We start from the raw sequence: 57,671 nt of genomic DNA on the forward strand, positions 1-57,671 counted from the left end.
TCACGTCGTCGTTTTCTTGCCGCAGGACTTGGTGCGCTGTTTATCAGTGGTTGCAAGGGGCCTGTGATCAGTGAGCCTCGACTGTTCAACCCCTGTATCACCACACTGCCGGACTCCTTGCAAAATCATGAGCTGATGCTCAGTTGCTGGGAGGGCATTGATCCTGAACTGGTCTGGGATTGTCATGCGCATCTGGTAGGTGTTGGTGACTCAGACAGCGGCATAGAACTCTCTGAACGCATGCTCAGCCCGTTACACCCCATACAATACGTTCAGCGGCTTTTTTATCTCAATGCCGGATGTGTCCATGATGCCGAGGGAAGTGTTGATCGCAGCTATGTTGCGCGCTTGCACAATCTGGTGTCCGGCATGCCGTTCGGCTTCAAGATGATGCTGTTTGCATTCGACCGCACACATGACAGTAATGGGCAGCCGCGCTCAGACCTGACCCCCTTTCATGTACCGAACGACTATGCGAGAAATGTTGCTCTTGCAGCGCCTTACTGGTTTGAGTGGGTATGCTCTGTACACCCGTATCGTGAGGATGCGATTGAAGTGCTGGAAGAGGCAAGTCGGCAGGGTGCCAGGGCAGTCAAATGGTTGCCACCGGCAATGGGCATCGACCCTGCATCGGCCCAGTGCGATGCCTTCTATGATGCCCTGGTCAGACTGGATATGCCGTTGATTACCCATGTTGGTGAGGAGCGTGCGGTGGTGGGGGCAGGACGGCCAATATGGGGGAATCCGCTCAGGCTCAGGCGCGCTCTGGATAGAGGTGTTCGGGTGGTGATGGCGCACTGTGCCAGCACCGGTGAAGATGTAGATCTGGATCAGGGGCCTGAGGGCAGGCGAGTATCGAGTTTTTCTTTGTTCAGGCGCTTGATGGGCGAAAAGCCCTACGAGCAACTGCTCTCTGGTGATATCTCGGCCATCACTCAGCGCAACCGCTCGGATGAGGTGTTGCGTGAACTGCTGGAGCAGGATGAGTGGCATTCGCGTCTGCTGTTTGGCTCAGACTACCCGCTACCGGGCGTTCTTCCGCTGACATCGCCCTTGTTGCTGGCGCGACAGGGGGTGCTGGAGATGTCGTCTGTTGCTTTCATGACCGAGTTGCGACGGCATAATCCTGTGCTGTTTGATCTGGCGCTGAAAAGGCACCTGAGCAGCAACGGCAAGCGTTTTGCTACGAGTATTTTCGAAACACGATCTTTCTTCGATAAGTCTGCCCGGATCTGAGGTCGCATCAGTAGCCGGAGGGGCGCTCCAGCTCTCTATCCTGTCGCATCTGCTCAATTTTAAGCTGGCGCTCATGCTGCTCTTGCAGATATTCGATTATCTCTTCGTCGCTGGGTTGATTGATCATCACATACCAGACAGGTGAAGTGCCGATCAGGAATCCCGCCACTGCAAGTGCGATCCCGGTCTTCTGCCATTTTCGTTTCAGGTTCAGGCCCAGAATAACGATGGCAACTCCCAGCAGGTTCAGTAGATAGGCACTTAACGGCATGAAGGATCTCCTTTGGCAGATCTTGAAAGGGGGGTATTATTCACCCTTTTTTATGCCCAGGGATGGGCTGTATGCTGGCAATGCAGGAGCTATTGCCAGTGATGTCGGCGAATTGATCAACATCATTGGTTATGGCGACGTCGCTCTGAGGTGAAGGGATCTTGAAGTCATACACACGCTCCCACTTGGGTGAGTCTGGTGTGCGCTCCCAGACAGTGCCAGCATTATACTGCAGCAACTCAGTCAGTGACGGATCAAGCTGTTGTATTTTTTCCATTGGAACGGGCAGCAGGTTCAGGGCTTCGTCTGCCAGAAACTCGTCTGACTCATAGCCGGTAAACAGTCGCCACCCGGTGTCATTGAGATGTTCGGGCACGGTTTTGTACATGAAGCGTACCGGTAGCTTTTCATCAAAAACCAGGCGAGATACCAGAACAAGAAATCCGTTCTTGGTCTGAGCGGTTTCATCCTTTATGTCGAGGGGAGTATCGGGCATCACTGTTTTCATCTTCTGTGTTCGCTATTGATTCTGGCGATTCAGTCGCTATTAAACGGATAAGCCCCGCACGTTACCGTGCAGGGCTTATGGGGAAGTGTGATCCAGTCAGATCACACGCTCATCTCTCAGACAGTTGCTGTCGGAATGACAGAGGATGCCTTGCTGATGTAGCTATCCATCTGATCAAAGTTCAGATAGCGATAGACTTCACCGGCCATGCTGTCGATCTTGCTGGCGTACTCCTGGTACTCGGCAACGGTTGGCAGCTTGCCCATCAGTGCGGCAACGGCAGCCAGTTCGGCTGAGGCCAGGTAGACGTTAGCGCCATCACCCAGACGGTTCGGGAAGTTACGGGTTGAGGTGGACACAACCGTAGACTTCGCCGCAACACGTGCCTGGTTACCCATGCACAATGAACAGCCCGGCATCTCAAGACGCGCACCGGCACGACCGAAGATGCTGTAGTAGCCCTCTTCTGTCAATTGAGCGGCATCCATCTTGGTTGGTGGCGCGATCCACATGCGCGTCGGAATGGTCTTGCCACTGGCTTCCAGCAGTTTACCAGCCGCGCGGAAATGACCGATGTTGGTCATGCACGAACCGATGAACACTTCATCGATGGTGTCGCCAGAAACGTCAGACAGCTTGCGGGCATCGTCAGGGTCGTTAGGCGCACACAGGATCGGTTCATTGATCTCTGACATGTCGATTTCGATGACGGTTGTGTACTCGGCATCCTTATCGGCACGCATCAGCTGCGGATTCGCCAGCCACTCTTCCATGCCCTTGATGCGACGCTCAATGGTACGGACATCGCCATAGCCTTCGGCCAGCATCCACTTCAGCATGACGATGTTGGAGCGCAGGTATTCTGCGACCGAATCTTCAGACAGGGTGATGGTGCAGCCGGCAGCAGAGCGCTCTGCAGAGGCGTCAGACAGCTCGAACGCCTGTTCGACAGTCAGCTCTTCAAGGCCTTCGATCTCCAGGATGCGACCGGAGAAAATGTTCTTCTTGCCGGATTTCGCAACGGTCAGGTGACCTTCCTGAATCGCGTAGTAAGGGATCGCATGAACCAGATCACGCAGGGTGATGCCAGGGTTGCGCTTGCCCTTGAAGCGAACCAGAACAGACTCAGGCATATCCAGTGGCATGACGCCGGTAGCTGCAGCGAAAGCGACCAGACCGGAGCCGGCAGGGAAGGAGATACCCAGCGGGAAACGGGTGTGGGAGTCGCCACCGGTGCCGACAGTATCAGGCAGCAGCATGCGGTTCAGCCAGGAGTGGATAACACCATCACCAGGGCGCAGAGAGACGCCGCCGCGGTTCATGATGAAGTCTGGCAGTGTGTGGTGTGTGTTGACGTCAACCGGCTTGGGATAAGCGGCGGTGTGGCAGAAGGACTGCATCACCAGATCCGCAGAGAAGCCCAGACACGCCAGATCTTTCAGCTCGTCACGGGTCATCGGGCCAGTGGTGTCCTGAGAGCCGACTGTGGTCATCTTGGGTTCGCAGTACATGCCTGGGCGAACACCTTCGAGGCCACATGCCTTGCCGACCATCTTCTGCGCCAGGGTGAAGCCTTTGCCGGTATCGGCTGGCTGCTCAGGTACGCGGAACAGGTCAGCAGATGGCAGCTTCAGAGCTTCACGTGCCTTGTCAGTCAGACCTCGGCCGATGATCAATGGAATACGGCCACCGGCACGTACTTCATCAAGCAGAACCTGGGTTTTCAGTTCAAAGCGGCAGAGCTCTTCACCGGTTTCGTGGTTTTTCGCAACACCTTCATAGGGGTAGACATCAATGACATCGCCCATATTCATTTTGGACACATCCATTTCGATGGGCAGTGCGCCGGCATCTTCCATGGTGTTGTAGAAGATCGGAGCGATCTTGCTGCCGAAGCAGTAGCCACCAGCGCGCTTGTTCGGCACGTTCGGGATGTCATCACCGAAGAACCAGAGTACGGAGTTGGTGGCAGACTTGCGTGAAGAACCGGTACCCACCACATCGCCGACATAGGCAACAGGGAAGCCTTTGGCTTTAACTTCTTCGATCTGCTTCAGCGGTCCGGTTGTACCTGGGTTGACCGGCTCGATACCTTCACGCTCCATCTTCAGCATTGCATTTGCATGCAGAGGGATGTCCGGGCGTGACCAGGCATCAGGTGCTGGTGACAGGTCGTCGGTGTTGGTTTCGCCCGGTACCTTGAAGACGGTAACAGTGATTTTTTCAGCGACGGCAGGCTTGTTGGTGAACCACTCACCGGCAGCCCAGGACTCGATGACCTGTTTTGCATGCGGGTTACCGGCATCCATTTTGTCCTTCACATCGTGGAAGGCATCAAACATCAGCAGGGTAGTGGAGAGCGCCTTGGCAGCAACTGGTGCCAGTTCGTTGTCATCCAGGCAGTCAACCAGCGGGTGAATGTTGTATCCCCCCAGCATGGTGCCGAGCAGCTCAACGGCTTTGGTCTTGTTGACCAGTGGTGAGCTGGCTTCGCCCTTGGTGATGGCGGCCAGAAAGCCTGCTTTGACATAAGCAGCCTGGTCAACACCGGCTGGTACGCGTTCAGTCAACAGATCAAGCAAAAACGCTTCTTCACCTGCGGGTGGGTTCTGCAGGAGTTCAATCAGTGCTGCCGTTTGCTCTGGGTCCAGAGGCTTGGGAGGTACGCCTTCAGCGGCGCGTTCTTCGACATGTTTGCGATATGCTTCAAGCACAATATAGCCCTCATCTGTTGTCACAGCATACGCCGGATCTAATGTCACCGACGACGCCTGGAATGTGTATCCAGGAGGCTGTCCGAGAATGGTGACCGCAATAGGTCAGTCTATTCTCGGACAGCCCCCTAGTGGTGATTGGCGGATGAATTCTAGCTCAAGAGGCCCGTAAAGTTAAGTATTGTCGACAATCTTGAGCTTATACTTTGGGTCAAGAAAGGAGGGTTAAGTACCGGATAATTGCAGAAAAAGTGCCGAAAATTGATACGTATCAATGCTTTTTTCGACTGAATTTGCTGCAATAGCGTAATGAATTCAATTACTAATCATTTTAATGGGTCACAGTAAAGAGATCTCGTGATCGATTTAACATCATGATGGATGAGGGTTATTTTGTGCCTGTTGCAGAGCTGAAGAGGATGGAAACAGAAACGTTGGAAGGTAGATGGGTCCGACTGCAGCATTTCGATGGCACGCAGCGAGAGGTCTGGGTGGTGGATCAGGAGGTTGCCTGGCCTGAGGGGCGGTTGATAGTGTCACGCACCGATCCTGAAGGGATCATAACCCACGCCAACCATACTTTTGTCGAGATGTCGGGGTATGACCGAGAGGAGTTGATGGGGTCTACTCATGCGATTCTGCGGCATCCGGATATGCCGAAGGAGGTGTTTGCCGAGATGTGGCAAACTCTGCTGCAGGGCCGGAACTGGCTGGGGTACCTGAAAAACCTGCGCAAGGATGGGCGTTACTACTGGGTCAAGGCGACAGTCATGCCGAATATTCGCGATGGTGAGCTCAAGGGCTATACTTCGGTTCGCAAGCGCCCGTCCAGAGATAAGGTGCGTGAGTATGAGGTGCTTTATCAGCAGTACCGAGATGCTGCTGTCAGTTGAGCGCTTTTGATGCTATCCCGGATCGCCTATAATGCGCGCGCATTCGATTACGCGTAGTAATAGCCAGGTGCGAAATGGCATCGGCCAGGAGACAGCATGACCCCACTAGAAGAGATTAACGCCTTTTTGCCCTGTCCTACCCCTGATGCCTGGGTGCAGGCGGCATTGAAGGAGGAGAATCAGTCGATTCTGCTGATCGATCACGCACACTGTGAGAAAAAAGCGGCATCGACTGCCATGTCCTTGATGTTTCGCTATGTAGAACGCACGGATTTGCTGAACAAAATGTCACGTCTGGCGCGCGAGGAGTTGATCCATTTCGAGCAGGTGCTGGAGTTGATGAAGGCGCGTGATGTCGAGTATATCTATCTCAGTTCGGCGCGCTATGCCGGTGGGATGCGTGAGCATGTCAGGACTTCCGAGCCGGGGCGCTTGACCGATCTGCTGATCATCGGTGCCTATATAGAGGCGCGTTCCTGTGAGCGTTTTGCCTGTCTGGCGCCGCACCTGGATGATGAGCTGGCTAAATTCTATCGTTCGCTGCTGAAGTCCGAGGCGCGTCATTATCAGGACTATCTGACTCTGGCGCGTGAGTATGCCGGCGAGCCGATTGATGAGCGCATTGCATTTTTTGCAGAGGTTGAGCGTTCATTAATAGAGCGGCCAGACAGTGAATTCCGTTTTCACAGCGGGCCGCCTGTTCTGCAGTAAGGGCGGGATCTAGTGCCTGCTGATCGGGTTCGAGTTGATCGGGTTCATGCTGCTGCTCAGTGAGAAGCTGCGCAGATCCAGTCCACTCTCGGTGATCTCGATATACCATCCCTGCTTGTTCCAGTCGCCGAGCACAATGCGTTGTGCCGGCGCCTTGCCCTGATCCAGTTGATGGATGGCAGGGCGGTGGGTATGGCCATGAATCAGCCGTCCGACATCGTGTGAACGCAGGGTCTCAAGCACGGCATCAGTATTGACATCCATGATCTCATCAGCCTTCTGGCTACCCTGCATCTGGCTCTCGCTGCGCAGGCGCTGTGCCATTGCAATGCGCTGCTCAACTGTCTTGCTCAGTACAGTCTGTTGCCAGGCTGGGTGGCGTACCATCTTGCGAAACGCCTGATACTCGACATCATCCGTACAGAGTTGATCACCATGCATCAGCAGGCTCTTTATGCCATCTGCTGCATCAATGAGATATGCCTCAGGCAGTAGTTCGGCACCGATTGCATCAGTAAACGCGTTGCCAACCAGGAAGTCGCGGTTACCGTGCTGAAAATAGAGGCGAGTGCCATCTGCACTCACTTTTTTCAGACCGGCGAATACCTGTTCAAGCCCGGGCAGGGGCGCGTCGTCACCTATCCAGTATTCGAAAATATCGCCCAGCAGATAAAGTTCATCGCTGCCGGGAGCAATATGTTCAAGGAACCAGAGCAGTCCTGTGGTGATGTCGGGCCGCTCAGGCTGCAGGTGCAGATCGGATATGAAAAGCTGCCGCATCTTATTCGCTGGCAGCTTCTGCAACGATTTCTGCGCTTTCGATAATCACATCTTCAGCCGGGACATCCTGATGTCCTGCGCGAGAAGTGGTTTTTACCTTCTTGATTTTATTGATAACATCCATGCCGTCAACGACTTTGCCGAAAACGGCGTAGCCCCAGCCATCCGGAGTCTTGGCGGTGTGGTTCAGGAAGGTGTTATCCGACACGTTGATGAAAAACTGGGCAGATGCCGAGTGTGGGTCCATGGTGCGTGCCATCGCAATTGTGCCGGCGCTGTTGGTCAGGCCGTTGTCTGCTTCGTTCTCTATTGAATCACGTGTCTTCTTGGAGGCCATGCCGGGTTCAAAGCCACCGCCCTGAATCATGAAGCCGTCAATCACGCGATGAAAGATAACGCCATCATAGAAACCATCTTTGACATACTGCTCGAAATTTGCAGCAGTAACAGGGGCTTTCTCATGGTTGAGTTCAAGAGTGATATCGCCGAAATTAGTGTGCAAAATGATCATTGGGGGCTTTCCTGATAGTTTTGTTTAGGGGGATATTATACTCAAGTATGATGTCGCTGCACCCGCTTTGATGGTCTGGGATGAAACTCACTGCCGTGCAGCGAGGCGAAGCCGTGCTTTGTCGGGTTAAGTCAGTTTATAATAGCCGATCAGTTTTCAGGGGGTGCTCCCGGTCGGGAGCGCCATGATGTTCAGTCTCGACAAGTTGCCACTATGACCAAAACGGAAAGCGCTAAACCGACAAATTTCATTCATCAGATCATTGAGCAGGATATCCGCAATAATGTGAATGGCGGGAAGGTCGTTACCCGTTTTCCGCCGGAGCCAAACGGTTATCTGCATATTGGTCATGCCAAATCCATCTGCCTGAATTTCGGAACGGCGCAGAAATATGGTGGCCAGTGTAACCTGCGTTTTGACGATACCAATCCTGAAAAAGAGAGTCAGGAATATATCGACTCCATCGTCGAGGATGTGCGTTGGCTAGGGTTTGAATGGGCGGGTGATATCTGCTACACCTCCAGCTATTTTGATCAGTTGTACGATTACGCACTGCATCTGATCCGTGAGGGCAAGGCTTACGTCGATGATCTCAGTGCACATGAGATGCGCGAGTATCGTGGCACTCTGACGGAGCCTGGTCGTAACAGTCCGTATCGCGATCGCAGTGTCGAGGAGAATCTGGCGCTGTTCGAAAAGATGAAGAACGGCGAACTGTCCGAAGGTGCTGCCGCATTGCGTGCCAGGATTGATATGGCATCGCCCAATATGAATATGCGTGACCCGGTGATCTATCGTATCCGTCATGCGCATCACCACCAGTCTGGCGATAAATGGTGCATCTATCCCTCATACGACTTTGCTCATGGCCAGTCGGATGCGATCGAAGGGGTTACCCATTCAATCTGCACTCTGGAGTTTGAAGATCATCGTCCGCTGTATGAGTGGCTGATCGAAAATCTGCCGGTGCCAGCCGTGCCGAAGCAGTATGAATTTGCACGACTCAACCTCAACTACACCGTCACCAGTAAGCGCAAGCTGAAAGCGCTGGTGGAGGAGGGGTTTGTGCAGGGGTGGGATGATCCACGCATGCCGACCATCTCCGGTCTGCGTCGTCGTGGTTACACGCCTGCATCCATCCGCAACTTCTGCGAGATGATCGGTGTCACCCGCTCTAATGGTATTGTTGATATGGCGATGCTGGAGTCCGCCATTCGTGAGGATCTGGATGCCAGTGCGCCACGCGCCATGTGCGTCACACGCCCATTGAAGGTCACAATCACCAACTTCCCGGAAGGTGAAGAGGAGTGGTTCGATCTGCCGGCGCACCCCAAGGATGAGTCCATGGGCAGCCGCAGAGTCTCTTTCGGTCGTAATCTGCTGATCGAACAGGAGGATTTTGAAGAGGTTGCACCACGTAAGTGGAAGCGGCTGGCTACCGGCGATGCCGTGCGCCTGCGTGGCTGCTATGTGATCCGCTGCGAAGAGGTGATCAAGGATGCTAGCGGGCAGATTATTGAGCTGAAATGCACCTATGACCCGGCCACCAAGGGTGCAAACCCCGAGGGCTATAAGGCCAATGGTGTTATTCACTGGGTAAACTCCGACCGCTCCGTGCCCTGCGAGGTGCGACTCTATGATCGGCTCTTTACTGAAGCCAATCCGGATGGTGACAAGGAGCAGGACTTCCAGAGCTTCATCAACCCTGAATCTCTTGTTGTGCTGAGCGATGCGCGTGTCGAGCCAGGTCTTGAAGGGGCAGCGGCCGAAAGCCGTTTCCAGTTCGAGCGCATGGGTTATTTCAGCGTCGACAAGGATTCCACTGCTGACAAGCTTATCTTCAATCGTACTGTCACCCTGCGCGATTCCTGGGCCAAGATCCAGGCGGGTAGCTGATTTGACAGCACGAAGTTGGCTGCTGGGGTTGCTACTGCTGCTGACTGCATGCAGTAGCGATCCGATCATTCCGCCTGCTCAGGCGGATGCGATGTCGCGTATTCTCGAGGTGGAACGTATTGCGCTGCTGCCTGAGGAGGTGATGGAAACCTCTGGGCTGGCAGAGCGGCATGGTCGCCTCTGGACTATCAATGACAGCGGTAACCGGCCATTACTTTATCGCCTGTCGGAAGATGGTCGAGAGATAGATCGCCGTATTCGCCCACTGGGTGCCATCAATGTTGACTGGGAAGCGCTGGCGCAGGATGAGACGCATCTGCATATCCTCGATTGCGGCAATAACAGAGGTAATCGTGACTGGTTGCAGCTTTACAGCGTGCGCTGGCAGGATCTCGATGCTGCACCGGATGGCGCCAGTGTGCCAGCTACGCGTATCAATTTCCGCTTTGCCGATGCCGAGCGGGTGGTCAGGCTGCATGATCATGATAATGACTGCGAAGCCGCGACCGTTGTGGATGGCAAGATCTGGATCTTTACCAAGAACTGGGCCGACACACATACCCGCCACTATATCCTGGACCCGAAAAAGCCCGATCAGGAACTGGTCAGCCAGGGGCGCTATCCTGTACATGGGCTGATCACCGCGGCAGACTATGATGCCGAGACAGGCATGCTCGTATTGCTGGGGTATACGGTAAGGCGCTTCAGCAGTCGTGCGTTTGTCTGGACTGTGCCGGTCAATGAGGGAGCTTTTGACTGGGAAGTGGCTCAGTATCATGTAGTCGAGCCACCCGGGCAGTGGGAGGCGGTGCTCTGGCAGCAGGGCGACCTGCTGTTGACTCGCGAGCGCAGCATCCTGGGTGACACGCAACTGGGGATCATCCGCATGGACCAGCCTCGAGTCGAGCCATTACCTGAGCGCTGAATGATTTTGCTATAATCGCTTTTTTCAAGGTCGATGCTGTGAAAGGCGGCATCGAATTTTTTCATCTCTGCCAAGACACACGGGACATTATGTTGCAGATATACAGCACGTTAGCACGGACCAAGACACCTTTTGAGCCACTCCAGCCGGGTAAGATCGGCATCTATGTGTGTGGGGTCACCGTGTATGACTACTGTCATATCGGTCATGCGCGGGTCATGGTTGCGTTCGATGTGATCACGCGCTATCTGCGCTGGCGGGGCTGGGATGTCAACTATGTTCGCAATATCACAGACGTGGATGACAAGATCATTCGCCGAGCGGCCGAAAATGGTGAAAGCGTTGATGCGCTGACCGAGCGCATGATCGCAGCGATGCATGAGGATGAGACGTGCCTGCTGGTGCTGCGTCCTGATCATGAGCCACGTGTGACGGGGCATATGGATAACATCATTGAGTTCATCGGTACTCTGATGGATAAGGATTTCGCTTATCTGGCGAGCAATGGCGATATCTATTATCGGGTCGAGAAGTTCGAGACCTATGGTCGTCTGAGTAATCAGAATGTCGATGAGCTGCGCTCCGGTTCGCGAGTCGAGGTGGAAGAGGCGAAGGAGAGTCCTCTGGACTTCGTACTCTGGAAAGCAGCCAAGCCGGGTGAAGTCAGCTGGGCTTCTCCCTGGGGTGAGGGGCGTCCCGGCTGGCATATCGAATGCTCGGCCATGTCCAAGTCCTGCATCGGCCATACGCTTGATATTCATGGTGGTGGCCCGGATCTGCCTTTCCCGCACCATGAAAACGAGATCGCTCAGTCAGAAGCGGCCAATGGCTGTACCTACGCCAATTACTGGATGCATGCCGGTGCCGTGCGTGTGAATCAGGAGAAGATGTCCAAATCATTGAATAACTTCTTCACCATTCGTGATGTGCTGGAAAAGTACAACTCGGAGGTCGTGCGTTACTTCCTCACCAGCGCGCACTATCGCAGCTACATTGACTACTCTGAAGACAGTCTCAAGGAGGCGCGCAGTGCGCTGGAGCGCTTTTATCAGGCGCTGCAGGGGATCAATATCATTGATCAAACCCAGCAGTGGGCCGGCAGTGAGTATGAGGTTCGTTTCTGTGAGGCAATGGATGACGACTTCAACACACCCAAGGCACTTGCAGTGCTGTTTGAGTTGGTGAATGAGCTGAATACCGCCAAGCGCAGTGATCCTGTGCTTGCCTCAAAACTGGCTGCTGAGTTGAAGCGTCTGGCTGGTGTGGTGGGCTTGCTGCAACAGGACCCTGATCAGTTCCTGAAAGGGGAAGAGCGTGCGGATGGCCTGAGTCACGATGCCATCGAGGCGATGATTCAGCAGCGTATAGAAGCCAAGCGTAACAAGGATTACGCCGAATCAGACCGTATCCGGGACGAGCTGGCGGCGCAAGGGATAATTCTCAAGGATAGTCGCGAGGGAACCAGTTGGTATCGCGAGGGTTGATAGCACGCTGAGTGCTGGTCAACAGCTGATCTGAACAAGGCCGGATGTTAGAAAGTCCGGCCTTTTCTGTACAGGGATGTGCAGTATGCTGGCAATGCAGGAGCGATTGCCAGCGATTCATGTTTACTTGTCGTGAAAGCGTTCGGCGGCTTCCAGGGTGTTTTCCATCAGGCTTGCCACCGTCATCGGGCCGACACCACCGGGTACGGGGGTTATCCAGCCTGCCCGTTCGGCGGCTGTTTCAAAATCCACATCACCTACCAGAGTGCCATCTTCCAGGCGGTTGATCCCGACATCAATCACAACAGCGCCCGGCTTGATCCATTCGCCCTTGACCAGTCCTGGTTTGCCGACGCCGACTACAAGGATATCTGCGCGTGCGACATGTTCGGCCAGGTTCTGAGTGAAGCGGTGGCAGATAGTGGTCGTGCTGCCGGCCAGGAGCATTTCAAGCATCATCGGGCGGCCGACAATGTTGGATGCACCGACAATCACCGCCTCTTTGCCACGGGCATCAAGATCGCTGTATTTCAGCAGAGTCATGATGCCTTTGGGTGTGCAGGGGCGCAGAACCGGCATGCGCTGTACCAGGCGGCCCAGGTTGAAGGCATGGAAACCATCCACATCCTTATCGGGTCTGATCTCTTCGAGAATGGCTGAGCTGTCAAAATCGGGGGGGAGGGGGAGTTGAACCAGGATGCCATCAACGGTTGAGTCTTCGTTCAGGGACTTGATCAACTGGATCAGGTCTTCCTGACTGGTTGAGGCTGGCAGATCATAAGCTTTTGACTCTATGCCAACCTCCCTGCAGGCTTCCTTTTTGTGGTGAACATAGATCTGGGAAGCGGGGTCCTGGCCCACAAGAACGACAGCCAGAGAAGGTCTGCGTTTGCCCTGTTCCACTCGTGTGGCAATAGCGGCTTTAACCGTCTGACGAACCTGCCTGGCAATCTCTTTACCATCGATGATGTTTGCGCTCATTGTTGGATGCTGATCCTTGGGAGAGAATTTTCAAAGGCAGTATTTTCGCATGGATAGGCTCTTCCGGCCAAGCATGTCGGCTCCTGCAGTTGTGAATCTCGACTGATGCTGTACACTTCTTAATCACTTGCAAAGTGTTTTTGCTGGTTGATAGTTGTTTTTATTAAAAAATGGTGCAGGAGTCTTGACGAGCCATGCCTGCTCCCTTAGGATACGCACCTCTTCGCTGAGCTGAGCCAACGGCAAAGTCTAGTGAGGAGTAAAGTAATGAGCGCTCGTAGCTCAACCGGATAGAGCAACGGCCTTCTAAGCCGTAGGTCGCAGGTTCGAGTCCTGCCGGGCGCGCCAGTAGCTTTATATTCGGCAAGATCAGAGACAATGGTGGGCGTAGCTCAGTTGGCAGAGCTCCGGATTGTGATTCCGGCGGTCGTGGGTTCAAGCCCCATCGTCCACCCCATTCTGATCAACGCGGAAGTGGTGAAATTGGTATACACGCTGGATTTAGGTTCCAGTGCCGCAAGGCGTGAGAGTTCGAGTCTCTCCTTCCGCACCATTGTTAGACGATTGTTAAATACGCTGTGGTGGGCGTAGCTCAGTTGGCAGAGCTCCGGATTGTGATTCCGGCGGTCGTGGGTTCAAGCCCCATCGTCCACCCCATTCCCCTTTTCGTCAGGGGTTCTCAATACTTTCTGTTCAGCTCAATTTTTGATACTGATAACCGTTACATCTCGGTTTTTCTCCTATCCATACCCTGTTTGAGTACTTTGCGGACTAATATGTCCATGAATGCAGGTTTTACACCTCTCTAACTTGACTAATGCATCCTATTCGCGGAAAATTTTGCCCTTTAGAATTCAGGCTTTGTAGACCGAGCTTCAGTTCTCTAGCTTCCTGTGCAGGATAATGCACAAAAGGTGGAAGCAGAGGGTGGAAACGTTCGGGATGCAGGTCGCAAACTTATGCTGCAATCTATTTGTGAGGATCTTCATGCAAGTTTCTGTTGAAACGACTTCCGGTCTTGAGCGCCAGATCACTGTCACCGTTCCTGCTGAGCGCATCGACCAGGATGTAGACAGGCAGGCTCAGCAGCAGGCACGTACTCGTCGGTTGGATGGTTTCCGCCCCGGTAAAGTCCCTGTCACAGTCATCAAGCGCATGTTTGGCAAGGCGATCCGTCAGGATGTGATCAGCCGTGTAGTGCAGGAAACTTTCTATGAAGCGGTTGAGCAGGAGAAGCTGAAGCCTGCCGGTGGCCCATCCATCGACTTCCGCAATGACGAAGAGGGTCAGGATTTCAAATATGTAGCGACCTTCGAAGTATATCCGGAGATAGCTCTGGCTGATTTCTCTCAGGCTGAAATCGAAAAACTCAGCGCTGAGGTTACCGACGCTGATCTGGATGAAATGATCGATACACTGCGTAAGCAGCAGGGTAGCTGGGCTGTAGTAGAGCGCGCCTCTGCAGAAGGCGATCAGGTCAAGATCGATTTCGAAGGCTTTATCGATGGTGAAGCGTTTGAAGGCGGCAAGGCCGAAGGCATGGACCTGGTACTGGGTTCCAACACCATGATCCCGGGTTTTGAGGCGGGCATCACTGGCGCGTCTGCAGGTGATGAGCTGGAAGTGAACGTGACTTTCCCGGCTGAATACCATGCTGAAAACCTGAAAGGCAAGCCTGCACTGTTCAAGGTCAAAGTGCAGAGCGTTTCCGCTCAGGAGCTGCCAGAACTGAACGAAGAGTTCTTCTCACGTTTCGGTATCGAAGATCAGACAGTTGAAGGTTTCCGCACTGAAGTTCGCAAGAACATGCAGCGTGAACTGAAGCAGGCTCTTAAAGGTAAGCTGAAGGATAAAGTATTCGGCAAACTGATCGAACTGAATCAGATTGACGTACCACAGTCATTGATCGATTCAGAAATCGATAACCTGCGTCGTCAGGCTGTTCAGCAGTTTGGTGGTCCTGATTCCAAGATCGACCCGAACACTCTGCCGAAAGAGATGTTCACAGATCAGGCCAAGCGTCGTGTAACTGTCGGTCTGCTGGTTCAGGAACTGATCCGTGCCAACGATATCAAACCTGATGAAGAACAGGTTCGTGCCACCATTACTGAAATGGCCGAAACCTACCAGAATCCTCAGGAAGTGATTGACTGGTACTACAGCAATAATCAGGTACTGAGCCAGATTCAGAGCCTGGTGCTGGAAGATCAGGTTATCGAGTTGCTGGTATCTTCAGCCAAGGTCACTGATAAACAGGTCAGCTACCAGGATGCAATCAAGCCGGCTCAGCAGGCGCCTGCTGAAGCAGAAGAAAGCGCTTCAGCGTAAAGGTTCATAAAACCTTTGATTTGCTATCTCAGGTAGAGATATTTTATAAAGCGACAGTTGGCCGGTGCTGACTGTCGTTTTTTCGCTTTACAGGCTTAGGAGCAAAATGCATGTCGGATTTCCTTACCAGACGTTCCAGTGAAATTACCAATGCGGGTGGCCTGGTGCCGATGGTAGTCGAGCAGAGCGCGCGCGGTGAACGTGCTTACGATATCTATTCACGCCTGCTCAAAGAGCGTGTGATTTTTCTGGTCGGCCAGGTCGAAGACCATATGGCCAACCTGATTGTTGCTCAGTTGTTGTTCCTGGAAGCAGAAAACCCGGAAAAGGATATTCATCTTTATATCAATTCACCGGGCGGATCTGTGACTGCAGGCATGGCAATCTATGACACCATGCAGTTCATTCAGCCCAATGTCAGCACCATGTGTATTGGTCAGGCGGCCAGCATGGGCGCTTTCCTGCTGTCTGGTGGTGCCAAGGGCAAGCGCTTTGCGCTGCCGAATGCACGCGTGATGATTCATCAGCCGCTGGGTGGTTATCAGGGTCAGGCGACTGACATCGAGATCCACACGCGTGAGATTCTGTCGATCAGAGCCAAGCTGAATCGGATACTGGCAGAGCATACCGGCCAGCCGATTGAAGTGATCGAGCGTGATACGGAACGTGATAATTTCATGAACCCTCAGGCGGCTCTGGAGTACGGTCTGATCGATCAGGTACTCGACAAACGCGCTGTTGTTGGGTAAAAGTGAAAGAACTTTCCCTGGCGGGGAGGCCTGTGTTAACCAACACTGGCCTAAAACGAACAGGTTTTTGAGGTAACACGATGTCGGATCAGATCACTGGTAAAGATGATGCAGGCAAGCTGTACTGCTCATTCTGTGGCAAGAGCCAGGATGAAGTACGCAAGCTGATTGCCGGACCATCAGTCTTTATCTGCGATGAATGTGTTGATCTCTGTAACGATATTATTCGGGAAGAGATCCAGGATTCTGCAGCAAGCGAGTCGGGCGAGCAGTTGCCGACTCCCGCTGAGATCAAGTCCACTCTGGATGACTATGTCATCGGTCAGGAGCGGGCCAAGAAGGTACTTGCGGTTGCTGTTTACAACCACTACAAGCGTTTGCGCTTTCAGGAAAGAAAGGGCAACGACATAGAACTGAGCAAGAGTAATATTCTGCTGATCGGCCCAACCGGCAGTGGTAAGACGCTGTTGGCCCAGACACTGGCCAGACTGCTGAATGTACCCTTTACGATTGCCGATGCCACCACGCTGACGGAAGCGGGCTATGTGGGTGAAGATGTCGAGAACATCATCCAGAAGCTGCTGCAGAAGTGTGACTATGATGTCGAAAAAGCTCAGCTGGGTATTGTCTATATTGACGAGATCGACAAGATTTCGCGCAAATCAGATAACCCCTCCATCACTCGCGATGTATCGGGTGAGGGTGTTCAGCAGGCGCTGCTGAAACTGATTGAGGGTACAGTAGCCTCTGTACCGCCTCAGGGTGGCCGTAAGCATCCACAGCAGGAGTTCCTGCAGGTCGATACTTCCAACATTCTGTTTATCTGTGGCGGTGCCTTCTCGGGCCTTGAGAAGATCATCCGTGACCGTAGCGAAAAGAGTTCTATCGGCTTCAACGCTATCGTCAAGAGCAAGGATGAGAGTCGTAACACTGAGATCCTGCATGATGTCGAAGCGGAGGATCTGGTCAAGTTTGGTCTGATTCCGGAGTTTGTCGGTCGTCTGCCGATGATTGCAACACTCTCCGAGCTGGACGAAGCCGCACTGATCGAGATACTGACCGCACCGAAGAACAGCCTGACCAAGCAGTATGCCGCGCTGTTCGAGATGGAAGGTGCTGAAGTGGATTTCCGTGAAGAAGCATTACTGAGCATTGCGCACAAGGCGCTTGAGCGTCGCACAGGTGCGCGTGGTCTGCGATCCATTCTGGAAGCGACCCTGCTGGATATCATGTATCAGCTGCCGTCGATGGAGAATGTTTCTAAAGTCGTGATCGACGAAGGAGTGATCGAAGGTACCTCCGAGCCGATCCTGATCTATGAGAACAGTGACCGACAGTCCAAGAGTGCAGCGAAAAAAGCTGTTCCTGACGACTGATCAAACAGGAGCTATCGGCTACAACCATTAAAAGCGGCTCAGGCCGCTTTTGTGTTTTGTATGGAAGCTTCCCGGCATCCGTCAGGTGTTCTCATACATCACCTGCATCGACTCCTTGGTCCATTTCAGGCTTTCCCGATAAGCAATCTCGTAAAGACCGGCATCAAAGTCCGGCGGCAGGTTATCCCAGTCGCCAGACTCATATGCCATCACCTGTTTCAGTACCTTGCCAATATCACCTTCATGGGACTGGATTCCCAGCATGATCTCATCACCCAGTGGGACCTGTTGCAACAAGGTTTCTTGCTCCATATCCAGCAGCAGATGAATCCCGGACATCAATCCTGCAATCAGGTAGGAGGAAGGGTTGGGGAGCTTCATCTCCATCGCGATCAGTTCACACATGCGCCCGCGCACCAGCAGGATGCGGGTAAGCTCCTCCGGCTTCTCCTTGTGGCTGTCAAGCGCAATCAGGGTGGACCATTTCTTGATCTGTTCCAGACCCAGTAAAACCACCGCCTGGGCCACCGATTCCACCTTGCGTACCAGGGAATAGGCGGCCGAGTTAACGACCCTGAGCAGTTTATAGGTGAGGGCCGGATCACGGATGATCATCATCTCCAGCTTTTCCGGTGAGGCGGTCGGTTTCTGCAGCTCCTGAATCAGTTGCATCAGGGCGACATGGTTGGCCTTGATCTTCTGGCCCTTGACCAGTCTGGGTTTACTCAGGAAATTGCCCTGAAAAAGCTTGAAGTCGCACTCGATACACAGCTCCAACTGATTGTAGTCGTCGATTTCGGCGGCCATCAGGGTGGTTTTCAGCGTCTTGATATGATTCGTGATCTGACGAATCTGATTCTTATCAAGGCCACGAACGCTGATCTTGGCGATATCCGTCAGGCGTATCAGGGGGTCGTACTCGGTCTTGTAAGTATCCAGATTCAGGGCCGATCGATAACCACTGTGACTCAGTGACTTCAATGCCCTGGCAACTGTTTCTCTGGGAGCATCTGCGATACTGACCTCAATCAGTACCTGTTTTTTCGGTAGTGACGGTATCTGCTCTTCGAGTATCACACGGGAGGAGAGGCTGAGCAGGGCGGGTACACGCTTCACTTCGCCCTCGTCCGAAATGCTGGTGTAGGCCTCAATAATCATGGCAGAGGAGTGGCCTGTATCGCCATCCTTGCGGATCAGCGTCTCCAACTCATCCGAACGGTAGAGCAGTTCATAGGCAATGACACGCTGATTTCGGTCGAAAATCGGCTGTCGAGCGAGTAAAAGCTGTCCTTGGGTGCTCATAGATGGACTCATAGATGCGATTCCGCTTCTCCGGCTGAATCATTCTCTCAAATGAAGTGTATAATGGTTCTCCGATTTTGGCATCCGCTATTTTTTGATGAAAAATCTTCCTGCAATAAACCTGAGTTTTTTATGACACGAATCAACTGGTTCCCCGGGCATATGCACAAGGCTCGCAAAGAGATCGCCGAGGTCATGGATGAAATTGACTTGGTGATCGAGGTGCTTGACGCCCGGCTGCCCCATTCCAGTGAAAATCCGCTGATCAATCAGTTGCGCCGTAACAAGCCTGTACTGAAACTGCTGAATAAGCAAGATCTGGCAGATCCGGGCAAGACTGATGACTGGCTGGACTACTTCAATGACCAGCCGGATATCCAGGCGATTGCGATGGATCAGACACAGCTCAAACTGATCAAGCAGATCCCCGATATCTGCAAGAGCTTTGCTGCTTCAAGAGTGCGTTCCGGCAGGCCGGTTCGGGCGATGATCATGGGTATTCCCAACGTCGGTAAATCGACATTGATCAATTCACTGCTGGGCCGCCGTATCGCCAAGGTAGGTAATGAGCCAGCCGTGACTCGGCACCAGAAGCGCTACAGTGTGCACAATGGTCTGGCGCTGTCGGATACGCCCGGTATCCTCTGGCCGAAGATTGAGGATCAAGACTCCGGCTACCGCCTGGCTGCCAGTGGAGCGATCAAGGACACTGCGATTGAACAGGATCTGGTGGCGGGCTATGCCGGCCAGTTTCTGATAGATGAATACCCGCTCATTTTGATGCAGCGCTATAAGCTGGATCGACTGCCGGATAACGCTGATGAGCTGTTTGATGCGCTAGGGCGAAAGCGAGGCTGTCTGCGCCCCGGTGGCCATGTTGATCACTTCAAGGCTGCCGATATCCTTTTGAATGAACTCAGGTCGGGCAAGATTGGTCGTATCACCTTTGAAACCGTGGTTGAGTGGGAACAAAAACGTATTGCAGCTGAACAGGCCGCAGCAGAAGAAGCAGCTGCCAGTTCTGCTCAGGAGAAAGATGAATGACCCGTATTAAAAAACAGCGCCGCGCCGCCAACCTGATTGTGCTGGACAAGACGCCGAAGAAAAAAGAACGCCTGGCCGATCCAGACAGTTATGAGAGCCGCAAACTGAAAGCGCTGGTCAAGCGCAAGAAGCATAAATCGGTTTTCCAGAAAGCGCAGGAACAGAAAACACGTGAAGAGCGTGATGCCGAGGCAGGTCGTCGTGGCGGCCGTGCCCTGGGTCCTCTGGCAGACAAGATTCGCAAAATGAATGCCAAGAAGAAAAAGCAGGAAGCTGCTGAAGCTAAAAAAGCCGCATCAGCTGAGGCCGATTCTACTGAAGCCATGTCTACTGAAGCGGAGCCTACTGAAGCTGTGGAAGCTCAGGTTGAAGACGATACCACTGAGCAGCAGTAACAGGTGACCCGTTGAAATTCGATGTTGTAGTCATAGGCGGTGGCGCCTCCGGCCTGATGTGTGCTGCAACCGCCGGCTATCGGGGGCGCTCTGTGCTGGTGATTGAGCACACCAGCAAGATAGGGCGTAAAATCCTGATGTCGGGTGGTGGGCGCAGTAACTTCACCCATCTGCATACCTCGCCTGCCAACTTTCTGTCGGATAATGCACATTTCTGCAAATCCGCGCTGAGTCGTTACAAGGCAGCCGATTTTGTCGAGCTGGTTGAGCGGCATGGTGTGGAGTATCACGAGAAAACACCGGGTCAGCTGTTCTGCAACGAATCCAGCCGTGAGATCGTGCGTGTACTGCTGACCGAGTGCGAGTGGGCCGGTGTCGAGGTGATGACCGGCGTTACCGTGGATGGTGTCGCGCAGCAGGGCGAAGGCTTTGTTGTGAACACGAGTTCCGGACAGATCGAAGCCTCCTCGCTGGTGATCGCTACCGGTGGCCTGTCGATCCCCAATGGTGGTGCGACCAGCTTTGCCTACGACCTTGCAAGACAGTTTGGCCTGGCCGTCACCGAGTGCAGGGCTGCACTGGTACCTTTCACACTGCAGCCACAGCTGCTGGAGCCGCTCAAGGTGCTGGCCGGCGTGTCACAACCGGTCACAGTCAGTTGTGGTGGCATGTCCTTCAAAGAGGAGATGCTGTTCACGCATCGTGGATTGAGCGGCCCCGCCATTCTGCAGATCTCTTCCTACTGGGAGCCGGGTGCCGAGGTCGTGATCAACCTGCTGCCGGATATGGACCTGTTCGAATGGCTCAAACAGCAACGCACTGAACGTCCGAAAGCAGAGCTTAAAACCCTGCTGTCTGCCCATATGAGCAAACGCACCGCGCAGGTGCTGTGCGAACTCTGGGGTATTCAAGGCATTATCGGTGACGCCAGTAACGAGCGCCTGCAGCAGGTGGCACGACACTTCCATCACTGGGTGGTCAAACCAGCCGGCACTGAAGGCTACCGCACCGCTGAGGTGACTATTGGCGGTGTCGATACGCAGGAGATCTCTTCGCGCACCTTCGAAGCAAATAAAGTACCGCATCTTTATTTCATCGGCGAATGCATCGATGTGACTGGGCACCTGGGAGGGCACAACTTCCAGTGGGCCTGGGCATCGGGGTATTGTGCTGGGCAGTATGTCTGACCCTGCCAGTCCCTGACTGCTCCATTGGCGGCAGCTTCGGATAGTGATTTACGACAGCCATAAAGCCGGAGATCAGGCATCCAAGGAGAATACAGTGCCAGAAATCATCACTAGTGAAATTCGTGACTCCGTGGAGCGAAGCGTGCTCTGCTGGTTAGCGACGACTGATGAAAACGGACAGCCGAATGTATCGCCGAAGGAGGTCTTTGCTGTTGCGGATAGTCAGAATATCGTCGTTGCAAACATAGCGTCACCTCGCTCAGCCAGGAATATCAGGGTAAACCAGAAAATATGCCTGAGCTTCGTTGATGTTTTTGTCCAGAAGGGCTTCAAGATTATTGGCACGGCAACCGAAGTTAAGCGGTCAGAGCCCGAGTATTCTCACTGGGTCGCTCCACTGTTGACGATGGCAGGGGATCGCTATCCGATACACAGCGTATTCGTTGTAAGCGCTATCGCTGCTGAACCGATAGTTGCGCCTAGCTACCGACTTTATCCTTCAGAGACGACGGAAGAGTCGCAAATCCAGTCAGCACTTCGTACTTATGGTGTGACTCGAGATAAAGGTGCCTGACCCAGTCTGCTGCATCACACCCCGGCTCCTTACGACACTTGATATAATGGCTCGATTTGTGCTGATTTTGACCGATGCACGGATACCAGCCGGCCCGTTTCTTTTTGAAGATTTTGGGTGGGCTGAGACTGTGTTCGCGCCGCTCTTCATGCGCTTTTGGTTTCTGGAGTATTACGAAGGGTTTGAGTTGCCTGATGAGGAGCAGTACGCACGTGTACGCAGTTGGCGGGATGCTTGCCTCTCGCACCCCGCTGCAGGGCAGGTTACAAGAGAGGAAATCGTCAAGCTTTACTACGATTACGCCAAGGGTGCGGGAAATGGCGCTTTGCTACCAGGTCGTAGTAAATCATCTTTTTCGCTTGAGCCAGATTGGCGCAACCGGCCCTGGCCGCCTCACAACAAATACGAACACAGTGCGACAGACGAAGCGCTAGGCTTGCTCGATGTGCCGCATAGCTGAGCCTAACAAACAGTACAGAATCGGCTTATCCAGAGCGGTAACCTCATAGGCTAGGGCTCCACATAAGCAACTCCCTCTCATGTCCCGTTTGTCTGTCAGCTCACAAGGAGAGCCTTAGATTACCTTCAACCTCATCAAGCAATGATTCAGGTACCTGATGATCCCTTGCCAGTGTTCGCCACTGCGCTACCTGGCTGATGGTCTCGTCCAGCACGCGGTTGATTTTCTCCCGGGAGAACAGGGGGCTGATCTTTTCCAGCGTGTAGAAATCGCTGCGGGTGAAGTGGTCCCGCTTGCCGTTAAGTGTCATCCAGTGACTGTTGACCCAGCGACTGCCCGGTTTGTAGCTGTAGGCCAGGTCGTAAGCGGGGGCCAGTGTCCATTGGTCGTTGCGTAGCATGAAGGCGAAGTTTTTGGCGTGGTCATCATGGTTGCGTGCAACGATGTTGAATACCATGCGTTTTAACAGTTGCTCTGCTGCGGTGGGAGGCAGTTTAAGGGCGCGTGCGACACCGAATAACTCTGCATAGGAGAAGCTGCCTGGCATTTTGTAATCCACATGGGCCAATCCATTCAGGGTCTGGATATGGATCTTCCGGTTGCCGACCCGATCAAAGCGCTGGGTGATGAAGTGGCGGCGATTGCCTTCATCCAGCAGTCGGCAGGGCATCATCTCTATACCACAGCCTGTGGCCATCAGGTGATACACATACTCCATGGCGCCATACCCCATCGGGTCGCCAAACGTTTCTCGGGTTCGGCTATGTTCGCTGACACCGTCAAATTTCATCAGGTAGTGCGTGAAGCCTTCGGGTACGTTGCTCTGGCCTGATCGCACCTGGGTGAAGTCGTCATTGAATGCCAGTACCGCTTTGGGTCGTGCGCCGCCTGCGCTCATGCCGACCGACAGCAGTGCCATCATCGCTTCTCTGTCTTCGTGACCTGCTTTGTTCAATTCGATGGTAAAGCCTGTCCGGTTGTCCAGCACCTCCTGAGCGATCTCCACCAGAGCGTCTATCTCAACGGCGTGTGAGGCGTTCAGGTTCTTCAGTCGGGTTGCGGGTGCATACTCAAGAGCGCCCATGCCGCGTTTCCCGGTGTATTGAAGCCGCTGCAGTGGCGTGATCTCATGCGGCTGTTTGCCCTGACTGGCGACCCAGGCATTGAGTACGGCATTGCCGAAGTCATCTGGTAGGGAGTCGGCCACCAGGCCGGGCAGGCCCTTGTAAGTTTCAAAGCCAAGTTCGGGAAAGGAGTAGATCTGCTTGGCCAGTGGCATCTTCAGGGGAGATAACTCAATGCCCTGGTCGATAAATGATGAGGTGTACTCAAAAGCGCCCAGCCCTGTCTCGGTGTTAAAGCTTACTGCACCCGCCTCAAGATCCCTGTAGATGACCCGGATTACCTGCATTACCATTCAGGTGCCTCCTCATCTGAAGCCTTGCGCTGGCCTGAAGCCCGCTGGCGTACCTTGCCTTGCAGTTTTGACAGCTGAACGGGTGAGATGGTTTGTACCGGCAGGAATTTGTCGAGCTGATCTGTCAGGTTCAGTGCGCTGAGAATGGCTACAAAGGCTTCCAGATGGACTTTGCCTTTCTCGGCATTGAGCACCACTTTGCGCGAAACACCTGCACGCTCGGCCACTTCGACCTGAGTCAGGTCTCGGTTCAGGCGGGCGTGTTTAAGCCGCTCGCCCAGTTCTTCAGCGATGGCAGCAGGGGACTTTATGCTGGCTATCATAACGTACCTTTTATCGGATATTAAACCATTAACTGATGTTTAAGTTACCATAGTAGCACATAATGCGAGTAATATTATGTTTCATGTTTTAAAGTTACCCAAATTGCACTTAAATATGTTTATTGGGCTTAATGTCCTTAAATAGGAATATTATCAAATATTGGTATCAGTTGGCTGCTGTGTGATGTGAATAGAGATAGGACAGGCGGCAAGAGACAGGTACCACTGACTATAGCTCCTGCATTGCCAGACATACTGTCTAGACATAAAAAAAGGGCCGCTTGCGCGACCCTGGCAGAACTAGCCTAGTGGGGGAGATGAAAACTTAGAACTGGTTCATCGTGTTGTCTTTACCGGAGGCCTTCAGTGCGGCATCACCAGAGAAGTACTCTTTGTGATCGTCGCCCATGTCGGAGCCAGCCATGTTCTGGTGCTTGACGCAGGCGATACCCTGACGGATCTCCTTGCGTTGTACGCCTTCAACGTAACCCAGCATACCGGCATCACCGAAGTACTCTTTAGCCAGGTTGTCGGTAGACAGCGCAGCGGTGTGGTAGGTCGGCAGTGTGATCAGGTGATGGAAAATACCTGCTTCACGTGATGCATCAGCCTGGAAGGTGCGGATGCGGTTATCTGCCTCAATGGCCAACTCGGTGTTGTCGTACTCGACATTCATCAGGTTAGCGCGGTCGTAGGCAGATACGTCCTTACCGGCTTCAGCCATGGCATCGAATACCTGCTGGCGGAAGTTAAGAGTCCAGTTGAATGATGGGCTGTTGTTGTATACCAGCTTGGCATTCGGTACTTCTTCGCGGATGCGGTTAACCATCTCTGCGATCTGGCCAACGTGCGGCTTCTCGGTTTCGATCCAGAGCAGGTCGGCGCCATTCTGCAAAGAGGTAACACAGTCCAGTACAACACGGTCAACGCCTGAGTCTTTCTTGAACTGGAACAGGCCAGATGCCAGACGCTTTGGCTTGAGCAGTTTGCCGTTGGCTTTCACGACCACATCACCGTTGGCGATATCGTCTGCACTGTTGATGTAGTCACCATCCAGGAAGCTGTTGTACTTGTCACCCAAGTCGCCAGGTTCGTTGGTAACGGCGATCTGCTTGGTCAGGCCAGCACCCAGAGAGTCGGTACGAGCTACGATGATACCGTTATCAACGCCCAGCTCCAGGAACGCGTAGCGAACCGCACGGATCTTGGCCAGGAAGTCGGCGTGAGGAACGGTGACTTTACCATCCTGATGGCCGCACTGCTTCTCGTCAGATACCTGGTTCTCGATCTGGATCGCGCAGGCACCCGCTTCGATCATCTTCTTCGCCAGCAGGTATGTCGCTTCTTCGTTACCGAAACCGGCATCGATATCGGCAATGATCGGTACTACGTGCGTTTCGAAGTTGTCGATCTTGCTCTGAATCTCTTTTTCCTGAGCAGCATCACCGGCAGCACGGGCTGCGTCCAGCTGGCGGAACAGGCCACCCATTTCACGGGCATCTGCCTGGCGCAGGAAGGTGTAGAGCTCTTCGATCAGTGCAGGTACAGAGGTTTTCTCATGCATGGACTGATCAGGCAGCGGGCCGAAATCTGAACGCAGGGCTGCAATCATCCAGCCGGACAGGTACAGGTAGCGTTTTTTTGTGGTGCCGAAGTGTTTTTTGATCGCGATCAGCTTCTGCTGTCCGATGAAACCATGCCAGCAACCCAGAGACTGAGTGTAAGCAGCGCTGTTGGCGTCGTACTCAGCCATATCTTTACGCATGATGTCGGCAGTGTATCTGGCGATATCCAGACCGGTTCTGAAGCGGTTCTGAGCACGCATACGGGCAGCATATTCAGGGTTGATCCCTTCGAATGCAGGACCAAACTCATTTGCCAGTGTTGCGATGGCGTCGATATCTTTATTGAGAGTAGACATGGTTTTTCCTTCTCAAGCTTACTAGTGGAGTAACTGTGGTCATGTACTGTGGAATCTTCATTCCCGCCGCTGTGCAGACGATGGTCAGTGGCGTTGTGCTGGATGAATAATGCGGTGTTGGCACAGTGGAGTCAAAGCACTTTTTGTGCAGAGCAGCATGGATGTAGTCAGACTACACAGCGGTTTGCAGTTCGGGTGTAATTTTATTACAACCTTTCAGGAGCTGCTCTGATTCTTAAAGTGAGTGAAATCGGTACTTATAGCGAAGAAGGGGTCATAGGTTAGACTTTGGTTTATAAATTAAGCCATGTGTTTTTTTCAAAAACTACAGGAATATAAAACAATATTTTTATTCCAATTAAATCTTAATAAAAGTGACTACAAAACTGGGGAAATACGTGGAAGATACTAATTTCAACGGGTTTGCAGTTGTGCCAAGCTGAAAAAGACGCTTTGAGCCGAGGAGGGCGGGGGAGAAAAATGAACGGGTCTGATGGATGCCAGACCCGAATTGTTATTTTCCATGAACGAAAATGTTACTCGAACGCCGAGTCAGCTTCTTCATCGTCACCGGCATGCAGTAAACCGCGCTTGAGCAGTTCGCATATCAGATGAAGTGATTGTGCATCTGCAACATCATCGAGATCTTCAAGGCTGATGCTGAGATAGTGTCCAAGATGGGAAGCCAGTACTTTGGCGGCATTGGAGGTCAGTGGGTAGCACTGACCGTCGGCAAACAGCAGGCGTGTCTGATTCTGATCTGGAAAGCTCTGATCTGGAAAGCTCTGATCCATCCACGCAAGGCGACAGCCTTCGCTTGGGTAGAGGCAGCCACCATCATTCAGGAACGCCAACAGCTCCTCCTCAGAGACGGAATCACCCGGCTCGGCAGCCAGCTCAGGATATTTCGGTTCGGTAACAAACTCCCCAAACCAGGCAGCAAACAGCTCACGGTTCTGCAGAATATCCAGCAGCTCCTGTCTGGCCTTGTCGAGCGCTGCAGCGGTGATCTCGCCCGGGTCCTGCTGCAGTGGCAGGTCGGGATCGCTGTAGCGGGCATCGTGCCCGAGCCGCTCACCGGCAAAGTCGGAAAAGCCGCGCAGCATCTCGTGATGAGCCGGGGCGCGGAATCCAATAGAGCAGGTGATGCAGTCATCACCAACGGCAACACCGTTATGGCCGATCCGGGGTGGCAGATAGAGCATGTCGCCGGGTTCCAGCACCCAGCTCTCTTCGGCTTGCCACTCGGGCAGAATCATCACCGGTGCATCTTCCCGCCTGGGTGCGTGCTCGTCATAGGTGCCGCCGATCTCCCAGCGACGTTTGCCGCTGGCCTGCAGCAGGAAAACATCGTAGTTGTCATAGTGGGGGCCAACGCCACCGCCATCCACGGCATAGCTGATCATCAGGTCATCGATGCGCCAGTTGGGAATAAAGCTGAAACGGCGCAGCAGCTCATGTGCCTGAGGGGCCCAGTGGTCCACGGCCTGAATCAGCAGTGTCCAGTTGCTCGGCGGTAGTTCGCTGAACACCGCTTCGTCCAGTGGGCCCTGCATCATCTGCCACTCGTCCTTGTCGGCATCAAAGCGGATCAGTCGCGATTCGACCTCCTCTTCACAGGCCAGGCCAGCGAGCTCATCGGCGCCTACTGGCGAAACAAATCCGGGGATGGCGTTGCGAATCAGCAGGGGTTTTTTCTGCCAGTAATCACGCAGAAACACTTCTGCACTGATATCGCCAAGCGGGAAGGTTATATTCACTGGCCTACCAGCTCCTGCAGTTGATCGGCTCTGTCCTGCAGTTCTGCCATCACTTTGCGAACATCTTTGCTGGACAGGGCTGCTGTTCGATCATTTCCAACCAGGTTTACCAGGCGCTGAATCTCAGCAGCGCACTCCTGCAGGCTGGACAGGTTGTAACCGACGCGTGTCTGGTTGTCTGCGATGGCTTGCAGTTCCTGTTGTAGCTTTCCGGCTTGTTCAGCCAGGGTGTGAAAGGTGTTTTCCATAGCCATTTACCTTCTTTCAGGACTGGTAGGGTGTCTCTATGCCTTGCCTTGATTCGCTTTTGGCCTGCGCTTCATCACGACCAATCTGGCGCTCGCGTACAAGGCTTTCTTCAACTGCATTGAGGATACCGCGCAGTATGCCAAGTTCGCCACGTTCAGGGCGTGAGCGATTGAAGTATCGCTTCAGCTTATCCAGAACACGGCCTTCATGCTGAGGAATGATAAAGCTGGTTTTGCGCAGTACTGTTTCGAGATGCTCGTAAAACATGGTCATCTCGGACTGAATCGCATGGGGCGCATCGGGTGAGGATTTACCTTTGCTGCTGCTGTCAGTCTTGCGTGCATGGCGATAAATCTCATAACAGATCAGTTGCACAGCCTGGGCAATGTTGAGTACCGGATAGTCCGGGTTGGCATCGATATACAGGTGGCGATTACAGGCGAGCATCTCCTGATTGTTCAGCCCCGTGGTTTCGCGGCCGAACAGGATCGCTATCTGACCGCCGTGGCTCTCTTCGACAATACTGGCGGCTGCCGATTCAATATCGAGCAGAGGCAGATCGAAGGTTCTCTCGCGAGCACTGGTGCCGATCACCAGATGGCAATCGGCTATCGCTTCCTCAAGGGTGCCGACCACCTGTGCCTGCTCCAGCAGATCCTTGGCGCCGGCAGCACGTGAGGTGGCTTCCGGATCGGGAAAAATACGAGGTTCAACCAGAACAAGTTGAGATAACCCCATGTTTTTCATCGCTCTGGCAGCAGCTCCGATATTGCCCGGATGAAAGGTGTTGATCAGAACAATACGGACGTTGCTGAGCATGGTCGATCAGATCCGTTTAGCCTGAGCAACTGCGTTGCCGATATAGTTATGCGGCGTCATCTGCTTCATCTCTTCCTTGACACTCTCTGGCAGGACCAGCGTGTCAATAAAGGTGTGCAGTGTCTGCTTGTTCATCACATTGCCGCGCGTCAGTGCCTTGAGCTTCTCGTAAGGCTCTTCTATGCCATAGCGACGCATCACGGTCTGAATCGGCTCTGCCAACACTTCCCAAGAGGATTCAAGATCGGCATCCAGGCGCTCTTTGTTCAACTCCAGTTTGGATATGCCTTTCAGGCTTGCCTGATAGGCCAGCAGGCTGTGTGCAAAGCCGACACCGAGGTTGCGCAGTACAGTTGAGTCGGTCAGGTCGCGCTGCCAGCGTGAGATCGGCAGTTTCTGCGCCAGGTGCTGCATGATCGCATTGGCGATGCCAAGGTTGCCCTCGGAGTTTTCGAAGTCTATCGGGTTGACCTTGTGTGGCATGGTCGATGAGCCGACTTCTCCGGCGATGGTTTTCTGCTTGAAGTAACCCTGGGAGATATAGCCCCAGATATCGCGATCAAAATCGATCAGGATGGTGTTGAAACGGCAGATCACATCAAACAGTTCGGCGATATAGTCATGCGGCTCGATCTGTGTGGTGTAGGGGTTCCAGCTGATACCAAGCGACTCCACGAAGCTGCGGGCATTGGCTTCCCAGTCCACTTCAGGATAGGCGCTGATGTGGGCATTGTAGTTGCCGACTGCACCATTGATCTTACCCAGAATATCGATCTGAGCGATCTGTCTGAACTGGCGCTGCAGGCGATAGGCCACGTTTGCCATCTCCTTGCCGACAGTTGTGGGGGAGGCGGTCTGGCCATGGGTGCGTGACAGCATCGGCTGAGCTGCATGCTCGGTTGCCAGTGCGGCGATGGCATCGCAGAGCTCGCGCATCGGCTGGGTGATCACGTCAAGACCATGCTTGAGCATCAGTGCATGAGAGAGATTGTTGATATCTTCGGAGGTGCAGGCAAAGTGCACGAACTCGGAGATCGCCTGGAGTTCGGCGTTATCCCTGAACTGCTCCTTGATGAAATATTCAACCGCTTTTACGTCGTGGTTGGTGGTGCGCTCAATCTCCTTGATGCGCTCGGCATGCTGGGGAGAGAAATCGCTCACGATACGGTTCAGGGCGGCATCGGCTTCCTGGCTCAGTGCGGGGACTTCATTGATCTGCGGATGAGCAGCCAGCTGCTGCAGCCAGCGAATCTCGACTTCCACACGAAAACGGATCAATCCGAATTCGCTGAATACTGGGCGCAGATCGGCTGTTTTGCTGCCATAGCGTCCGTCGATTGGGGATACGGCGGTGAGGGCAGAAAGCTCCATGTAACAATCTCACTTTAGCTGTTGTGTCAGAAGGCGGGTATTATAACTGAAAAGCCCGCGGATGGGCCAAGGAAGCCTCCGAATAACGCTGCGATTGTCTGTGAAGGGATCGACAGGGTCGTTCGGAGGCGAGGATCAGTTGTTCAGCGGCGAGCCATAATCCGTTGCAGGGATGGGCGCACGCGGGTCTTGAAGAGAAACATGTGCCAGCGTTTGCCGCCGACTTGGCGCCAGAGCAAGGCGGAGCGGATCGATGCCAGCAGCAGGGCGCGGATCTTGGCGGCGTTCTCGGAGTTCTGCAGGTGGCGCGGATCACCGCTTACCTGAATTCTGAAGCTGAAAGTACTGATGGTATCCTGATACAGTCCGGCCAGGCCTGCAATCACATTGCTGTGTGTATAGATGGTCGGGTTGGGGTGCGCCTGACCCTCTTCCGAATGGTCGGGATTGAAGTAACGAGCTTTCTGCTCCAGCTGATCCATGCGCTGCCCGATAGTTTTCATCATCTCGGGGTTGGCGCTCAGCTTGCGCTCCAGGTGCAGGGCGCTCAGGGCATAGCGCATCACATCTGCATTGTGTTGATTCTTTTTCTTTTCAACAAGATCCTGAAGATTTCTCAGGCCAAGGCTGAGGTTGTATGGCAGGTCTTTAACACCGCCGAAAACATCTTCAGTTACCTCAGGAGAGTTGATGAAAAGGCTCTGAATGCAGGTTTCAAAACTGTTCTGCGGAATCATGCCGCGCTTGGCGATCTGCTCCACGAGACTGGCTGCCTGGAAGATCCCGGCCAGCGCAATCGTTTGTTCATCTTGTTGTCTTGACATCAAAACTCCAGATTATCGATTCTTTGGGCTGGTGTGTTCAATCACACCACCACCCAGGCACTGATCATCACGATAAAAAACGACAGACTGACCGGGCGTGACGGCACGTTGTGGTGTGTCAAAGTGCACGATATAGCCCAGCTCAGGATGCATCTCCACCCGGCAGGCCTGGTCAGGCTGCCGGTAGCGAACCTTAGCCTTGCATGTCAGTGGCAGTTGCGGCGGCTCATTGATCCAGAAAATATCGCTCAGGCTCAACCATTCGGAATACAGCATCGGGTGCTGCTGGCCCTGAACAGCGATCAGAACATTTCGCTCCAGATCCTTTTCGGCCGAGAACCAGGGTTCTTCGGGATAGTTTTTCAGGCCGCCAATGCCCAGCCCCTGACGCTGGCCGATTGTATAGTACATTAAACCCTGATGGTCGCCGATCACATCGCCATCAGGGGTTTCGATCTTGCCCGGCTGAGCGGGCAGGTACTGCTGCAGAAAGTCGCGAAAGCGCCGTTCACCGATAAAGCAGATGCCGGTGCTGTCCTTCTTGTCATGTGTGACCAGATCATGCTCTTCAGCCAGCGTGCGCACGGCGGGTTTTTCCAGCTCGCCGACTGGGAAAAGGGTCTGTTGCAGTTGCTCTTCACCGACCTGGTGCAGAAAATAGCTCTGATCCTTGTTCTGATCCAGCCCCTTGAGCAGGCAGGTGTGCCCATCCCGCTCACCTCTGCGAACATAGTGTCCGGTGGCGATCAGGTCAGCACCAAGCACCTTTGCATAGTCGAGAAAGGCTTTGAACTTGATCTCACGATTACACAGGATATCAGGATTGGGGGTTCGGCCAGCCTTGTACTCGGTCAGAAAGTGTTCGAATACATTGTCCCAGTACTCAGCAGCAAAGTTGGCGGTGTGCAGTTTGATGCCCAGCTTGTCACAGACGGCCTGAGCGTCGGCCAGATCCTGCATCGCGGTGCAGTACTCTGTGCCGTCATCCTCCTCCCAGTTTTTCATGAACAGGCCTTCGACCTGATAGCCCTGCTGCATCAACAGCAGTGCAGAGACTGAGGAATCGACACCGCCGGACATGCCGACGATAACTTTCTGGTTTGAAGGATCTGTCATGATAACGTTACTGGATCTGGCCTGTGATTGATTGACTGTAAAATAATGGGTTGCTAAATAAGTCGCTATATAAAACCGGGCGCAATATTAGCATGTATCGAGCTGCTGAGTCAGGGCTTTAGCGTTGTTGTCTGGGCGCTGCTCTGGTTCTGGACCTGGTGTTTTTCGCAACCGATCTGGTGCCAGCTTTGGTGGACCCAGTGTTGGTTGGAGCCTTGGGTAGGTGAATCTGTTCCCGGCGCGTTTCGCCCGGTGCTAGATTGTCCAGTGTCCAGTTACCGATCGCATAGCGGATCAGGCGCAGAGTAGGGTAGCCGACGGCAGCAGTCATGCGCCTGACCTGCCGATTGCGCCCTTCACTTATTCTCAGCTCCAGCCAACTGGTAGGCTGCGAAAGGCGTGTGCGAATCGGTGGCGTGCGTGGCCAGATGTCGGGTTCCTCCATTCTGCGTGCCTTGGCCGGGCGAGTGGGTCCATCATTGAGCAAAACACCGCTTTGCAGTTGCTCAATCGCTTCATCCGATATTTCACCATCGACCTGAGCCCAGTAGGTTTTTTCCAGCTTGAACTTTGGGTTGGCCAGTCGGTGCTGAACCTGTCCGTCGTCAGTCAGAATCAGTAGTCCCTCTGAGTCGTAATCCAGGCGCCCGGCAGCATAAAACCCCGGCTCGCGGATATAATCGGCAAGCGTGCTGCGGCCCTCGTTATCAGTGAAAACGCTCATTACACGGAAGGGTTTGTTGAAAAGCAGTATGTTCGACATTGGTCTGAGGGCCGGTTGCATGGGTCTATTTTCAGTAACAGGGGGCTACCCTTAGTGTATAATTACCGCCGCAGACGATAATTCTACGAATACTACTAGTGGAGTAAAGAATGGGATATCAGAATATTCAGGTACCGGCAGAGGGTGAAAAGATTACCGTTAATGCGGACTTTTCCCTGAATGTCCCAAACAATCCGATCATACCCTATATCGAAGGGGATGGAATCGGGGTAGATGTTTCCCCTGTGATGATTAACGTTGTTGATGCGGCTGTTGAAAAGGCATATGGCGGCGAGCGTAAAATCGCGTGGATGGAAGTCTACGCGGGCGAGAAAGCAACGCAGGTTTATGACCAGGATACCTGGCTCCCGGAAGAAACTCTGGCAGCCTTCAAAGAATTTGTTGTTGGCATCAAAGGGCCTCTGACGACTCCCGTTGGCGGTGGTATTCGTTCACTCAACGTTGCGCTGCGTCAGGAGCTGGATCTGTACGTTTGTCAGCGCCCTGTTCGCTGGTTCGAAGGCGTGCCAAGCCCGGTTAAAAAGCCAGGTGACGTTGACATGGTGATCTACCGCGAAAACTCCGAAGATATCTATGCAGGTGTCGAGTGGAAAGCGGGTTCTCCAGAAGCCACAAAAGTGATCAAGTTCCTGACCGAAGAGATGGGCGTTACCAAGATCCGTTTCACCGATATGTGCGGTATCGGTATCAAGCCGGTTTCTGAAGCAGGTACCAAGCGCCTGGTTCGCAAGGCCCTGCAGTATGCTGTCGATAACGACCGTCGTTCTGTGACGCTGGTTCATAAAGGCAACATCATGAAGTTCACCGAAGGTGCCTTCAAGGATTGGGGTTATGAGCTGGCTGCAGAGGAGTTTGGTGCTCAGTTGCTGGACGGCGGCCCGTGGATGACTTTCAAGAGCCCGAAAACCGGCAAGGAGATCGTTGTTAAAGACGTGATCGCTGATGCGATGTTGCAGCAGATCCTGCTGCGCCCTGCCGAGTACGACGTGGTTGCGACGCTGAACCTGAACGGTGACTACCTGTCTGATGCTCTGGCTGCAGAAGTCGGTGGTATCGGTATCGCTCCGGGTGCCAACCTCTCAGACAACGTTGCGATTTTCGAAGCAACTCACGGTACAGCACCCAAGTACGCTGGCAAGGATCAGGTTAACCCTGGTTCTGTTATCCTGTCTGCCGAAATGATGCTGCGTCATATGGGCTGGATCGAGGCGGCTGATCTGATCATCAAGGGTATGGATGGTGCGATTTCCGCCAAGACAGTGACCTATGATTTTGAACGTCTGATGGAGGGTGCTACCCTGCTGAAGTCTTCCGAGTTCGGTCAGGCTATCATCAACAAGATGTAATAGTCCGCATGCAGAGGGTGTCGGACACTCTCTGTAGAGCGCTCTGTAGAGAGCTGAAAAAGCCAGCAACAGCTGGCTTTTTACGATGTGTGTTACTCCAGGGGGCGGATGTTGACTGCGTGCAGTCCCTTGGGGCCTTCCTGGGTTTCAAATTGAACTGCCTGACCAGCGCGAAGGCTTTTATACCCTTCGGCAATGATCGCTGAAAAATGAGCGAAGAGCTCCTCTTCACTCGCCTCAGACAGGATGAAACCATAGCCCTTGGCGTTATTGAACCACTTGACTTTTCCAGTGTGCATCGGTCACTCCCATGTTTCCCTTGCCTGAAAGCCTGTCGCAAGCAGACAGGCCCGACCACTCATGCTCCACGTCAGAAAAAATTACGTAACATCCGGCGTGTTGCTTTACATCCTTGCAGGGACTGCAGATACTTTAGTTATCACTCCCACGGTTTAAATTATATTACTTAAGCCCCATATCACAACCTATATAAATGTATTTCTAATGTTCGACAACGACGCTGATACGACTATGCTGATAGATAGAAGGGGTGCCATCATCAGAATGAGCTCCAAAGACGATGAGCACGAGGGCCAGAAAGACGGTAATCTTGCCACCGCCGAGACCAGGCCGGAGATCAAGAAGCCGCCGATGTACAGAGTGGTTCTGTTGAACGACGACTATACGCCCATGGATTTTGTAATTGAGGTGCTGATGATTTTTTTCAACCTGCACAGGGAGAAGGCGACGCAGGTGATGTTGGCAGTCCATACTCAAGGGAAAGGCGTCTGTGGCGTCTATACTCGTGATGTGGCTGAAACTAAAGCTGCTCAAGTGAATCAATATGCCAGACACAACCGACACCCATTGCTTTGCGAAATTGAGCCGGTATAGAGAGGGGTTGCAGCCATGTTAAATCGTGAGCTAGAAGATACCTTGAGCGCTGCCTTCCGGGCAGCCAGAGAGAAGCGTCATGAGTATATGACGGTAGAACACCTGTTGCTGGCCCTGCTGGATAACCGCGAAGCAGCGGAAGTCCTGCTGGCCTGTGGTGTGGATTTTGATCGCATGCGCAGCCAGTTGGCCAGTTTTATTGACGAAACCACCCCGATTCTTCCGGATAACATCCCCAACCTGGAGACCCAGCCGACACTTGGATTTCAGCGCGTGCTTCAGCGAGCGGTTTTTCATGTTCAGTCATCCGGCAAAACGGATGTCAGCGGTGCCAATGTGCTGGTAGCGATTTTCAGTGAGCAGGAGAGTCATGCCGTATTCGTGCTGAACCAGCAGGGTATCGAGCGTATTGATGTCGTGAACTTCATCTCGCACGGTATCTCCAAGATTGCCGACAACGAGTCTCACACGGAGCAGGAAGAGGGGCTTGATGCAGGAGAGGGTGGCGAAAAAGGCAAGAGCGCACTGGCTCAGTTTGCCGTTAACCTGAATCAGCAGGCAGCGCTTGGTCGTATCGACCCTCTGGTGGGTCGTGATGCGGAAGTGGAGCGCGTGGTGCAGATCCTGTCGCGCCGTCGCAAGAACAATCCACTGTTGGTAGGTGAGGCAGGTGTCGGTAAAACCGCCATAGCGGAAGGTCTGGCGAAGCTGATCATTGAGGACAAGGTGCCCGATATCATCTCCAACAGCATCGTCTACTCGCTGGATCTGGGTGCGCTGCTGGCCGGCACCAAATATCGTGGTGATTTTGAGAAGCGCCTCAAATCACTGCTGAACGAGATACGCCAGCAGCCACAGGCGATACTGTTCATTGATGAGATACATACCATAATCGGAGCAGGTGCAGCGTCTGGTGGTTCGATGGATGCGTCCAACCTGCTTAAACCTATGCTCAGCTCGGGTGAGATTCGCTGCATAGGCTCGACAACCTTCCAGGAGTTTCGCGGCATCTTTGAGAAGGATCGTGCACTGGCGCGTCGTTTCCAGAAGGTCGATATTCTGGAGCCAAGCGTCCAGGATACCTATCAGATACTGAAGGGGCTCAAATCCCGTTTTGAAGCGCACCATAATGTCGAGTATACCGACCCAGCGCTCAAGGCGGCCTCAGAGCTGGCTGATCGCTATATCAATGACAAGCATATGCCTGATAAGGCAATTGATGTCATTGATGAGTGCGGAGCTTATCAGCGCCTGCTGCCGATCGAGATCCGCAAGACGATCATTGATGTGCCAGAGATCGAAGCGGTCGTGGCCAAGATCGCCCGTATTCCACCAAAAAGCGTCTCGGCTTCCGATAAGGACCTGCTGCGCAAGCTCGATACCAATCTGAAAATGGTGGTGCTGGGGCAGGATCAGGCGATAGATGCGCTGGCTGCTGCCATCAAGCTGTCGCGTGCAGGCCTGAAAGAGCCGAATAAACCAGTTGGATCCTTCCTCTTCTCCGGCCCGACTGGTGTCGGTAAAACAGAGGTGACCATGCAGTTGGCTCGCCAGATGGGTATTGAACTGGTTCGCTTCGATATGTCGGAGTATATGGAGCGTCATACCGTGTCGCGCCTGATCGGTGCACCTCCGGGCTATGTCGGATTTGATCAGGGTGGTTTGCTGACAGAGGCGATCACCAAATCACCTCACTGCGTACTGCTGCTGGATGAGATCGAGAAGGCGCACCCGGAAGTGTTCAATATCCTGCTGCAGGTGATGGATAACGGTACGCTGACCGATAACAATGGTCGTAAAGCGGACTTCCGCAATGTGATTCTGGTGATGACTACCAATGCCGGTGCCGAGGCGATGAGTCGTCCATCGATCGGTTTCACCCATCAGGATCACAGCTCGGATGGATCAGAAGCGATCAAGCGCATGTTCACGCCGGAGTTCCGTAACCGACTGGATGCCGTGATACAGTTCAAGTCGCTGACGCCGGAGATCATCAAGGGCGTTGTCGACAAGTTCCTGACCGAGCTTCAGGCGCAACTGGACGAGAAGCATGTTGTGCTTCAGGTCGAGGAGTCTGCCCGTGCATGGCTGGCTGAGCATGGCTATGACGAGAAGATGGGTGCACGCCCGATGCAGCGCCTTATCCAGGACAAGATCAAGAAGCCGTTGGCCGAAATGATACTGTTCGGAGAGCTTGCCGAAGCGGGTGGTGATGTCAGGATTGAAGAGAAGGATGGTGATATCAGGCTGTCTGTTGAGGCAGTAACAGCCTGACTCGAGCCTGCTACTGATCCCAGGGACGGGGCAACCAGGCGCCTGTTAGAATCCTAACGGGCGCGATAGGTGATGCGGCCTTTGCTCAGGTCGTACGGAGTCAGCTCAACCTTGACCTTGTCACCGGTCAGTATACGGATATAGTGCTTGCGCATTTTGCCAGAAATGTGGGCTGTCACAACATGACCGTTCTCAAGCTCAACACGGAACATTGTGTTGGGGAGCGTGTCGATGACAGTGCCATCCATTTCAAAAGCTTCTTCTTTTGCCATTCTAATCGTTACCTCTAAGACTGGTTTCTATAACCTGGTCCGGTTGGAAAGGCCGAAATTCTACCCTAAAATGTGTTTGATTCAAAATGAATATTACTTAATACGTGACCAATGGCCGTCAATAAGCATTTCCAGAGGCTTGTAAGCGAGCTTGTAATTCATTTTTCGACACTCTTTTACCCAGTAGCCCAGATAAAGATGAGGTAGTCCGAGCCTTCGGGTTTCCTTGATCTGCCACAGGATGGCGTAGCTACCCAGGCTGCGTGATGGCAGTTCCGGGTCGTAAAAGGTATAAAGTGCAGAGGTAGCATGTTGCAGATAATCCGTGACTGCCACAGCGACCAGCGTTCCATCCGGATCGCGGAATTCATAAAAAAACGTGTTCTGATTTCCCTCTACCAGAAAGTTATGAAACTGCTCTGATGTCGGTGGATACATGTCACCATCTGAGTGGCGCTCGTTGATGTAGCGCTCATAAAGACGATAGTACTCACGCGTCAGTCGTGGTGTCTTTCTTGTAACAGAAAGATCCTTGTTGATATTCATCAGCCGGCGTTGGGTTTTACCTGGCTTGAATATATCAACGGGTATGCGTACCGACACGCAGGCCTGGCAGAAGTCGCAGTGAGGTCGATAGATATGGTTACCGCTGCGCCTGAAGCCCAGCTCCGAGAGCTGACTGTAAAGTGCGCTGTCGACGCTGGCCTGAGGGTCGACGAAGAGCGTCTTTGCCTGATGCGCATAGAGATAGCTGCAGTCATGCGTAGGCGTCGCATAAAAGCGCAGCGTTTTCATGTCAGTCATTGTTATCCCCTGTTACTGCATCTGCATCGATATCAAACTGCCAGCGGGTCTGCTCGGGTTGGTCGGTGTTTTCATGCAACAGGCGAGAAAAGGCCTTGCGCGGAATAACCGTTGCACCCAAAGACGCGAGGTGCGGATTGTACACCTGACAGTCGATCAGGTTGAACCCCCAGCGTTGCAGTTGTACGGCAAGGTGGCTGAAAGCGATCTTCGAAGCATCACGCTGACGACTGAACATCGACTCACCGAAAAACATGCGCCCCATTGCCAGGCCGTACAGCCCGCCTGCCAGCTCACCATCGATCCATACCTCCACGGAGTGAGCCACGCCGCGTCCATGTAACTTATTATAGGCGATCTGCATCGGCTCACTGATCCAGGTGCCACCTTTTTCTGATCGAATATCGGCACATGCCTGAATCACCTCATCAAACGCTTGATCAAAAGTCACCTGATAATCCCGGCGTCTCAGTCGTTTGCGCAGACTGCGAGACAGATAGAGGTCTGCAGGGAAGAGTACACAGCGAGGGTCGGGGCTCCACCACAGAATCGGCTCACCTGGATTGAACCAGGGAAAAATACCCTGGCGATAGGCTGCCACAAGCCGGTCGGGGGATAGGTCTCCTCCTGCCGCGAGCAGACCGTTGGGGTCATCCAGAGCGCGCTCGACAGGAGGAAATCGGGTGTTATTGGCGGCCAGCCAGGGAATCATGGCTGGCGCAAAAGCAGATCAGGCATTCAGATCGTCCAGGTAGCGCTCTGCATCCAGCGCCGCCATGCAGCCGAAACCGGCAGATGTCACGGCCTGGCGATACACGTGATCAGCTACGTCACCGGCAGCAAAGACACCTTCGATGCTGGTCTGAGTGGCATTGCCGTTCAGGCCTGAACGGATCACCAGGTAACCGTCGTGCATATCCAGTTGATCCTCAAACAGATCAGTGTTGGGCTTGTGGCCAATGGCAATGAATACGCCTGCCAGATCAAGCTCCTGAGTGGTGCTGTCGAGCTTGCTGCGGATGCGCAGGCCAGTCACACCTGTATTGTCGCCCAGTACCTCATCCAGTTCATGGTTCCAGATAATATTGATATTGCCGTTTTCGGCACGCTCAAACAGCTTATCCTGGAGGATTTTTTCTGCGCGCAGGCTGTCACGACGATGGATCAGTGTGACCTCGGCAGCAATGTTGGACAGGTAAAGTGCCTCCTCAACCGCTGTGTTACCACCACCGACCACTGCCACTTTCTGGCCGCGGTAGAAGAAACCGTCGCAGGTTGCACAGGCACTGACACCTTTGCCCATGAAGGCCTCTTCAGACGGCAGGCCAAGGTATTGAGCAGAGGCACCGGTGGCGATGATCAGTGCGTCGCAGGTATAGGTAGCAGAATCGCCTTTCAGGCGGAAAGGGCGGGTCTTCAGATCGGTTTCGTTGATGTGATCGAAAATAACCTGTGTGTTGAAGCGCTCGGCATGAGCCTGCATGCGCTGCATCAGCTCAGGGCCCTGAACGCCTTCGGCATCGCCGGGCCAGTTGTCGACATCGGTAGTGGTGGTCAGCTGTCCGCCTGCCTGCATGCCGGTGATGACGACGGGGTTGAGGTTAGCGCGCGCTGCGTAGACGGCAGCGGTATAGCCGGCAGGACCTGAACCGAGAATAATAAGGCGATGATGCTGGACGTCACTCATGATCAAAAAATTCCTGTGCTTGAAAAGTCGTTGATAAGACTCATGCCAATGGACACGTTAAAGAAACTCAATGGGGGCTGCTGATAATATTTCAACATTATAAACTACACACTGCTGAGTCTTGGCAGGTTTGTGGCACAATAGACTACTCCATGTCGGGCATTCTATGAATACTCTGCCTGACACAATATTCACGACAGCGATGCGCATTAATACGAAATGACAAGGGATTTAGACTTGAGTGACAAAGGTTTTACACCCCAGATGACCCTGAATGATCACTTTGCCCGTGTGTTCAAGGAGGCGGGGCTGGTTGTTCTGATCGGGTTGAGTGTTTTTCTGCTACTGGCCGTATGGAGCTATGATCCGCGTGACCCTGGCTGGTCGCATGCCGGATACCAGCCGGATGTCAGAAACCTGGTCGGGGTGACGGGTGCCTGGATTGCAGATCTGGCGATCTCATTTTTTGGTATTACGGCCTATCTGCTGCCGCCGATGCTGATGCTGCCGACGCTGCGTTTTCTGATGCGTCGTAGAGTCGGCATGCTGGATGCCATTCCCTATCTGATGCTGCGCGTGACGGGAGCCGTGATGTTTGTGCTGGGCTTGTGTACGCTGGCATCGATCCATATCTCCAATGAAACGCTGGGCTATCCGTTTACCGCTGGCGGGCTCTCAGGCCAGGCGATCTCTGATCTGAGCGTGGTCTGGCTCAGTGTTCTGGGCAGCTCCGTTATTTTCTGGACCCTGATGCTGTTTGGCCTGACCCTGTACATGGAGCTGTCGTGGCAGCGTGTACTGGAAGCGATAGGTGGTGCCTTGCTGTCGATTTTTGCAGGCAGCGGCAAGTTGCTGCCATCCACCCGTGACAATGCACCGTCTACTGAAAAGACTGCCAAAAAAGTCGATCCACTGATGGATGACACACCCGGAGAAGGCCTGAAAGAGAGATTCAGTGAAAAGCTCAGCAGCAGACTCAGTGGCAATATCAGTGACAAGTTGAGTGGCATCCGTCTGTCGCGTCGTGATCCTGAGGATGATGAGGATCTGGAGATCTCCATGCCGGTTGAGCCACGACAGGTTGCCAAAGGGCCAGTCGCAAGACCTGTCGCCCAGAAGAAGGCATCTGCTGGTGAGCGACAGGAGCCGATGCTCAGCGCTTTGTCTCTTGATGACCAGTTGGATGATGAACCGTCATTCGGACAGCCTGTGATCAACCGAGCTTCTTTCTCCGGCGAGCCTTCTGCTACAGCCGCTCCGTCAGCACAGAGCAGTGATCCTGCTGCCCGCAAAAGTCTGAAAATCGTGCCTTTGTCTGAGGCGCATCAGCCGATGCAGGAAACCGATCTTGAGCTGGGTACACCGACTAAAGAAACCATGCGCAAGCCGGCGAAGCGTCAGATACCGTCACTGGATCTGCTCGATCCCCCCGAGCTGAAACATGATCAGGGCTACACTGAAGAGCAACTGGAAAGCATGTCGCGCCTGCTGGAAACCAAACTGAGTGAATTCGGTGTTGTTGCAGAGGTGGTCGAGGTCAACCCTGGCCCGGTTATCACCCGTTTCGAACTGCAGCCTGCACCAGGTGTGAAGGCGAGCAAGATCAGTAACCTGTCACAGGATCTGGCACGCTCGATGCTGGTGCGCAGTGTGCGTGTGGTGGAGGTGATTCCCGGTAAGTCGGTAGTCGGTATCGAGATACCCAATGAATCGCGAGAAGTGGTACATCTTAGCGAAGTGCTTAACTCCAAACCCTTCCTGGAGGCGCCATCCCGATTGACGCTGGCGCTGGGCAACGATATTGCCGGTAACCCTGTCGTGGCGAACCTGGCCAAGATGCCGCATCTGCTGGTGGCGGGTACTACCGGCTCAGGTAAGTCAGTGGGTATCAATGCGATGCTGCTGAGCCTGCTGTTCAAGGCGACGCCGGATGAAGTGCGCCTGCTGCTGATCGACCCGAAAATGCTTGAGCTCGCGATCTATGAAGGGATACCCCATCTGCTGACGCCCGTCATCACCGATATGAAGGAAGCTGCGGCAGGTCTTCGCTGGTGTGTGAACGAGATGGAGCGCCGCTATCGTCTGATGGCAAAAATGGGAGTGCGTAACATCGCCGGCTTTAACGAAAAGCTGGTGCAGGCCGAAGCCCAGGGAACGCCGTTGCGTGATCCTTTGTGGCGCGCCGAGGATTATGGACTGCCTGCCGGTGAGCCTGCGCCGCTGCTCGAAAGTCTGCCTTATATCGTGGTGGTGATCGACGAGTTTGCCGACATGATGATGGTGGTAGGTAAAAAGGTAGAGGAGCTGATTGCACGTATTGCACAGAAGGCGAGGGCGGCCGGTATTCACCTGATTCTGGCAACGCAGCGCCCGTCTGTGGATGTGATCACCGGCCTGATCAAGGCCAACGTACCCACGCGTATCGCCTTCCAGGTATCCACCAAGATCGACTCACGCACTATTCTTGATCAGTCGGGTGCCGAAAACCTGCTTGGTAACGGCGACATGCTCTACCTGCCAGCCGGCACCAGCATCCCGAATCGTGTGCATGGTGCGTTTGTCAGTGATGACGAAGTACACCGCTCGGTCGAGGCCTGGAAGCAACTCGGTGCGCCGAACTATATTGATAACCTTCTGTCTGATGGTTCTGATGAGATGGCGTCGGGTGGCGGCGGTGGTGGTCTGTTTGATGATGAACAGGACCCGCTCTATGACGAGGCTGTTGCCTTTGTCACAGAAACCCGCAAGGCGTCTATCTCAGCCGTGCAGCGCAAGCTCAAGATAGGCTATAACCGAGCGGCGCGCATGATCGAAACCATGGAGGCTTCCGGGGTGGTGACACCTGCTGGCAGCAATGGGCAACGTGAAGTGATGGCTCCGGCACCGCCGCGAGACTGATGCGAGGAAGATGATCAATATGCGTAACATTCTGGGTACTACTCTGTGCACTCTGATCGTGTTGTTTGCCTTGCCATTGCAGGCAGATGAGTTGCCGGCTGACAAGCTGGCATCGATGCTGCAGGGGCAGGAGCGTTTCAGTGCCAGGTTCGAGCAGTACAGTACCGGTGATCAGGGCAATAAGCGGGAAACCTCAACCGGCTTCTTTGCTGTTGAGCGCCCGGATCGCTTTATCTGGGAAACAGAAACGCCGTTTCCACAGCAGATCATCTCCGATGGTGAGTATATCTGGGTCTATGATCCCGATCTGGAGCAGGCTACCCGTAAGTTGGTAGAAGCGGGTGGGGGTAGCGCACCGGCTTTGATTCTGAATGGGCGTGTGGATGAGCTGAATGAGCAGTTTCAGATCATGCTGATCCAGTCTTACGAGAACACCCAGATATTTGAACTGGTTCCGCGTTCAGAGCAGAACAACCTTTTCTCCTCGGTACGCTTGCTCTTCAGGGACAGCATTCTGGCTGAGCTGGCCATGGATGACAGTCTGGGCCAAAGCTCCACCATCGTGCTGGACGATGTTCAGGTCAATCCTGAGCTGAGCCCTGATCTTTTCGTATTCGTACCACCTGAAGGAGTGGATGTGATTATGGATAGCGGTTTCTGATGAATGACCTTTTTGACCAGTCGCCATCCGGAGGTGGCCCTGCAGGGCAGCGTGTGAAGGAGAGTGTAACGGCCGCGGCCGGCTACCAGCCTCTGGCAGCGCGTATGCGGCCGGTCAAACTGAACCAGTATGTCGGGCAGCAGCACCTGCTGGCGCCCGGCAAACCGCTGCGTCAGGCGCTTGAGCAGGGTGTTATTCACTCGATGATACTCTGGGGGCCGCCTGGTGTGGGTAAAACCACACTGGCGAAGCTGGTTGCGCATCAGGTGGATGCTCATTTCATCACCCTGTCTGCCGTGCTGGCGGGGGTCAAGGATATCCGTCAGGCGGTTGAAGAGGCGCGCCAGCTCAGAGCGCAGAATGGTCGCAAGACCATCCTGTTTGTGGACGAGGTACACCGCTTTAACAAATCTCAGCAGGACGCCTTTCTACCCTATGTAGAGGATGGCACGGTGATCTTTATCGGTGCCACCACCGAGAACCCATCCTTTGAACTGAACAACGCACTGTTGTCGCGTGCCAGAGTCTATCTGCTGCGTTCGCTGGAGCAAGCGGATATCCAGCAGGTCGTTGAGCAGGCGCTCAGTGATCCCGAGAGAGGCTTTGGGCAGCGTAACATCCAGTTTGAAGAGGGCGTGCTGGAGCAGTTGATCGCAGCAGCCGATGGAGATGCCCGGCGCGTGCTGAATCTGTTGGAGATAGCGGCCGATCTGGCGCTGCCTGACGGTGAGCGTGAGCTGGTCAGGCTGAGCGAAATGGAGGAGGTGCTCAGCGCTGGTGGGCGACGTTTCGACAAGGGAGGCGATATCTTCTATGACATGATTTCGGCCTTCCACAAATCGGTGCGCGGCTCCTCGCCCGATGGTGCGCTCTACTGGTACTGCCGCATGCTGGATGGTGGCTGCGATCCACTCTATGTTGCACGCCGTCTGGTGGCGATTGCGTCTGAAGATATCGGTAATGCCGATCCGAGAGCAATGCAGGTGGCGCTGGCTGCCTGGGATGCGTTTGAACGGGTAGGCCCGGCAGAGGGAGAGAGGGCCATCGCGCAGGCAGCGGTCTACTGTGCCTGTGCACCGAAGAGTAATGCGCTGTATCAGGCGTTCAATCAATGTCTGGCAGATGTGAAGAAGGATGCCAGCCATCCGGTACCCGAACATCTGCGCAATGCGCCAACTTCGCTGATGAAGTCTCTCGGTTATGGTGATGAGTACCGCTATGCACACAACGAGCCGGATGCCTATGCGGCGGGTGAGTCCTATCTGCCTGAGGTAATCGCGGATCGGCGCTACTACCAGCCTGAACCACGAGGGCTGGAGATCAAGATAGGCGAAAAACTCAAGCATCTTAAATCTCAGGATCAGATGAGTCCTCGGCAACGTTATAAAAAGTAGTGCTATAAAAAGTAGCGCCATAAGAAGTAGCCTTTTTTTTCCTCCTTTTTAACCACTTTTCACTGAAATCATGCGTTTGTTGTGCCTTGGGCATGTATCCGTGGCGCTGATTTATATATTATTGAGCGTTATTGTCCGTGGTGCAGTGCGCAATACCGTGCTGCCGTTAACGATACGTCTTTCAGAAAATCCGAGGTTAGTGTTCTTCCATGCTGGATCCTAAATTTGTCCGTGCCAATCCTGAAGAAGTTGCCCGTCTGCTGAAGAAAAAGGGCTATGTATTTCCTGTTGCCGAGTTTGCAGCGCTGGAAGAGAAGCGCCGCAGTGTGCAGGTGCAGGCCGAGTCGCTGCAGAATGAGCGTAACACCCGCTCCAAGAGTATCGGTCAGGCCAAGGCATCCGGGCAGGATATTCAGCCACTGATGGATGAGGTGAAAAGCCTGGGTGATCAACTGGATCAGGCCAAGCAGGAGCTGCAGGAGGTGCAGCAGGCACTGGATGACCTGTTGATGGGCGTACCGAATCTGCCGGATGAATCCGTACCCGAAGGTAAGGATGAAGATGACAACGTCGAAGTGCGCCGCTGGGGCACACCGGTTGAATTTGATTTTGAGCCTCAGGATCATGTATCGCTGGGTGAGCGCGTGGGGCTGGATTTTGAAACCGCAGCCAAGTTGACCGGCTCTCGCTTTGCCGTGCTGAAGGGCGATCTGGCGCGTCTGCATCGGGCGCTGATTCAGTTCATGCTCAACACGCACACGGCTGATCATGGCTACACTGAGGTCAATGTGCCCTATATGGTCAATGCCGATTCTCTGCGTGGCACCGGCCAACTGCCGAAGTTTGAAGAGGATCTGTTCAAGATACCTTTCGGTGAGCGTGACTACTACCTGATCCCCACGGCAGAAGTGCCTGTCACCAACTTTGTGCGCGATCAGATAGTCGAGGCAGATCAGATGCCGATGCAGTTTGTGGCACATACCCCTTGCTTCCGTTCCGAGGCGGGTGCCTCCGGCAAGGATACACGCGGCATGATCCGCCAGCATCAGTTCGAGAAGGTGGAGCTGGTACATATTGTGGAGCCGGAGAAATCCTTCGCCGCTCTGGAACAACTGACAGCCAATGCCGAGCGCATCCTGCAACTGCTGAACCTGCCATATCGAGTCATTACCCTGTGTGGTGGTGATATGGGCTTTGGTGCGGCGAAAACCTATGACATCGAAGTCTGGCTGCCAGGACAGAGCAAGTATCGTGAGATCTCATCCTGCTCCAACATGACCGATTTCCAGGCGCGTCGTATGCTGGCTCGCTGGCGCAATCCTGAAAGTGGCAAACCGGAACTGGTGCACACGCTGAACGGTTCGGGTCTGGCGATTGGTCGTACCCTGGTGGCGGTGCTCGAAAACTACCAGACGGCAGACGGTCGTATCAATGTACCTGAAGTGCTGCAGCCTTATATGGGCGGTGTCACGCAGCTCTGATCTGACGTATCAAACCTGCCACAGCCGAGGGAACGAAGTATGCAAGCGCATTACGATCTGGTTATTGTGGGTGGGGGTATGGTCGGAGCGGCCATCGCCTGTGCACTGGGTAACAGCCACTACTCCATAGCAGTACTGGAGCAGCAGTATCCGGCAGCCTTCGAGCCGGATCAGCCGCATGATCTCAGAGTTTCGGCGCTCAGCGTGGCGTCCGAGAATCTGTTGCGCAATATCGGTGCCTGGGAGGGAATCACCTCCCGGCGCGCTTGCCCCTATCAGCGCATGAAGGTCTGGGAGAGCGATGCCGAGCACGCGGCTACTGAGTTCAACTCGGCGACTATCGAGCAGCCTTATCTGGGTAATATTGTCGAGAATCGCGTGATTCAACTGGCACTGCTGGAGCGATTGAAAACCTTCGATAATGTCGATCTGATCTGTCCGGCAGTGACCGAGTCCATCGACTTTTCACCTGGATCAAGTCTGGTACGTCTGTCTGACGGGCGTGAGCTGCTGGCGCGCCTGCTGATAGCTGCTGATGGTGGCGAATCCCGAGTGCGCTCGGCAGCCGGTATCGGTGTCACCAAATGGGATTACGACCAGTACGCACTGGTAGCATCAGTCAAGACCACCTATCCGCAACAGGACATCACCTGGCAGCAGTTCACCCCGACCGGGCCACTGGCGTTTCTGCCGCTGTCTGGCAATCATGCTTCGCTGGTCTGGTACAACACGCCGGATAACACCAAGCGCCTGATGGCCTTGTCGGATGAGGCGTTCCTGCAAGCGGTGCATAATGAGTTCCCTGACTGTCTGGGCGAAGTGGATCAACTGCTGGAACGGGGCTATTTCCCGCTGCGGCGGCAGCATGCTCAGCAGTATGTGGCGGATGGTGTTGTTCTGGTAGGCGATGCGGCGCATATGATTCATCCGCTGGCCGGGCAGGGCGTTAATATCGGATTTCTGGATGCAGCATCCCTGGCGGGTGTATTACTGGATCTTCCGGAAGAGGATAAATCCTTTTATCTGAAAGGCTGTCTGCAGCGTTATGAGCAGGAGCGTCGTAACCATAATCTGCTGATGATGCAGGCGATGGATCTTTTCTATCGCGTATTCAGTAATGATATTCTGCCACTTAAATGGCTGCGCAACGCAGGTCTTGCGGTGGCAGACAAACTGCCGATTGCCAAGCCTCATGTGATCAAGCTGGCGATGGGGCTGGAAGGTCCTCTACCGGAGTTAGCCAAACATGTTTGAATCTAATCCTGTTCTAGTTAATGTCATGCGTGGCGGGGTGGTTGAAAGCCGCCACCGAGGGCGTATCGTAATCATGTCCAGCAGCGGGGAGCGGATATGGGCAGTAGGTGATGTCAATGAGCTCACCTATCCCCGCTCCGCGATCAAGGCATTTCAATCCTTGCCGATGGTTGCCAGTGGCGCTGCGGATCACTTCGGGTTTACGGATGAAGAGCTGGCCCTGACCTGTGCATCGCACAATGGTGAGGTTGAGCATACTCAGACAGTCGATCGCATGCTGCAGAAAATGTCACTGGCGGAACCGGATCTTGAGTGTGGTAAACATTGGCCGATGGCGCCGCAGGCGACCATTGATCTGGCCTGGGCGCATGAAAAACCGTCGGCCTGCCATAACAACTGCTCCGGCAAACATGCCGGTATGCTGGCGCTGGGACGGCATCTCGGCTGCGAGCTTCAAGGCTATGTCTCTACCGATCATCCGGTTCAGCAGGAGATTCGTCGTTGCATTGAGTTGTGCTGCAGTACCACTTTGCAGGGCATGCCAGTTGCACCTGATGGCTGCACGGCACCTACCTGGGCGATGGCTCTTGATCGTCTTGCGCTGGGGTTTGCTCGCTTTGCCGACCCGGAACAGCTTCCAGAGTCCTATCGAGTGGCCGCAGCGCGCCTGTATCAGGCGTGCACGAAGCACCCCTTCTACGTGGCGGGTACACAACGCTATTGTTCCGACGTGATGGCTGAGCTTAAAGGACGGGTGTTTCTCAAGGTAGGCGCTGAAGGTGTTTATATTGCTGCAGTACCAGAGTTGAAACTGGGTGTCGCGCTGAAAATCGACTCCGGCTCGATGGAGATGGCTGAGGTGGCGATCAGCCAGGTACTTTCCAGTCTGGGATTGCCGATCAGTTCGGAGCGCCTTGCACCAGAGATTCGTAATCGCAATCAGCTGGTGACAGGTGAGATACGGCCTGTATTGGACAACTACAAGGGTATCCAGTCGCTGTATCAACAAGCTCAGTGATCTAGTGGGTCAAGCCAATAAAAAAGGCCGCTTAGCGGCCTTTTTTCATGATCCCTGAATGGTTCAGGCAGCAGGTGTAGATTTTACTGGAGCTGCCTTGCGAGCAGTTGCAGGCTTGGCTGCAGGCTTTTTAGCGTCAGCGCCTGGGATGTAGCTGGTCATGTCGAATTTGCTCAGATCAAACTTGGTCATATCCAGTTTGCTCAGCTCAGACAGGAAAGGTGCGTCACCCAGTTCAGAAAAACTTTTTTCGATCAGGTCAGTCAGCTGATCTTTAGCGCTGGTCAGAACGGCCAGCTCTTTTTCAGCGATATCAGTGAACTTGGCGTCCAGAGTCTTGAAGAACTCGACCTGCAGCTTCAGTGCATCCTGTGGCTCGCGAACTTCAGTCAGGGCTTTAAACTGAGCCAGGCTGGAGTTGAAGAAATCAGCCATATATTCAGACTGCAGAGCAATCAGACGCTCAGCAGCAGTCTTGTTGATCTCTGCCATATCCAGAGCAGGCTGCATCTTTTCTTTAACTGGCTGAAGTTTCTCTTCCATGTCTTTCAACAGGTTTTCAGACATTTCAGTAACAGGCTTCAGGGCTTCCTGAAAATCTTTGATTGGGTCAGTCATGGAATCTCTCCTACAGGGCGATGAGGTTGTGTCTTTTAAAGTTTTTGTGCAGTGCACCAATGTGTACACTATAGTCGGTTAAAAAATAGACTGTCAAGTGATTTATGCTGCAATGCACAAAAAGACACTTTCAGCAGTCAACCAGCTGCATACTCAATATGACACTGCAATATGACACTACGATATTTCGTCGTTATGACAGGGACTGCAATCAGATGAATTGGTTCAGAATATAAGCCAGCATCAGACAGATAAGACCGGCAGCGGAGGTCATGAATGCGCGGTGCAGCATACGGTACTTGCTAGTCACAATTCCAGACAGCAGATAATTATGATGGAGTAACTTTTCCAGCAGCTCGGATCTGGGTAGGGTGATCATCAGCTCAAGGTACTCCTCGGCGCTGTGGCACTGAACCGCCTCCCAATAAAGAATCCCTTTCTGCTGCTTGGCAACGCGTCTTGGAAACACTACATCCAGCGCCATCACCAGCCCGACAACCAGTAGACCGCCCGCCAGAATCAACAGAACATTCATGGCGAATCGACCGCTTGCCACCTCATTCACCAGAATACCGATCAGTGTGCCAATCACACCTGCCAGGGCTGCGGCCTTTATATCGGCAAAGCGTGTCGAGTTGCTCAGATACTGCAACTGATTATAGGCAAACTGCATTTTGGTTGAGATATGGGTGTTGCCAACCTCGACCTGCAAACGGCCCTCATTATTTATCAGTGAACTCAACAGGCTTTCGGGTGGTGACTTTGAGGTGGTGCTGAACGAAAGGGTGTCCCGATTGTCTTTATCCATGTCCCCGAAGCTCTTTTTTGAAGAAGCGTTAATAGGCCATCAAAAACTGATCCGGTAATCGGTTTTATCAGCTAACGGCGTATATCAGATATAGTAAAAATGCAGCCATTGCGCAATCATGCTATCTTTTCGCAAACGTTTTCAGACAGGTAAGATCCACATATGCAAGCACACCCGAGTTTCACGTTTCTGCGCAGCCAGAAGATCCACTCCCTGAATGTCGAGATAAACGAATTCGAACATAAAGTGACGGGAGCAAAGCATTACCACATCGCGGCAGATCGTGATGAGAATGTCTTTCTGGTGGCGTTTCGGACGGTGCCCGAGGACTCAACCGGTGTGGCCCATATTCTGGAGCATACAGCACTGTGCGGCAGTGAGCGTTTTCCGGTGCGCGACCCTTTTTTCATGATGACACGCCGCTCACTGAACACCTTCATGAACGCCTTCACCAGCAGCGACTGGACCGCCTATCCCTTTGCCAGCCTTAACCGCAAGGACTTCTTCAACCTGCTCGATGTGTATCTGGATGCAGCGTTTTTCTCACGTCTTGATCCGCTGGATTTTGCGCAGGAGGGCCATCGAGTCGAGTTTGAAGAGCGCGATAACCCTGATACCGACCTGGTCTATAAAGGGGTCGTGTATAACGAAATGAAGGGTGCCATGAGTTCGCCCGTGTCGATTCTCTGGCAGACCCTGAGCAAGCACCTGTTCCCCGAAACCACCTATCACCATAACAGTGGTGGTGAACCGTCCTGTATCCCCGATCTGAGCTATGACGATCTGTTGGCTTTCTACAAGAGCCATTACCACCCCAGCAACGCAGTATTCATGACCTTTGGCGATATACCAGCGGCAGAGCTGCAGGCTCGTTTTGATGAGGCTGCGCTGTCACGCTTTGAACGCAGTGAGCTGGTGCTGAGTGTACCGGATGAGAAGCGCTACTTCGCACCGATGAAGGTGGAAGAGGCCTATGCACTGGATGAGGAGGAACTGGCCGATCATACCCATCATGTGATGGGGTGGCTGCTGCCTCACTCGATTAATATCGATGAGCTGATGCAGGCACACCTGCTCAGCCGCGTACTGCTGGATAATGCCAGCTCACCCTTGCGCTCTGCACTGGAATCCAGTGGTCTGGGCAGTGCGCCGTCACCTCTGTGCGGCCTTGAGGACTCCAACCGTGAGATGAGCTTCATGTGTGGCATTGAGGGCAGTGAGCCAGACAAGGCCGATGCTTTCGAGCAACTGGTGCTGGACACGCTGCAACAGGTAGCCGAGAAGGGTGTCGATCAGCGCATGGTGGAGGCACAGCTGCACCAGTTGGAGCTGAGCCAGCGTGAAATTACCGGTGATGGCTACCCCTTTGGTCTGCAATTGATCCTGTCTGCCATGCCGGCAGCCATTCACCGTGGTGATCCGATTGCAGCACTGAATATCGACCCGGCACTTGAGAAGCTGCGCGAAGCGGTTCAGAACCCAGACTTTATCCCTTCCATGGTGCGCACCTGGTTGCTCGATAATCCGCATCGTGTGCGTCTGACACTGCGCCCGGATAACAAGATCAGTACCCTGCGTGATGTAGCAGAAGCACAGCGGCTGGCCGCCATGAAGGCCGCCATGTCGGATGATGAGAAGCAGGCTGTGATCCGTCAGGCGCAGGCACTGGAACAGCGTCAGCAGCAGGTAGACGACGACTCCATCCTGCCGCGTGTCACCCTGGACGATGTACCACTGGCACTGCACCTGCCAAATGCTGAGGCATTGGCTTCTGGTTCCCTCAACTCCACCTGGTACTCGGCTGGCACCAATGGGCTGGTATATCAGCAGATGATTGCAGCGCTGCCGGATCTGGATGAGTCTGAACAGGCGCTGCTGCCACTTTATGCCTACTGCCTGACCGAGCTGGGGTGTGGTGAGCGCGATTATCGTGAAAATCAGGCCTATCAGAGCGAGATCACTGGCGGGCTGGGCGCCTATTTCACTGTGCGTGGCACCGTGGAGAGTGAGCAGGATGTGTCGGGCTATCTGGTGATGTCGGGCAAAGCCCTGGCGGTTCATCGTGATGCGCTGTCTGAGTTGATGGCCGAAACCCTGCAGAAGGTCCGTTTTGATGAACTGCCACGTATCCGAGAGATCGTTGCGCAGCAGCGTTCACGCAAGGAGCGCTCCATCACCGGTCGTGGACATGGCCTGGCGATGGCGGCGGCCTGTGCCGGGTTCAGTCCGGCAGCACGCCTTAACCATCTGACCAAAGGGTTGGAAGCGGTGCGCAGCACCAAGCAACTGGACAAGCAACTGGATGACCCTGCAGCACTGGCTGATCTTGCTCAGCGCCTGCAGGCACTGCACCAGAGGGTTGCAGCTGCACCACGCCAGTTCCTGATGGTGGCGGAAGAGGAGTATAAAACAGCCTATGCCGAGCGTCTGGCTTCTGTGTGGGAAGCGCTGCCGGTGAGTGATCAGTTCCAGCCACTGGCGCTTCCGCTTACACGCGAACCGGTTCAGCAGCTGTGGCTGACCAGTACGCAGGTCAACTTCTGTGCGGTGGCGTTCCCGACGGTTACCAGCGCACACCCTGATGCAGCGCCCTTGACAGTATTGGGTGAGTTTTTGCGTAACGGCTATCTGCACCGGGCGATTCGTGAGCAGGGCGGCGCCTATGGTGCCGGTGCCGGTCAGGACAGTGGCGATGCCGTGTTCCGTTTCTTCTCCTACCGTGACCCGCGTATCGAAGGCACACTGAAAGACTTCGAACAGGCCGCACAGTGGTTGCAGCAGACCGATCATGATCCAGCCAAACTGGAGGAGGCGATTCTTGGCGTGGTCAGCTCCATCGACAAACCCGGTTCACCAGCCGGCGATGCCAAGCAGACCTTCCACTCCAGCCTGTTCGGACGGACACCGGAGCAGCGTCAGGCATTTCGCAGTCAGATCCTGCAGGTGACACTCGATGATATCAAACGTGTCGCATCCACCTGGCTCAAGCAGGATCATGCCAGTGTGGCAGTTGTGACCAATAGCAAGGCCGCAGCTGCACTGCCGGATATCTATGAGCGCATCGAAATCTGACGAGCAGACTCATTGAATCCACTGCTGAAGGGGGCGTTGCTGATCATCGCCTCCGAATTCTGTCTGGTCTCCAGCGGTATCTTCATCCGGCAGGTCAGCGCTGATCTGCCGACTGAAGTCACGGTACTGATGCGAAATCTGCTGGGGCTGGTTGTGCTGCTGCCGTTGATCTTTCATGCCGGAATCACAACACTCAAAACCGACAGGATCAGATTGCATCTGGTGCGCTCTCTGCTGGGCGTAGCAGCCATGAGCTGTCTGTTTTACGCCTGGGCAAATCTGCCACTGGCACAAGCGGCCCTACTTAAACAAACTGCACCCTTCTTTATCCCGATCTTTGCTTTCTTCTGGCTGGGCGAGCGCATTGCACCGATGGTGAAATGGGCCATTCTGCTTGGTTTCAGTGGCGTATTGCTGGTGTTGCAGCCGCAGGAGGGGATGTTGAATATAGCGGTGCTGGTTGGTCTGGGCGGAGCCATGCTGGGGTCACTGGCCAAGGTAGTGATTCGGCGCATGGGGGATACCGAGTCAGCCATCCGGATCGTATTCTACTTTGCTCTGTTTGGCTCATGCTTTGCGGCGCTCCCTGCGGCCATGAACTGGGTGACACCAACGCTGGTGCATCTGCCCTGGCTGTTGGGTCTTGCTGTCAGCTCGACACTGGCGCAACTGCTGCTGAGCAGGGCATACCTTCTGGCACCGGCTGGTTTTCTGTCGCCTTTCACCTATTCATCGGTGATGATTGCGGCTGTAGCTGGTTGGTTGATCTGGAATGAAACGCTGAATCTGATGACCTGGGGCGGGATGCTGCTGATCTGCTTTGCCGGAGTGCTGGCGCTGGTCAGGCGCAAACCGAAACAGATATGAAGTGGCTGCCATCGGCAGTGCTGTTAGCACTCGACGGCAGCCAGACTAGCCTCCTGTACGCGGCTCAGAAAGAGAAAGACGCAGTCAGGTTGATCCGGGTTTCGTCCAGATCGGCATTATCAAACAGGTGATTAAGGCTTACGCCCAGACGCACACCACTATCCAGCGCAAAATCACTGCCCAGCGTGAAAGCAGCATAATGCTTATCCGGCTCGCCAGCCGGCGTGCTGAAACGCTGTCCTGGAATATTTACCAGAGATACGTTGGCAGCACCAGACTTGCTGTTCAGGCGGCTTTCCAGCACCAGGCTTGCATAGGGTGTCCAGCCTGAGTAATCCGCACTGGCGTGCCAGCCGATAAAGCCTGTGGTGTCACGCTGAGATGCCGGATCAACATGAAGCGCTGTTGATGATCCCGCCAAAGACTGCTCGGTGTAGCTGTCCATCGACAATTGCTGCAGGCGCAAGCCAAAGAGTGGCCCATGGGTGATACGATCCGCCTCAAAGCGATACTGTGCCGCCACCTGAGCACCCAACTGGAAACCGTCCGTGCTGGCTGTCATCTGCCGCGTTGCAGGCCCGATATTGACCACACGAGTCAGATCATAGCTGCCCTTGGCAACACTCACACTGGCGTTGAGCAGCCAGTTATCGACACTGCGTGCACCATAGATACTGAACCCGGTGCTCTCATGCTCGACCCGTCCAGTGGACAGGCTGGCTTTGTTACGGCCCTGATGCAGCGCAAAACCTATCACCGCATCATCACTCACACGTTTATCGATACCCACGCCCAGCCGATAAGGGGAGCCGCCAGCACCCAGCGTGCTGTTACGGCTCTGATCACCCGATGATCCGGAAACCCAGAAGCGGGACTCAGGGCCATCACCCTGCAGCGCCGAACGGGACTGTTGATCCAGCTCCATTGATACTGCACGCTGCTCCTGTAATGCCACTCTACCTGCATGAGCAGGGAAGGCCGGTGCATCCAGCAGGCTTTGAACATAATCAGACACTGCCTGATGCCCGCCAGTGGTTGGGTGCACACCATCAGCAAAGAGGAAGGTGTTCTCCAGCCCTTCGGGGAAGTTTACTCCGGTCATACACATGGGTGAGGGTGTCGTACCACATACCGGCAGCGTGACATTGTCAAACCCATAGGCACCAGGATCAGCCTGAACTTCTTGCAACAGGCTGAAAGTATCAGCCGGAATCACAGAGATACCCTGCACCTGCAGTGCCAGCATCAGGTTGCTGTTATAGCTCTCGGTCAGCTGTGTCAGCCCTGCAGAGCCTGCAGGCCCCTGCGACATACCAAAGGGAGAGGTGCCGATATCCGGAATCAGAGGCACCACAACATACTGCGCACCGGCAGCACGCAGCATACCGATCGCTGTTACATGCTCGCCGATGGTCTTACTGACATAAGCGGGAATATCCGCCTCATTACCACCTGCCAGCCAGAAAATATCATTTGCACCCGCCCACAGCGCATAAAGCGCATTCGGGTCCGCCTTGCCACCAGTGCTGGCCAGGTAACTCTGCACCTGCTGCAGCACCGGAGTGGCCGTTAAAGCGGGGCCAGCCCCGATACCCGGTAACCCGGTAAGCCGCGCACCACCCTCGGCATAGTTACTGCCGCCCTGGTTAGCCGGTAACAGATCAATGCCATAGCTGGCAGCGATATTCTGCGCCCACACAGGGCCGGGATTAGTGGAGAACTGAAAGCCAAAGGAACCGGAATCGGTCAGGCTATCGCCAAAGAAAAGCGTGTTGGAAAAGCTACTGGCCTGCGCGCCCTGTGCCAACATCACGGCCGCTGCCAACGGGAGTAAGGTTTTTTTCAGCATGTGACATCCATTGTTATTGTTGTTTGAGTATTTGAAACGCTACGTTGAAGGAGAAAAAGTCACCGCTACTGTCGCCCCTCAGGCGGCAAGGAACAATGACAATATCGGCTGAATTGGGTGACAAAAAGGGGCAGGTGTGAGTTGCCAAAGTGCACCATACTCGGTAAAAAGGAAGGGTGAGGCGAAGCAATGGACTGCTGGCAGGTGATTAACTACCTGATATGCCGCCGGATGTGGCTAGTTATTGACCAGATAAACAGCACGTTGCTAAAACAGTTAAAGGAATTACTGTGCCCTCCAGTCCATCGAATATTAATTCGCACTCCTCATCGGAATCCGCACACTCCTGTTCTGCAGCGACAACAGAACAGACAGTCACCCATTACCATCTTCATGCGGAACGCTACCAAGCGCAGTACGATTCTATTGCAGCAGCAGATGTTCACGCTGATTGGAAAGATCTACTGGATGAGCTAAGCGTAGGAAGCGCGTTGGATGTTGGGGCGGGGAGTGGTCGTGATGCACAGTGGTTGGCTGATCTTGGCTGGGAAGTCACAGCCGTAGAGCCGGCCAGTAAGCTGCGTGAAATAGCGCAAAACCACACTCACGCTGCGATTAAGTGGGTAGATGCTAGGTTACCCGATCTCGTTGGTGTTAATGCACCTGGTGATGGTTTTGACCTCATTCTCCTGTCTGCCATCTGGATGCATGTGCCTCAGAATTACCGTCCAGCCAGCTTTAAAAGGATACTCGATCTCTTATCACCCAGTGGCACAGTGATCATTACGCTCCGCTTTGGGCCATCAGACCCCGAACGGCCTATGTATCCAGTCAGTCTCGATGAGCTTATTGTACTTGCTGCTAAGTATGGAGTGAGTCTTGTTGAATTCAACACCCAGCATTCTTCAGATAAACTGCAAAGAGCAGATGTGACATGGACTACGGTCGCTCTGGCTCGTGCGGTGGAGTTGGGTAATGAGTAGTCAAAGTGGATATCTCTTAACCGGTGGGTCAGGGCAGCAACTTCTGCCAGCTTTGCGCCGCGCTTTACGACATGCTACTGAAATTGAGATTGCGGTATCGTTTATAAAATACTCCGGTTTAGAACTGATTTTTAAGGATATTGAGGACACACTTCAATCGCAGAGACAGGTAAAGCTGACGCTGTTAACCAGCGATTATCTCTGTGTGACTGACCCAAGAGCCTTGCGTAAGCTGATGCTACTGGCAGAACGTGGTGCTGATATCCGTATTTTTGAAGCTGGTTCTGATACTAGTTTCCATCTGAAAGCCTATATTTTTGTGCGCTCTGAACAGGGTCATATCCAGTCGGCTGACGCGTTCATAGGTTCCAGCAATCTAAGCCGTCCAGCACTGACTGATGGTTTGGAGTGGAACTACCACCTTGATTACCCAAATGAAGCTGACTCATTAGCGGCAAAGCGCATTGATGAAGTTCGGCATCAGTTCCAATGCTTGCTGATGCTGCCACAAGTTATGCCCATCTCTTTTGAGTGGATAGAGCAGTACCAGTTACGCTATGACAATGCTCGGAAGGTTGTCGC

The 57,671-nt window shown here is 53.8% G+C and carries 52 protein-coding genes and 4 tRNA genes (2 of these 56 only partly in view); 31 read left to right on the forward strand and 25 right to left on the reverse strand.

Going from position 1 to position 57,671, the window contains the following annotated elements; all coding sequences use genetic code 11:
• Nucleotides 1–1,236, forward strand: partial view of an amidohydrolase family protein gene (locus F7R27_RS12930; protein ID WP_151704679.1) — the 3' portion only. Its footprint begins 12 nt before the window's first position; only the last 1,236 of its 1,248 coding nucleotides appear in the window; its start codon lies beyond the left edge, outside the window; its stop codon occupies nt 1,234–1,236.
• Between the two features lie 7 nt (nt 1,237–1,243).
• On the opposite strand, the gene F7R27_RS12935 is transcribed toward F7R27_RS12930, so the two are convergent.
• The 3 genes from F7R27_RS12935 to acnB form a co-directional block, all read right to left on the reverse strand.
• Nucleotides 1,244–1,507, reverse strand: coding sequence for a hypothetical protein (locus F7R27_RS12935; RefSeq protein WP_151704680.1), 264 nt, complete (start codon nt 1,505–1,507; stop codon nt 1,244–1,246).
• A gap of 40 nt (nt 1,508–1,547) precedes the next feature.
• Nucleotides 1,548–2,003 (reverse strand): immunity protein Imm33 domain-containing protein, encoded by a 456-nt coding sequence (locus F7R27_RS12940; protein WP_240776370.1) that lies wholly within the window; start codon nt 2,001–2,003, stop codon nt 1,548–1,550.
• A gap of 128 nt (nt 2,004–2,131) precedes the next feature.
• Nucleotides 2,132–4,729, reverse strand: coding sequence for a bifunctional aconitate hydratase 2/2-methylisocitrate dehydratase (acnB, locus tag F7R27_RS12945; RefSeq protein ID WP_151704751.1), 2,598 nt, complete (start codon nt 4,727–4,729; stop codon nt 2,132–2,134).
• A gap of 419 nt (nt 4,730–5,148) precedes the next feature.
• Here acnB and F7R27_RS12950 point away from each other — a divergent pair, with 419 nt between their 5' ends.
• Both F7R27_RS12950 and F7R27_RS12955 read left to right on the forward strand, forming a co-directional pair.
• The gene (locus F7R27_RS12950) at nt 5,149–5,622 is read left to right on the forward strand and encodes a PAS domain-containing protein (RefSeq protein WP_151704682.1); all 474 of its coding nucleotides are present in this window, start codon (nt 5,149–5,151) and stop codon (nt 5,620–5,622) included.
• Nucleotides 5,623–5,718: 96 nt separating this feature from the next.
• Complete coding sequence (locus F7R27_RS12955; protein ID WP_151704683.1) at nt 5,719–6,333, forward strand: MiaE family protein; 615 nt, start codon at nt 5,719–5,721, stop codon at nt 6,331–6,333.
• 9 nt (nt 6,334–6,342) lie between these two features.
• Here F7R27_RS12955 and F7R27_RS12960 read toward each other — a convergent pair whose 3' ends face one another.
• Together F7R27_RS12960 and F7R27_RS12965 are read right to left on the reverse strand one after the other, a co-directional pair.
• A complete protein-coding gene (locus F7R27_RS12960; protein ID WP_151704684.1) occupies nt 6,343–7,113 on the reverse strand; it encodes a UDP-2,3-diacylglucosamine diphosphatase in 771 nt (256 codons plus the stop codon).
• 1 nt (nt 7,114) lies between these two features.
• Nucleotides 7,115–7,624, reverse strand: a complete 510-nt coding sequence (locus tag F7R27_RS12965) for a peptidylprolyl isomerase (protein WP_151704685.1) — start codon at nt 7,622–7,624, stop codon at nt 7,115–7,117.
• A 213-nt stretch (nt 7,625–7,837) separates the two neighbouring features.
• On the opposite strand from F7R27_RS12965, the gene F7R27_RS12970 reads away from it, so the two are divergent.
• From F7R27_RS12970 to cysS, 3 genes are all read left to right on the forward strand, one after another.
• Nucleotides 7,838–9,520, forward strand: a complete 1,683-nt coding sequence (locus F7R27_RS12970; RefSeq protein ID WP_151704686.1) for a glutamine--tRNA ligase/YqeY domain fusion protein — start codon at nt 7,838–7,840, stop codon at nt 9,518–9,520.
• Between the two features lies 1 nt (nt 9,521).
• Nucleotides 9,522–10,445 carry a hypothetical protein gene (locus F7R27_RS12975; protein ID WP_206060503.1) on the forward strand — a complete coding sequence of 308 codons (924 nt, stop codon included), beginning with the start codon at nt 9,522–9,524 and terminating at the stop codon, nt 10,443–10,445.
• An 89-nt stretch (nt 10,446–10,534) separates the two neighbouring features.
• Entirely contained in the window at nt 10,535–11,929 is a 1,395-nt protein-coding gene (gene cysS / locus F7R27_RS12980) for a cysteine--tRNA ligase (RefSeq protein WP_151704687.1), read from the forward strand.
• A gap of 123 nt (nt 11,930–12,052) precedes the next feature.
• On the opposite strand, the gene folD is transcribed toward cysS, so the two are convergent.
• On the reverse strand, nt 12,053–12,910 hold the full coding sequence (gene folD, locus F7R27_RS12985) for a bifunctional methylenetetrahydrofolate dehydrogenase/methenyltetrahydrofolate cyclohydrolase FolD (protein WP_151704688.1): 858 nt from the start codon (nt 12,908–12,910) through the stop codon (nt 12,053–12,055).
• 271 nt (nt 12,911–13,181) lie between these two features.
• Between folD and F7R27_RS12990 the strand changes: the two genes are divergently transcribed.
• The 7 genes from F7R27_RS12990 (at nt 13,182) to clpX (ending at nt 17,363) form a co-directional block, all read left to right on the forward strand.
• A tRNA-Arg gene (locus tag F7R27_RS12990) sits at nt 13,182–13,258 on the forward strand.
• A gap of 33 nt (nt 13,259–13,291) precedes the next feature.
• Nucleotides 13,292–13,367: transfer RNA gene (locus F7R27_RS12995), tRNA-His, on the forward strand.
• 11 nt (nt 13,368–13,378) lie between these two features.
• Nucleotides 13,379–13,463, forward strand: a tRNA-Leu gene (locus F7R27_RS13000).
• Nucleotides 13,464–13,491: 28 nt separating this feature from the next.
• Nucleotides 13,492–13,567, forward strand: a tRNA-His gene (locus F7R27_RS13005).
• Between the two features lie 330 nt (nt 13,568–13,897).
• Entirely contained in the window at nt 13,898–15,238 is a 1,341-nt protein-coding gene (gene tig, locus F7R27_RS13010; RefSeq protein ID WP_151704689.1) for a trigger factor, read from the forward strand.
• Nucleotides 15,239–15,348: 110 nt separating this feature from the next.
• The gene (gene clpP, locus F7R27_RS13015; RefSeq protein WP_151704690.1) at nt 15,349–15,987 is read left to right on the forward strand and encodes an ATP-dependent Clp endopeptidase proteolytic subunit ClpP; all 639 of its coding nucleotides are present in this window, start codon (nt 15,349–15,351) and stop codon (nt 15,985–15,987) included.
• Nucleotides 15,988–16,067: 80 nt separating this feature from the next.
• Entirely contained in the window at nt 16,068–17,363 is a 1,296-nt protein-coding gene (clpX, locus tag F7R27_RS13020) for an ATP-dependent protease ATP-binding subunit ClpX (RefSeq protein ID WP_151704691.1), read from the forward strand.
• An 81-nt stretch (nt 17,364–17,444) separates the two neighbouring features.
• Here the strand turns inward: clpX and F7R27_RS13025 are convergent, their stop codons facing one another.
• Nucleotides 17,445–18,665 (reverse strand): EAL and HDOD domain-containing protein, encoded by a 1,221-nt coding sequence (locus F7R27_RS13025; RefSeq protein WP_240776371.1) that lies wholly within the window; start codon nt 18,663–18,665, stop codon nt 17,445–17,447.
• 132 nt (nt 18,666–18,797) lie between these two features.
• Here F7R27_RS13025 and ylqF point away from each other — a divergent pair, with 132 nt between their 5' ends.
• The 5 genes from ylqF to F7R27_RS13050 all read left to right on the forward strand — a co-directional run bounded on the left by ylqF (nt 18,798) and on the right by F7R27_RS13050 (nt 22,325).
• On the forward strand, nt 18,798–19,709 hold the full coding sequence (ylqF, locus tag F7R27_RS13030; RefSeq protein WP_151704693.1) for a ribosome biogenesis GTPase YlqF: 912 nt from the start codon (nt 18,798–18,800) through the stop codon (nt 19,707–19,709).
• Complete coding sequence (locus F7R27_RS13035; RefSeq protein WP_151704694.1) at nt 19,706–20,104, forward strand: hypothetical protein; 399 nt, start codon at nt 19,706–19,708, stop codon at nt 20,102–20,104. Before ylqF ends, F7R27_RS13035 begins: the two co-directional genes overlap by 4 nt.
• Before the next feature lie 11 nt (nt 20,105–20,115).
• Complete coding sequence (locus F7R27_RS13040; RefSeq protein WP_151704695.1) at nt 20,116–21,291, forward strand: BaiN/RdsA family NAD(P)/FAD-dependent oxidoreductase; 1,176 nt, start codon at nt 20,116–20,118, stop codon at nt 21,289–21,291.
• Between the two features lie 94 nt (nt 21,292–21,385).
• Nucleotides 21,386–21,865 (forward strand): pyridoxamine 5'-phosphate oxidase family protein, encoded by a 480-nt coding sequence (locus F7R27_RS13045; protein ID WP_240776372.1) that lies wholly within the window; start codon nt 21,386–21,388, stop codon nt 21,863–21,865.
• A gap of 58 nt (nt 21,866–21,923) precedes the next feature.
• Nucleotides 21,924–22,325 (forward strand): glutathione S-transferase family protein, encoded by a 402-nt coding sequence (locus tag F7R27_RS13050; RefSeq protein WP_206060504.1) that lies wholly within the window; start codon nt 21,924–21,926, stop codon nt 22,323–22,325.
• A gap of 100 nt (nt 22,326–22,425) precedes the next feature.
• Here the strand turns inward: F7R27_RS13050 and F7R27_RS13055 are convergent, their stop codons facing one another.
• The 10 genes from F7R27_RS13055 to F7R27_RS13100 form a co-directional block, all read right to left on the reverse strand.
• The gene (locus F7R27_RS13055; protein ID WP_151704696.1) at nt 22,426–23,742 is read right to left on the reverse strand and encodes a type II toxin-antitoxin system HipA family toxin; all 1,317 of its coding nucleotides are present in this window, start codon (nt 23,740–23,742) and stop codon (nt 22,426–22,428) included.
• On the reverse strand, nt 23,736–24,065 hold the full coding sequence (locus F7R27_RS13060; RefSeq protein ID WP_151704697.1) for a helix-turn-helix transcriptional regulator: 330 nt from the start codon (nt 24,063–24,065) through the stop codon (nt 23,736–23,738). The genes F7R27_RS13055 and F7R27_RS13060 overlap by 7 nt, the downstream gene beginning before the upstream one ends.
• Before the next feature lie 325 nt (nt 24,066–24,390).
• Nucleotides 24,391–25,986 carry an isocitrate lyase gene (locus F7R27_RS13065; protein ID WP_151704698.1) on the reverse strand — a complete coding sequence of 532 codons (1,596 nt, stop codon included), beginning with the start codon at nt 25,984–25,986 and terminating at the stop codon, nt 24,391–24,393.
• A 536-nt stretch (nt 25,987–26,522) separates the two neighbouring features.
• On the reverse strand, nt 26,523–27,746 hold the full coding sequence (locus F7R27_RS13070; RefSeq protein WP_151704699.1) for a cupin domain-containing protein: 1,224 nt from the start codon (nt 27,744–27,746) through the stop codon (nt 26,523–26,525).
• A complete protein-coding gene (locus F7R27_RS13075) occupies nt 27,743–27,994 on the reverse strand; it encodes a hypothetical protein (RefSeq protein ID WP_151704700.1) in 252 nt (83 codons plus the stop codon). The genes F7R27_RS13070 and F7R27_RS13075 overlap by 4 nt, the downstream gene beginning before the upstream one ends.
• 16 nt (nt 27,995–28,010) lie before the next feature.
• Nucleotides 28,011–28,814, reverse strand: coding sequence for an RNA methyltransferase (locus F7R27_RS13080; RefSeq protein WP_151704701.1), 804 nt, complete (start codon nt 28,812–28,814; stop codon nt 28,011–28,013).
• A 6-nt stretch (nt 28,815–28,820) separates the two neighbouring features.
• On the reverse strand, nt 28,821–30,185 hold the full coding sequence (purB, locus tag F7R27_RS13085) for an adenylosuccinate lyase (RefSeq protein WP_151704702.1): 1,365 nt from the start codon (nt 30,183–30,185) through the stop codon (nt 28,821–28,823).
• A 143-nt stretch (nt 30,186–30,328) separates the two neighbouring features.
• Nucleotides 30,329–31,009, reverse strand: coding sequence for a high frequency lysogenization protein HflD (hflD, locus tag F7R27_RS13090; protein WP_151704703.1), 681 nt, complete (start codon nt 31,007–31,009; stop codon nt 30,329–30,331).
• A 12-nt stretch (nt 31,010–31,021) separates the two neighbouring features.
• Entirely contained in the window at nt 31,022–32,125 is a 1,104-nt protein-coding gene (gene mnmA, locus F7R27_RS13095; RefSeq protein ID WP_151704704.1) for a tRNA 2-thiouridine(34) synthase MnmA, read from the reverse strand.
• A gap of 118 nt (nt 32,126–32,243) precedes the next feature.
• Nucleotides 32,244–32,888 carry a pseudouridine synthase gene (locus tag F7R27_RS13100; RefSeq protein WP_151704705.1) on the reverse strand — a complete coding sequence of 215 codons (645 nt, stop codon included), beginning with the start codon at nt 32,886–32,888 and terminating at the stop codon, nt 32,244–32,246.
• Between the two features lie 110 nt (nt 32,889–32,998).
• Here F7R27_RS13100 and icd point away from each other — a divergent pair, with 110 nt between their 5' ends.
• Nucleotides 32,999–34,255: an NADP-dependent isocitrate dehydrogenase gene (icd, locus tag F7R27_RS13105; protein ID WP_151704706.1), complete on the forward strand. Its 1,257-nt coding sequence runs from the start codon at nt 32,999–33,001 to the stop codon at nt 34,253–34,255.
• Nucleotides 34,256–34,347: 92 nt separating this feature from the next.
• Here icd and F7R27_RS13110 read toward each other — a convergent pair whose 3' ends face one another.
• Nucleotides 34,348–34,554, reverse strand: coding sequence for a cold shock domain-containing protein (locus tag F7R27_RS13110; RefSeq protein ID WP_151704707.1), 207 nt, complete (start codon nt 34,552–34,554; stop codon nt 34,348–34,350).
• A gap of 265 nt (nt 34,555–34,819) precedes the next feature.
• On the opposite strand from F7R27_RS13110, the gene clpS reads away from it, so the two are divergent.
• Together clpS and clpA are read left to right on the forward strand one after the other, a co-directional pair.
• Nucleotides 34,820–35,149 carry an ATP-dependent Clp protease adapter ClpS gene (gene clpS, locus F7R27_RS13115; RefSeq protein WP_240776373.1) on the forward strand — a complete coding sequence of 110 codons (330 nt, stop codon included), beginning with the start codon at nt 34,820–34,822 and terminating at the stop codon, nt 35,147–35,149.
• Between the two features lie 15 nt (nt 35,150–35,164).
• The gene (clpA, locus tag F7R27_RS13120; RefSeq protein ID WP_151704708.1) at nt 35,165–37,423 is read left to right on the forward strand and encodes an ATP-dependent Clp protease ATP-binding subunit ClpA; all 2,259 of its coding nucleotides are present in this window, start codon (nt 35,165–35,167) and stop codon (nt 37,421–37,423) included.
• A 53-nt stretch (nt 37,424–37,476) separates the two neighbouring features.
• Here clpA and infA read toward each other — a convergent pair whose 3' ends face one another.
• The 4 genes from infA to trxB form a co-directional block, all read right to left on the reverse strand.
• The gene (gene infA, locus F7R27_RS13125; protein WP_151704709.1) at nt 37,477–37,695 is read right to left on the reverse strand and encodes a translation initiation factor IF-1; all 219 of its coding nucleotides are present in this window, start codon (nt 37,693–37,695) and stop codon (nt 37,477–37,479) included.
• A 93-nt stretch (nt 37,696–37,788) separates the two neighbouring features.
• On the reverse strand, nt 37,789–38,499 hold the full coding sequence (locus tag F7R27_RS13130; protein WP_151704710.1) for an arginyltransferase: 711 nt from the start codon (nt 38,497–38,499) through the stop codon (nt 37,789–37,791).
• Nucleotides 38,492–39,211, reverse strand: coding sequence for a leucyl/phenylalanyl-tRNA--protein transferase (gene aat, locus F7R27_RS13135; protein ID WP_151704711.1), 720 nt, complete (start codon nt 39,209–39,211; stop codon nt 38,492–38,494). Before aat ends, F7R27_RS13130 begins: the two co-directional genes overlap by 8 nt.
• Before the next feature lie 18 nt (nt 39,212–39,229).
• Nucleotides 39,230–40,186: a thioredoxin-disulfide reductase gene (gene trxB / locus F7R27_RS13140; RefSeq protein WP_151704712.1), complete on the reverse strand. Its 957-nt coding sequence runs from the start codon at nt 40,184–40,186 to the stop codon at nt 39,230–39,232.
• Nucleotides 40,187–40,477: 291 nt separating this feature from the next.
• Here trxB and F7R27_RS13145 point away from each other — a divergent pair, with 291 nt between their 5' ends.
• The 6 genes from F7R27_RS13145 to F7R27_RS13170 all read left to right on the forward strand — a co-directional run bounded on the left by F7R27_RS13145 (nt 40,478) and on the right by F7R27_RS13170 (nt 48,892).
• Nucleotides 40,478–43,084 (forward strand): DNA translocase FtsK, encoded by a 2,607-nt coding sequence (locus F7R27_RS13145; protein WP_420846634.1) that lies wholly within the window; start codon nt 40,478–40,480, stop codon nt 43,082–43,084.
• A gap of 19 nt (nt 43,085–43,103) precedes the next feature.
• Entirely contained in the window at nt 43,104–43,745 is a 642-nt protein-coding gene (gene lolA, locus F7R27_RS13150; protein WP_168927505.1) for an outer membrane lipoprotein periplasmic chaperone LolA, read from the forward strand.
• The gene (locus F7R27_RS13155) at nt 43,745–45,139 is read left to right on the forward strand and encodes a replication-associated recombination protein A (RefSeq protein WP_151704714.1); all 1,395 of its coding nucleotides are present in this window, start codon (nt 43,745–43,747) and stop codon (nt 45,137–45,139) included. Before lolA ends, F7R27_RS13155 begins: the two co-directional genes overlap by 1 nt.
• Nucleotides 45,140–45,348: 209 nt before the next feature.
• Nucleotides 45,349–46,620 (forward strand): serine--tRNA ligase, encoded by a 1,272-nt coding sequence (gene serS, locus F7R27_RS13160; RefSeq protein ID WP_151704715.1) that lies wholly within the window; start codon nt 45,349–45,351, stop codon nt 46,618–46,620.
• 39 nt (nt 46,621–46,659) lie between these two features.
• Complete coding sequence (locus F7R27_RS13165; protein ID WP_151704716.1) at nt 46,660–47,874, forward strand: UbiH/UbiF/VisC/COQ6 family ubiquinone biosynthesis hydroxylase; 1,215 nt, start codon at nt 46,660–46,662, stop codon at nt 47,872–47,874.
• Nucleotides 47,867–48,892 carry an asparaginase gene (locus F7R27_RS13170; protein WP_151704717.1) on the forward strand — a complete coding sequence of 342 codons (1,026 nt, stop codon included), beginning with the start codon at nt 47,867–47,869 and terminating at the stop codon, nt 48,890–48,892. Before F7R27_RS13165 ends, F7R27_RS13170 begins: the two co-directional genes overlap by 8 nt.
• Before the next feature lie 63 nt (nt 48,893–48,955).
• On the opposite strand, the gene F7R27_RS13175 is transcribed toward F7R27_RS13170, so the two are convergent.
• Together F7R27_RS13175 and F7R27_RS13180 are read right to left on the reverse strand one after the other, a co-directional pair.
• Entirely contained in the window at nt 48,956–49,510 is a 555-nt protein-coding gene (locus F7R27_RS13175) for a phasin family protein (protein ID WP_151704718.1), read from the reverse strand.
• Nucleotides 49,511–49,721: 211 nt separating this feature from the next.
• Nucleotides 49,722–50,318, reverse strand: coding sequence for a Pycsar system effector family protein (locus F7R27_RS13180; protein ID WP_151704719.1), 597 nt, complete (start codon nt 50,316–50,318; stop codon nt 49,722–49,724).
• Between the two features lie 162 nt (nt 50,319–50,480).
• Here F7R27_RS13180 and F7R27_RS13185 point away from each other — a divergent pair, with 162 nt between their 5' ends.
• Together F7R27_RS13185 and F7R27_RS13190 are read left to right on the forward strand one after the other, a co-directional pair.
• Entirely contained in the window at nt 50,481–53,390 is a 2,910-nt protein-coding gene (locus F7R27_RS13185; protein WP_151704720.1) for an insulinase family protein, read from the forward strand.
• Nucleotides 53,391–53,402: 12 nt separating this feature from the next.
• Complete coding sequence (locus tag F7R27_RS13190; RefSeq protein ID WP_151704721.1) at nt 53,403–54,257, forward strand: DMT family transporter; 855 nt, start codon at nt 53,403–53,405, stop codon at nt 54,255–54,257.
• Between the two features lie 64 nt (nt 54,258–54,321).
• On the opposite strand, the gene F7R27_RS13195 is transcribed toward F7R27_RS13190, so the two are convergent.
• Nucleotides 54,322–56,106, reverse strand: coding sequence for an autotransporter domain-containing protein (locus F7R27_RS13195; protein WP_151704722.1), 1,785 nt, complete (start codon nt 56,104–56,106; stop codon nt 54,322–54,324).
• A gap of 290 nt (nt 56,107–56,396) precedes the next feature.
• Between F7R27_RS13195 and F7R27_RS13200 the strand changes: the two genes are divergently transcribed.
• On the forward strand, nt 56,397–57,089 hold the full coding sequence (locus tag F7R27_RS13200) for a class I SAM-dependent methyltransferase (protein WP_168927506.1): 693 nt from the start codon (nt 56,397–56,399) through the stop codon (nt 57,087–57,089).
• Nucleotides 57,082–57,671 carry the 5' portion of a DUF3427 domain-containing protein gene (locus F7R27_RS13205; protein WP_151704724.1) on the forward strand. Its footprint extends 2,707 nt past the window's final position, so the window shows 590 of its 3,297 coding nt (coding positions 1–590); its start codon is at nt 57,082–57,084; its stop codon lies off the right edge, out of view. Before F7R27_RS13200 ends, F7R27_RS13205 begins: the two co-directional genes overlap by 8 nt.

This window comes from Nitrincola alkalilacustris (assembly GCF_008973755.1).
Taxonomy (GTDB): Bacteria; Pseudomonadota; Gammaproteobacteria; order Pseudomonadales; family Balneatricaceae; genus Nitrincola; species Nitrincola alkalilacustris.

Bases quoted from the DNA above. Each gene is read 5' to 3' on its own strand.
- clpS (WP_240776373.1), top strand. From the start codon at position 34,820: ATGAGCTCCAAAGACGATGAGCACGAGGGCCAGAAAGACGGTAATCTT.
- F7R27_RS12955 (WP_151704683.1), top strand. From the start codon at position 5,719: ATGACCCCACTAGAAGAGATTAACGCCTTTTTGCCCTGTCCTACCCCT.
- trxB (WP_151704712.1), bottom strand. From the start codon at position 40,186: ATGAGTGACGTCCAGCATCATCGCCTTATTATTCTCGGTTCAGGTCCT.
- F7R27_RS13195 (WP_151704722.1), bottom strand. From the start codon at position 56,106: ATGCTGAAAAAAACCTTACTCCCGTTGGCAGCGGCCGTGATGTTGGCA.
- cysS (WP_151704687.1), top strand. From the start codon at position 10,535: ATGTTGCAGATATACAGCACGTTAGCACGGACCAAGACACCTTTTGAG.
- icd (WP_151704706.1), top strand. From the start codon at position 32,999: ATGGGATATCAGAATATTCAGGTACCGGCAGAGGGTGAAAAGATTACC.
- F7R27_RS12950 (WP_151704682.1), top strand. From the start codon at position 5,149: ATGGAAACAGAAACGTTGGAAGGTAGATGGGTCCGACTGCAGCATTTC.
- F7R27_RS13155 (WP_151704714.1), top strand. From the start codon at position 43,745: ATGAATGACCTTTTTGACCAGTCGCCATCCGGAGGTGGCCCTGCAGGG.
- folD (WP_151704688.1), bottom strand. From the start codon at position 12,910: ATGAGCGCAAACATCATCGATGGTAAAGAGATTGCCAGGCAGGTTCGT.
- serS (WP_151704715.1), top strand. From the start codon at position 45,349: ATGCTGGATCCTAAATTTGTCCGTGCCAATCCTGAAGAAGTTGCCCGT.
- F7R27_RS13170 (WP_151704717.1), top strand. From the start codon at position 47,867: ATGTTTGAATCTAATCCTGTTCTAGTTAATGTCATGCGTGGCGGGGTG.
- clpX (WP_151704691.1), top strand. From the start codon at position 16,068: ATGTCGGATCAGATCACTGGTAAAGATGATGCAGGCAAGCTGTACTGC.
- F7R27_RS13130 (WP_151704710.1), bottom strand. From the start codon at position 38,499: ATGACTGACATGAAAACGCTGCGCTTTTATGCGACGCCTACGCATGAC.
- F7R27_RS13055 (WP_151704696.1), bottom strand. From the start codon at position 23,742: ATGGTAATGCAGGTAATCCGGGTCATCTACAGGGATCTTGAGGCGGGT.
- F7R27_RS12970 (WP_151704686.1), top strand. From the start codon at position 7,838: ATGACCAAAACGGAAAGCGCTAAACCGACAAATTTCATTCATCAGATC.
- tig (WP_151704689.1), top strand. From the start codon at position 13,898: ATGCAAGTTTCTGTTGAAACGACTTCCGGTCTTGAGCGCCAGATCACT.
- aat (WP_151704711.1), bottom strand. From the start codon at position 39,211: ATGATTCCCTGGCTGGCCGCCAATAACACCCGATTTCCTCCTGTCGAG.
- ylqF (WP_151704693.1), top strand. From the start codon at position 18,798: ATGACACGAATCAACTGGTTCCCCGGGCATATGCACAAGGCTCGCAAA.
- F7R27_RS12960 (WP_151704684.1), bottom strand. From the start codon at position 7,113: ATGCGGCAGCTTTTCATATCCGATCTGCACCTGCAGCCTGAGCGGCCC.
- F7R27_RS13175 (WP_151704718.1), bottom strand. From the start codon at position 49,510: ATGACTGACCCAATCAAAGATTTTCAGGAAGCCCTGAAGCCTGTTACT.
- F7R27_RS13180 (WP_151704719.1), bottom strand. From the start codon at position 50,318: ATGGATAAAGACAATCGGGACACCCTTTCGTTCAGCACCACCTCAAAG.
- clpA (WP_151704708.1), top strand. From the start codon at position 35,165: ATGTTAAATCGTGAGCTAGAAGATACCTTGAGCGCTGCCTTCCGGGCA.
- F7R27_RS13165 (WP_151704716.1), top strand. From the start codon at position 46,660: ATGCAAGCGCATTACGATCTGGTTATTGTGGGTGGGGGTATGGTCGGA.
- F7R27_RS13100 (WP_151704705.1), bottom strand. From the start codon at position 32,888: ATGTCGAACATACTGCTTTTCAACAAACCCTTCCGTGTAATGAGCGTT.
- F7R27_RS13110 (WP_151704707.1), bottom strand. From the start codon at position 34,554: ATGCACACTGGAAAAGTCAAGTGGTTCAATAACGCCAAGGGCTATGGT.
- F7R27_RS12935 (WP_151704680.1), bottom strand. From the start codon at position 1,507: ATGCCGTTAAGTGCCTATCTACTGAACCTGCTGGGAGTTGCCATCGTT.
- F7R27_RS13060 (WP_151704697.1), bottom strand. From the start codon at position 24,065: ATGATAGCCAGCATAAAGTCCCCTGCTGCCATCGCTGAAGAACTGGGC.
- F7R27_RS13080 (WP_151704701.1), bottom strand. From the start codon at position 28,814: ATGCTCAGCAACGTCCGTATTGTTCTGATCAACACCTTTCATCCGGGC.
- clpP (WP_151704690.1), top strand. From the start codon at position 15,349: ATGTCGGATTTCCTTACCAGACGTTCCAGTGAAATTACCAATGCGGGT.
- F7R27_RS12965 (WP_151704685.1), bottom strand. From the start codon at position 7,624: ATGATCATTTTGCACACTAATTTCGGCGATATCACTCTTGAACTCAAC.
- hflD (WP_151704703.1), bottom strand. From the start codon at position 31,009: ATGTCAAGACAACAAGATGAACAAACGATTGCGCTGGCCGGGATCTTC.
- F7R27_RS13185 (WP_151704720.1), top strand. From the start codon at position 50,481: ATGCAAGCACACCCGAGTTTCACGTTTCTGCGCAGCCAGAAGATCCAC.
- F7R27_RS12940 (WP_240776370.1), bottom strand. From the start codon at position 2,003: ATGCCCGATACTCCCCTCGACATAAAGGATGAAACCGCTCAGACCAAG.
- F7R27_RS13035 (WP_151704694.1), top strand. From the start codon at position 19,706: ATGACCCGTATTAAAAAACAGCGCCGCGCCGCCAACCTGATTGTGCTG.
- lolA (WP_168927505.1), top strand. From the start codon at position 43,104: ATGCGTAACATTCTGGGTACTACTCTGTGCACTCTGATCGTGTTGTTT.
- mnmA (WP_151704704.1), bottom strand. From the start codon at position 32,125: ATGACAGATCCTTCAAACCAGAAAGTTATCGTCGGCATGTCCGGCGGT.
- F7R27_RS13025 (WP_240776371.1), bottom strand. From the start codon at position 18,665: ATGAGCACCCAAGGACAGCTTTTACTCGCTCGACAGCCGATTTTCGAC.
- F7R27_RS13075 (WP_151704700.1), bottom strand. From the start codon at position 27,994: ATGGAAAACACCTTTCACACCCTGGCTGAACAAGCCGGAAAGCTACAA.
- F7R27_RS13065 (WP_151704698.1), bottom strand. From the start codon at position 25,986: ATGTCTACTCTCAATAAAGATATCGACGCCATCGCAACACTGGCAAAT.
- infA (WP_151704709.1), bottom strand. From the start codon at position 37,695: ATGGCAAAAGAAGAAGCTTTTGAAATGGATGGCACTGTCATCGACACG.
- purB (WP_151704702.1), bottom strand. From the start codon at position 30,185: ATGGAGCTTTCTGCCCTCACCGCCGTATCCCCAATCGACGGACGCTAT.